Below are 55,337 nucleotides of genomic sequence, written 5' to 3'. Positions count from 1 at the left end.
CGGGACGTGGTCTTTGTCCCCGTGGGGCTGAACTACGACCGCGTGCTCGAGGATCGCATCCTCATCACCGCCGGCAAGGCGGGCGAACGGCGGTTTCGGGCGCGGATCAGCGTGGTCTTCCTGAACCTGTTGCGGTTGATCCTGCGCTGGATGACCGGGCGCTACCGCCGCTTCGGCACCGCCGCCGTCAGCTTTGGCGCGCCGCTGTCGCTGGCCGATTTCGTCGCGGGCCGGACCGAGGGCGACCCGACCCGCGACCTCGCGCGCGAGCTGGCGCGGCGCATCGGCGCGGTGATCCCGGTCGTGTCGGTGCCGCTGGTCGCGCGCATCCTGCTGGATCACGCGCCCATGGACCGCGCCGCGCTGGTCGCCCGGGCCGAAACGCGCCTGGCCGCGCTGCGCCCGCATGCCATCGACGCGGCCAGCGACCGGGTGGAATCCGCGCTCGAGATCCTGCAGCGGCGGCGGATCGTGTCGATCGACGCGGGCGGCATCATCCGGGTGACGGAAACCGAGCACGCCATCCTCGAATACTACGCCCGGTCCATCTCCCATCTCGGCGCGCCGGACTGATTGCGACATTTTTTCGACTTTTCCTGAAACTCTTCCCCCGGGCGCCCGTGGCTTCGTGAGCAACGCAACCCAAACCGGGAGGAAAAGATGGCACATCTGGCCGCATCCTACACTTCGTTCGACACCTTTCTTGGCCGCGCCGAGGGCTTCTGGTCCGTCGACCTGACGGCCCTGAACAACTCGGGCGTGTCGGGCACCGCGATCCTGGCCCTGTCGACCGAGGACGACGGGACCCAATACCTGAACGTGGCCGTATCGGCCGAGGGGCTGACCGCAAACCAGGTCCACGCGCAGCACATCCACGGCACCTTTGACGAAGACGGCAACGTGACCAATGCCACGACGCCCACGCTGGCCGATGACGCGGACCGCGACGGCATGGTCGAGGTCTTCGAGGGCCTTCCTAAATACGGTGACATCCTGCTGTCGCTGGACAGCGCGGCGGGCGCCATGCCGACGGCGAATGCGGATGGCACGGTCAGCTTCGTGCAATCCTACAACCTTTCCGACCTGACCAACTTCCTCAGCCCGGTGTCGGGCGTGCAATACACCGCCGATGACCTGATGCCGCTGATCGCACGCGAGATCGTGCTGCACGGCGTGGACGTGCCGGACGGGATCGGCGAAGGCACCGACGGCGAAGTGGACGGTGGTACAAACGGCTACACCGGTATCCTGCCGGCCGCCGCGGGCGAGATCGAAGCCTCGAGCTACGCCGAGGCCGTGGCCCTGCTGGGCGCCCATGCCGAGCTGGCCGCCGAATTCGTCCAGCTTGACGGCGGGGCGAATGTCTTTGCCGGTGGGCTTGGTGACGACACGATCTACGGCTTTGCCGGCAACGACGAGCTGATGGGCGATGCGGACGGCGACGTGATCTACAGCGGCTCGGGCGACGACATGGCCTGGGGCGGCGCCGACAATGACACCGTCTACGGCGGTTCGGGCAATGACACGCTCGATGGAGGAGACGGCGATGACCGCGCCTGGGGTGGCGCCGGGGCCGATGCGCTCTGGGGCGGCAACGGCAATGACGAGATCCGCGGCATGACCGGCAACGACTACGCCGAGGGCGACGCGGGCGACGACGTGATCCTGGCCGGCGCCGGCGAAGACACCGTCTGGGGCGGCGAGGGCGATGACGTGATCGTCGGCGGCACCGGTTCGGACGAGCTGCACGGCGGGTCCGGCAAAGACGCCATCTATGGCGGGGCCGAGGCCGACGTGATCTACGGCAACGACGGGGATGACACGATCACCGGCGGGTCCGAGGATGACTTCATCTGGGGCGGCGACGGCGCCGACCGGTTCGCGCACGACGGCACCAGCTGGATGGGTACCGAGACCCTGCTGGACTTCGATACCGGCGAAGGCGACATGCTGTGGTTCACCGGCGCGGGTGCGGCTGCGGCCGACTTCTCGGTCATGGTGTCCGACATGGGGGTCGGCGATGCCGGCACCGATGATGCCGCGGTCATGTACGACGGCAACACCCTGTTCGTGATCGCCGATGGCGCGGCCTGGTCCTCGCTGAACATCGGGATCGACGGCAACACCTTCGACCTGCTGGCCTGATCCTCCTCCCGACAGGTCAACGGTGACAGGCGGGCGCCCCCTTGGGGGCGCCCGTTTTCGCGCGCGGCGTGCAGAAACGACGGATTTTGCCGCGAATCGCACTTTGCAGTAACGTTGCGGCAGGACAGCACATTGATTTCCTGATTTCCGGGGGGAGGCCCACCCATGCCCATCACGTTCACCGGCCCGCTTTACGAGACGACCTTTCAGCGCCTGATCGCATCGCTCTTTCACGATCCCGACTTCAGCTGGACCCCCGGTTTCGACAGCGGCACCGTCGCCTGGGCCGAATTCGGCAGCCGGGCCAACACGCACCTGCTGTTCTCGGGGCCGGACCTTCTGCTGGACGGGGACGAGGTCAGCGGATCGGTCACCAGCCTGACCTATTCCTTCCGCGGCCCGACCTCGACCCAGCCCTTCCAGGCGGTCCGGGCCACCGGGCTGGACATTCCAGACATCTCGGCGCTGCAACCGCTGATCGACGACCTGCCGCCGGGAGAGCCGGATTTCTCGGATTTCCCCACGGCCACCTTCTATGCCCTGTTCGACACCGACAGCGTCAGCACGGCCAGCTTTTCCGACTACGACGACCTGATCGAATGGTACATCGGGCCAACCGACGTAGAGACCCATGGCGGCGATGACGTCATCCTGCTGGGGTTGGGCGGCGGAGCGATCGACATGGGGCCAGGCAGCGAGGATGCCGTGGACGCGGTCAAGCTGCCGGGGCCGATCGACGTGGACCTGGCCGCGGGCAGCGGGTTCTCGGGCCCCGACGATTACACCTTCATCGGGGTCGAGGCGTTCTTTGGCACCAACCAGGCGGATGTGCTCAAGGGCGACGACGCCCGCAACCTGCTGTTCGGCCGGCTTGGCGCTGACCTGATCTCCGGGCGCGCCGGCGAGGACGAGCTGCACGGCGACAACGGAGAGGACACTCTCCAGGGCGGGCGAGAGAACGATACCCTTCATGGCGAGGACCATGCCGACAGTCTCGTTGGCGGCGACGGGTCGGACGTGCTGTATGGCGGGCGCGGTTGGGACACGCTCGACGGCGGTGGCGGGGTGGATGCCCTGGACCAAAGCCACGACGATACGTTGTACGGCCAGCTGGGCGACGATCAGCTGCGCGGCGGGATCGGCGCCGACCTGCTCGACGGCGGGGACGGGGCCGACAACCTGGCGGGAGAGCTGGGCAACGATACGCTCTATGGCGGCCACGGCACCGACATCCTTTACGGCGACGCGGGCATGGATCTGCTCTACGGCGGCTTCGGAGACGACACGCTCTGGGGGCTGGCCGACAACGACACGGCATATGGCGGGGACGGTAAGGACGAGGTGAGCGGCGGCGGCGGGGCGGACGCGCTCTACGGCGGCGCGGGCGGCGATTTCCTCAACGGCCTGGACGGCAGCGACATGGTCTACGGCGAGGGCGGGTCGGATGCGATCACCGGCGGGGCGGATGACGACACCGTCAGCGGCGGCGACGGCAATGACACGGTCTACGGCGGATCCGGCGCCGACCTGCTGTTCGGCGGCGACAACGCGGACCTCGTGCGTGGGCACCTGGGCGCGGATACGATGTTCGGCGGCAACGGCTTCGACACGCTCCAGGGCGGGATCGGCGCCGACGCGCTGACCGGCGGGTTCCATGGCGACAGCCTCGACGGCGGGTCGGGCAACGACACCCTTCTGGGCCAGCACGGGCGCGACAGCCTGTATGGCTGGTGGGGCGACGACTACCTGTCGGGCGGGATCGGCGATGACGTGCTGTCGGGCGGCGACAACCGCGACACGCTGGTCGGGGACGAAGGAGACGACGTGCTCGACGGCCTGCTGGGGCTCGACTCGCTCGACGGCGGCTTCGGCAACGACACGATCCGCGGCGGCGGTCACGATGACACGTTGATGGGCGATGCCGGGAACGACTTTCTGACCGGCGGCAGCGGGGCGGATGTCTTTATTTTCGACAGCCTGGACGAAGGCACAGACATCATCCTCGACTACGAGCGCGAGGTGGACACCATCCGGCTGACCGGCCAGTCCGCGCTGGACGTGACCCTGACCGAGATCAACGAGAGCGGCCAGTTCAGCTACGAGATCACCCACCTTGGCGGCTTCATCCTCGTGCTGACGGACGGCCAGCAGGTGCCGCTGGGCGAACTGGTCGATTTCACCTGACCGGGTCTCTCTGCAGTCGCACGGAAGTTTCTGCATCCGCTCGGTTATAAAATTACAAAATCCGACCTTTGATCTATTGCAAAATTGCGAAGCCGTCGGTATCTCCTGACGAACAGCGCGATTCTGCATCGCGGCATTTCTGGCAGGAGACCCAAGATGGCTTTGGACACGCATTCCGGCATTGCCCCCTACGAGGCGCCCGAGAAAGAGCTGTATGAACTGGGCGAGATGCCCCCGCTGGGCTACGTGCCCCCCAAGATGTACGCCTGGGCGATCCGTCGCGAGCGTCACGGGGAGCCCGAGACGAGCTTCCAGCAGGAGGTCGTCGACACCTGGCAGATCGACAGCCACGAGGTGCTGGTTCTCGTCATGGCGGCGGGCGTCAACTACAACGGCGTCTGGGCCGGTCTCGGCAAGCCGATCAGCCCCTTCGACGTGCACAAGCAGGATTATCACATCGCGGGCTCCGACGCCTCGGGGATCGTCTGGGCGGTCGGGGACAAGGTCAAGACCTGGAAGGTCGGCGACGAGGTCGTGATCCACTGCAACCAGGATGACGGCGACGACGAGGAATGCAACGGCGGCGACCCGATGTTCAGCCCCACCCAGCGGATCTGGGGCTACGAGACGGGCGACGGCAGCTTTGCCCAGTTCACCAAGGTGCAGGCGCAGCAGCTGATGCCGCGGCCCAAGCACCTGACCTGGGAAGAAAGCGCCTGCTACACGCTGACCCTGGCGACCGCCTACCGGATGCTGTTCGGCCACCACCCGCACGAGCTGCGGCCGGGCCAGAACGTGCTGGTCTGGGGCGCCTCGGGCGGCCTCGGCTCCTACGCGATCCAGCTGGCCAACACCGCCGGCGCCAACGCCATCGGCGTGATCTCGGACGAAAGCAAGCGCGACTTTGTCATGGCGCAGGGCGCCAAGGGGGTCATCAACCGCAAGGACTTCAACTGCTGGGGCCAACTACCGACGGTCAATTCGCCGGAATACAACGAGTGGCTCAAGGAGGCGCGCAAGTTCGGCAAGGCGATCTGGGACATCACCGGCAAGGGCGTCAGCGTCGACATGGTCTTCGAACACCCTGGCGAGGCGACCTTCCCCGTCTCCACGCTGGTTGTGAAAAAGGGCGGCATAGTCGTGATCTGCGCCGGCACCTCGGGGTTCAACTGCACCTTCGACGTGCGCTACATGTGGATGCACCAGAAGCGACTGCAGGGCTCGCACTTTGCCAACCTCAAGCAGGCGGCCTCGGCCAACCGGCTGATGGTCGAGCGACGGCTGGACCCCTGCATGTCCGAGGTCTTTGCCTGGAACGAGATTCCGCAGGCCCACACCAAGATGCTGCGCAACGAACACAAGCCCGGCAACATGGCCGTGCTGGTCCAAGCGCCCCGCACCGGGCTGCGCACCTTCGAGGACGCGCTCGAGGCCGGCCGGTCCTGAGCCCCTTCGTCATGCGATGACAGCGGCGCGCCCCCGGCGCGCCGTTTGCCGTTTCTACTGGATCGACAGGTCGAGGTTGAAATTCACCGTCTTGCCGGTGTCCGCGTCGTTGCCCATCAGGTAGACCCGGATCGTGTAAGTGCCGTCCTCGGGCAGGTCGATCCGCGCCACCCGGCCTTCGACCGAGCCGATGAAGATCGCCACGTTGTCGCTGCCCGGCGGCAGGATGTTGAAATAGGCGCTGCCATGGCCGTTGGTCTCGCCGGTGGTCAGCTCGGCGAACATCTCCTGGCCGGCGCGGGCGCCCAGCGTGTAATCGGCGTAACCCTGGCCGGTGACGGCCCCGGTGACCATGGTGCCGAAATTCCCGGCGGCGAACCGGACGGCCTGGCTCTCCTGCGCCGCAAGCGGGGCGGCGAGGCACAGGGCAAGGGCGGTGACATGGGCAAACCTCTGCATCGGAAGGCCTTTCTGCACGGGGCGGGTCGCGGTTCCACGGGCACAGCATGGCGCGAATCACGGCATCTTGGTAGCCCAAAGGTCCGGGCCGTGACGGGGGCCTTTGCAAATCAGCAGCTTGCAAAACCACCCCCTCGCTATTTCTGGGGATACAGAATTCGCGAATTTCTTAAGAAACTTGGTCGTGCTAAGATTGAGTTAACCATTCATTAACAACTGCTAACGAGACTCGCCATGACGCATGACTGGATACTGGACGTTCTCACGGACCTGCGCACCTTCGCGGAAAAGAACGATATGACCGCGCTGGCCGAGCAGTTGGATGATACGAAGATCGTGGCAGCTGTCGAGATCGCGTCCAAGTCGCAAGGGGCCGGGTTTGGACTGTTCGAGCACGACGACATCGCTGGAGGACATCCTCTCCCGTCTGGAGACGTCCCGGTCGCATGAGGATCTGAAGAACCGCATCCTCGAGCTGCGGGATTACTACGGCGTCGCGCACATGATCTACCACTGGGTCAGCGCGGCGGGGGAACAGACCGGCGTCGGCACCTACTCACGGGATTGGCTCGACCGCTACATCAAGAAAGGATACCTGCGTGTCGATCCGGTGATTGTCGGGTGTTATCAACGCTTTCACCCGGTCGACTGGAAGCGGCTCGACTGGTCGGGCCGCGCCGCCCGTGCCTTCCAGAAAGAGGCGATCGAGCACGGCGTCGGCAATCAGGGCTACTCGGTCCCGGTGCGCGGGCCGAACGGGCAGTTCGCCCTGTTCTCGGTCAGCCAGAATTGCGACGACGACGCCTGGGCGGCCTTCACCGAGGCGAACCGGCGCGACCTGATCCTGATCGCGCATTTCTTCAACCGCGCGGCGCTCGAGCTGGATCCGGACCGCCAGCCCGAGCCGACCCAGGCGCTGTCGCCGCGCGAGATCGAGACGATGACCCTGCTCGCGGTCGGCTATTCGCGCGCGCAGGTGGCCGAGACGCTGTCGATCTCTGAGCATACGCTCAGGGTCTATATCGAGAGCGCCCGCTTCAAGCTTGGGGCGCTCAACACCACCCACGCGGTGGCCCGCGCCATGAGCCGGGGCCTGATCGTGGTCTGAAACCGCCCCCGTTGCGCGAAAAGCGTTAACGGGTCGCGGCGCGTTGCTTGGCCGTTCTTTACCAGTTTGCGGACCTCATCGCTCCATCACCCCGGATGGAGACCGATCATGCTGCGCTTTCTGACCCAGGACGACCTGGCCCGCGACCCCGCCCTTGCCACCTCGATGTTCCGCCACCGGGCAGATCAGTTCCACCGCCGCCGCGGCTGGGCCGTGGATGTGAACGCGGCAGGCGAAGAGCGCGATCAATACGACGCGCAGGGGCCGCTCTACGTGATCTGGCAGGCGCCGGATGGCCGCCACGGCGGCTCCATGCGCCTCTTGCCGACCACGGGCCGGACCATGGTCAACGATCACTTCACCCACCTCCTGGGCGGCGGCACGATCTGCAGCCCGCTGATCTGGGAATGCACCCGCTTCTGCCTGGCCCCCGGCGCCCATCCGCGCGTGGCGGCGGCGCTGATGCTGGGCGGCGGGGTCTTCATGCAGGCCAGCGGCGTGCGCCATTTCGTTGGTGTCTTCGACGCGCCGATGACCCGCATCTACCGCCTGATCGGCGCGGAACCCGACGTGATGGGCGCCGAAGGCGCCGGCGCCGGCAAGACCAGCATCGGCCTCTGGACCTTCACCGAGGCCGACCGCGCCCGCGTCGCCCGCCGTGCCGGCATCGCACCCGAGACGGCCGCAGCCTGGTTCGCCCAGGATCGCGAGGCGCCGCGGGCCTTGATCGCCGCGGAATAGGGGGCGCTGCCCCCACCCGCCCCCTGGGCGGGCTCCCCCGGAGTTTAACGGCAAGATGAAGGGGGATCTTCCGCCCCGCTATCATCTTTCAGAAGTGCGCGCCGCAGTCCTGTCCACGGGCGCGCGCCCCTGCTTTCACTTTTCCCCAAATACTGTCGCCGAAGGCAGGCGTGCCCCCGGGCACGCAGTCTCGACAGGACAACGAGCGGCACGCCAGGCAGGCGAGAGGCCAGCCCCTCGCGCCCAAGGCGCGGCAACCGACCCTGCGCTCCCCGGGATAATCCTGGCAAGATGAAGGGCGGATCGGCGCCCCAATCTGCTGGTGCGTGCCGGGGGCTGGCTGTAGGGTCGCGGCATGGATTTGCCCGCGCTGACATTCTCCGACGACCAGGCCGAAGCCTATGACCGCGTGACCGAGATGTTGCGCGAGGCGGGCGTGGATCTTGACGACGGGATGACCGGCAGCCTGCGGCCCGGGCGCAGCCGTGTCATGGCGCTGACCGGCAAGGCGGGCTCGGGCAAGACGCTGCTGCTGGCCGAGCTGTGCAAGGCGCTCGAGGGGGCGGGGCTTGATATCGTGTCGGGCGATTACGAGAGCCGCAAGAAGAAGGACAGCCGCAGCGTGGCCGTGCTGGCGCCGACCAACAAGGCGGCTTTCGTGTTGCGGACGCGCGGCGTGCCGGCGACCACGATCCACCGGATCATCTACACCCCCGTCTACGACCCCGAGTACGAGCGGATCGCGGAATGGCTCATGGGCAACGGCGAGCGTCCCGAGATCGAGGGGCTGAGCGAGGAGGCGCTGGACCGCGCCCATGCGTTCTTCCAGACCAACCGCTCGATCCCCGGCGCGCTGGCCACAGCCGGCCTGCGCGGGTCGGATTTCATCACCGGATGGAAACGGCGGGACGAGCCGCTGGATATCGGGCTTGTGGATGAATCCTCGATGCTGGACGACCGCCAGTTCGAGGACCTGAAGGAGATCTTCCCGACCCTGATCCTGTTCGGCGATCCGGCCCAGTTGGCCCCGGTGAACCAGTCCGGCGGCATGGTCTTTGACAAGCTGCCCGCAGAGGCACGGATGGAGCTGCACCGCGTCCACCGCCAGGACGAGGACAACCCGATCCTCGACCTTGCCCATGCCCTCGCCGATCCGGCCGTCGATTTCCCGGATTTCGAGCGCATGGTCGAAGAGGCCGCCGCCCGCGATTCCCGCGTGGTCTGGGGCCAGCGGGTCGAAGTCGACCTGATGGCGCGCTCCCCCGTGCTGGTCTGGCGCAACGCCACGCGCATCCGCCTGATCAACGCCTTCCGCGCGGTCCATGGCGCGCCGGAAACCGAACTGTTGCCCGGCGAGCCGCTGATCTGCGACGGGATCGAACTGCCGCTCAAGCACCGCAAGAAGCGGCTCGACCTCGAGGCGCGGGGCCTGATCAAGGGCGCGCAGGTGATCTACCTGGGCGCTGGCCGCAAGCCCGGCTTTTCGCGCCTGCACGTGATCGGCGCCGAGGATCCGCGCGTCTCGGCCGCCTCGATCGTCAAGATCGAGAAGCCGGACGAGGAAGAACCCTTCATCCCCTTCGCCGCCCGCATGGGTGCCACCTTCCTGCATGGCGCCGCCGTCACGATCCACAAGGCGCAGGGCTCGCAATGGCCCGATGTGCAGGTCTTTGCCCCCGATCTTTACGCCGCCTGGCGCGCCGGGCGGAACGAGGCGGGCACGCCGCTGTGGAAACGCCTTGCCTATGTCGCTATCACCCGCGCGCAGGAGCGGCTGATCTGGGTCACGCGCAACCGCCTGTCGCGCCCGACCTACGAGCTGCGCACCGACGACCTGGTCGCCCCCGCCGCCACGCTGGTGCTCGAGGCCGAGGTCGAGACGGAGATCTGATCTTCCGAACTGCGGAACGCTTTCCCGAAAAAGTGACGCCGCGCCCTCACGTCAGCCGCCGATCCGCTTGCTCCGCCCGGATGCCCCGCGCATAGTCGGGCCGAGGAGAAGAGGGAGGACGCCACATGCTTGGCCAGATGATGCACCGGCCGCTGTCGATCATCGAGATCCTGCGGTTTGCCGCCGAGGCCCATGGCCCGGCCGAAATCGTGTCGGTGCGGACCGAGGGGGACATCCACCGCACCACCTATGCCGAGACCTACGGCCGCGTGGCGCAGCTGGCCCACGGGTTGGCGGGGCTGGGGATCGGGCAGGGCGACCGGGTCGCGACGCTGGCCTGGAACGGCTACCGGCATCTGGAGCTTTATTACGCCATCGCGGGTTACGGGGCGGTCTGCCACACGATCAACCCGCGCCTTTCAGCCGAGCAATTCCTCTACATCGTTAACCATGCCGAGGACCGGGTGCTGTTCCTCGACACCACCTTTGTCCCGCTGGTCGAGGCGCTGGCCGACCACCTGCCAAAGGGTCTCAAGCTGGTGCTGATGACGGACCGGGCGCATATGCCGGACAGCAAGCTCGACATGCTGTGCTACGAGGACCTGCTCGAAGGCCAGCCCACCACCTACGACTGGCCCGAGCTCGACGAGAACACGGCGGCCGCGCTCTGCTACACCTCGGGGACCACGGGCAACCCCAAGGGCGCGCTCTATTCCCATCGCTCGACCGTGCTGCACGCGCTGATGACGGCGGTGACGCTGCACACCTCGCTGCGCGAGGGCAACCGCATCCTGCCGGTTGTCCCGCTGTTCCACGTCAATGCCTGGGGGCTGCCCTACTCGGCGCCGCTGACGGGCGCCGCGCTGATCTTTCCGGGGCCGAAACTGGACGGCGCAAGCCTGTGGGACCTGATGGAGGCCGAAAAGGTCACCGCCGCCTGGGGCGTGCCGACCGTCTGGCAGGGCCTCCAGGCCGAGATCGCCAAGCGCGGCCGCAACCCCGAAGGCTTTGCCGAGGTGGTCGTCGGCGGCTCGGCCGCGCCGCGCTCGATGATCGAGAGTTTCGAGAAGTCGGGCGTCAACGTCTGCCACGCCTGGGGCATGACCGAGATGTCGCCCATCGGTACCCATGGCCTCTTGTCGAAATACCACGAGGACCTGCCCTTCGATCAGAAGATGAAGCTGAAGTCGCTGCAGGGCCGCCGAGTCTTTGGCGTCGACCTCAAGATCACCGACGAGGCGGGCAATCCGCTGCCTCATGACGGAAAATCTCAGGGTGAGCTTTTCGTACGCGGCAACGCCATCATCTCGGGCTATTTCAAGAATGCCGAGGCGACCGAGGCGGCGATGGACGCGGACGGCTGGTTCGGCACCGGCGACATCGCCACGATCGCGCCCGACGGGTTCCTCGTGCTGCGCGACCGGTCCAAGGACCTGATCAAGTCGGGGGGCGAGTGGATCTCGTCCATCGACCTCGAGAACATCGTCATGGCGCATCCGAAGGTGTCGAGCTGCGCCGTCATCGCCATCCCGCACCCCAAGTGGGACGAACGCCCGCTGCTGGTCGTCGTGCCGGCCGGCGAGGACAAGCCGACCAAGGACGAGCTGGACGAGATGCTGCTGGAACATGTCGCCCGTTGGCAATTGCCCGACGCGCTGGAATTCGTGGAGGCGCTGCCGCTGACCGCGACGGGCAAGGTGTCGAAACTGACCCTGCGCCAGCAGTTCGAAGGATACAAACTGCCCGACATGGGCTGACATCAAGGGAGGAAGACCCATGGACCTGGGCATGACCGAGCGGGTGCGCCCGCTTGTCGAGAAAGTGCGTGCAATGGTTGCCGACGAGATCGCGCCGCTGGACACCGAATTCCACGCGCTGGTGGGCACGCATCCCAGCGGCGACCGCTTCAAGCACGTGCCGCGGCAGTTGGAAATCCTTGACGGGCTGAAAGCCACGGCGCGGGAACGCGGCCTGTGGAACTTCTGGCTGACCGACAGCGACCGGGGCTATGGCCTCTCGACCGTGGAATACGCCTACCTGGCCGAGGAAATGGGCAAGGTCGGCATCGCCGCCGAGGTCTTCAACTGCTCGGCCCCAGACACCGGCAACATGGAGGTGCTGGAACGCTACGGCACCGAGGCGCACAAGGACCGCTGGCTGGGCCGGCTGCTGGCGGGAGAGATCCGCTCGGCCTACGTGATGACGGAACCCGGGCTGGCTTCGTCCGACGCCGCGCAGCTGAGCTTCGAGGCGAAACGCGACGGCGACGACTGGGTGCTGAACGGCGAGAAATGGTGGATCTCAGGCGCCGGCGATCCGCGTTGCGGCGTCTACATCGTCATGGCCTGCACCGACCCGGAGGCGCCCAAGCATGCGCGCCACACCATGTTCGCCATGGACGCGGACACACCCGGCGTCGAGATCCTGCGCCCGATGGAAGTCTTCGGCCATGACGACGCGCCCCACGGCCACATGCACATGCGCTTCACCAACGTGCGCCTGAAGGCCGATGCGGTAATCCTCGGGGAAGGTCGCGGCTTCGAGGTCGCCCAGGGCCGCCTCGGGCCCGGCCGCATCCACCATTGCATGCGCGCCATCGGCCAGGCCGAAAGCGCGCTCGAGATGATGTGCCGCCGAGGCCTGTCGCGCGAAGCCTTCGGCAAGCGGTTGACGGAACTCGGCGCGAATTACGACATCATCGCAAATTGCCGGATGGAGATCGAGATGGCCCGCCTGCTCTGCCTCAAGGCAGCCTGGATGATGGATTCCGCGGGGGTGAAGGCGGCGCAACCCTGGATCTCCAAGATCAAGGTGGTGGCCCCGCTGATGGCCGGCAAGGTGATCGACCAGGCGATGCAACTGCACGGCGCAGCCGGGATCAGCCAGGACTTCAAGCTCGCGCACATGTGGACCCACGTCCGCACCCTGCGCTTTGCCGACGGCCCCGACGCCGTCCACCGCCGCCAGGTCGCGCGCGCCGAGTTGAAGAAATACACCAACGCGCAGACCTGAGCGGGGCGGCTTGTAAGAGGACAGGTGCGAGGGGACGGCCCCTCGCACCGCAAGCGTGGCAGATTTCAAACGAGGGGCTCTGCCCCTCGCGCTCCCCGAGGTATTTGGAAAACAATGAAGGGCAGGAGCGTCTGATCTTCATTGTTTCAGAAATACCTCGGGGGAGGCGCCTTTGGCGCCTGGGGGCAGCGCCCCCACACGGCGCGCCTTGGCGCGCTGACGAGGCATGCGCGGTACGCGCTTTCTGCTGGATCAGGTCCGACAACGAAAAACGCCGCCCCGGTTAGGGCGGCGTTCTTCTGTCCCCGGTCTCGTGACCGGCGGGCCGGCGCTTCGATCAGAAGCCCAGGCCTTCGTATTTCTTCTTGAACTTCGTCACGCGGCCGCCGGAATCCAGCAGGCGCGAGTTGCCACCGGTCCAGGCCGGGTGCACGGTCGGGTCGATGTCAAGCGACATGGTGTCGCCTTCCTTGCCCCAGGTGGATCGCATCTTCAGGATGTCGCCGTTGGTCAGCTTGACGTCGATGAAGTGGTAGTCGGGATGGATATCCTTTTTCATCTCGTCTCTCCTCAGGCCGGGGTCTTGTTGGTCAGCGGACGGTAGTTCGTCTTCTCGGCGATACGGGCCGATTTGCCGCGACGCGAGCGCAGGTAGTAGAGCTTGGCGCGACGCACCTTGCCGCGACGGACCACCTCGATCGAGTCGATGTTGGTCGAGTAGAGCGGGAATACGCGCTCCACGCCTTCACCGAACGAAATCTTGCGGACCGTGAACGAGCCGGCGATGCCCTTGCCGTTCTTGCGCGAGATGCAGACGCCTTCGTAGGCCTGCACGCGGGTCCGGGTGCCTTCGGTCACCTTGTAGCCGACGCGCACGGTGTCGCCCGGCTTGAAGTCGGGGATGTCTTTCCCCAGCGAGGCGATCTGTTCCGCCTCGAGTTGTGCGATCAGGTCCATGCCGATCACTCCTATCGTTGCTCACGGTTTTCCCGTGAAGATGTCGCGCGGTCCCAGAGCTCCTGGTCTTCTTCCGGGTCCGGCCATGTGCCGCCCGCCGGAGTTCGGCCCGTCGTTGTCTTTGATTGCGGCCTCGGCCGCGCCACCTGTCCCTGCCCGCCGCGGTCGAAGAAAACCAGGGTGCCAAAGACAAATGGGTCCGGACGACTCAGGCGAGCCCCGGACGCGCGGTGTTTAGGGGAAAGGCGTGCGTGGATCAAGCCCTTCCGGCCCGGGACGGGGCCCCGGGCCCGGGCCGGGTCAGCCGATCACCTCGCCCAGCTGGATCTGCGCCGGGGAATTGGTGAAGTTCGGGATGTCCCCCACGACCGGCGCCGAGTTGGCCAGCGCGGCCGAACGGGCGGCGTCATCGGCGAAGATCAGCGTCGCGATGGCGTGGAAGGGCGCGTCCTCGGCGCCGCGCGTGACCATCGTGCCTTCCATATGGGGCCCGAAATGTTCGCCGACCAGCGCGAAATGCTGTCCCAGGTAATAGTCGAAGTCGAATGTCGTGCCTTCCGCGCGCGGATAGGCGACCTGTACGGTAACGCTCATGTAGTCCTCCCTCTCTCCTGCAGGCAGCCTAGCACGGGCGCGGCGGCCTGTCCTGCCTCAGGAGTCCCCGGGCGGGATTCGGGCGGCCCAGAGGTCGGGGCGGCGTTCGCGGGTCAGCCGTTCGCTTTCGGCCTGGCGCCAATCGGCGACGCGGCCGTGGTGGCCCGACATCAGCACTTCGGGGATCGCATGGCCGCGCCATTCGGCCGGGCGGGTGTACTGCGGATGCTCGAGCAGGCCGTCGGAAAAGCTTTCTTCTTCCGTCGAGTCGGCATTGCCCAGAACGCCGGGCAGCAGGCGGACGGTGGCGTCGATCATCGCCTGGGCCGCGATCTCGCCGCCGGTCAGGACGAAATCGCCAAGCGAGACTTCGGCGATGCGGTAATGGTCGATGACGCGCTGGTCGAGCCCCTCGAACCGGCCGCAGATCATGGTAAGGCCCGGCATCTGCGCCCAGTCGCGGGCCATGGCCTGGTCAAAGCGGCGGCCGCGGGGCGAGAGGTAGACCAGCGGTCCCGGCCCGGTGCCAAGCGCGTGGTCGATGGCGCGGCCCATCACGTCGGGGCGCAGCACCATGCCGGCCCCGCCGCCCGCCGGCGTGTCGTCGACATTGCGATGCTTGCCCTCGCCGAACTGGCGCAGGTCGATGGTCGAGAGCTGCCAGAGCCCCTCGCTCAGCGCCTTGCCGGTCAGGCTTTCGCCCAGCACGCCCGGAAAGGCCTGGGGGAAAAGCGTGATGATCTGCGCCCGCCATACCCCACGCAGCGACGGCGTGGGGGTCATCAGCTCGCGCGGGCTCGCGGACAGGCGGATGGCCTTGCGGCCGTGGGATTTCGGGGCGTCGGTCATGGGGCGGGATTAGACCGGCGTGGGGGCGGATGGCAAGGGTCCAGAAGGGGGCGCTGCCCCCGTCCGCCTTGGGCGGACTCCCCCGGAGTACTTGCGGAATGGTGAAAGCAGGGGGTCAGATCGCGGGGGGCTGGGCCGGGGGCAGCGTGATCGGGGTTGTGCCGGACTTGTATTCGATCCAGTCGCGCAGGCGGTAGAGCGCCTCGAGGTACTGCTTGCGCCAGCCGGGGCCGGGGGCGCCGTGGACGTTCTGCCAGAAGAAGCGGAAGGTATGGCCGTGATCGTCGAGCGTCTGCCAGGCCCAGGCGTCGGGCATGTCCCGGCCTTCGGCCACGAAAAGCCGCCAGACCTCGCCCGGGACGCCGATGCGGAAGGCGCCGATGTCGCGCGGGCGCTGGGGCAGCGCGATGCCGCTTTCCTCGTAGAGCTCGCGGATGGCGGCCTCGTGCGCGGCCTCGCCCGGCTTCGGCCCGCCCTTGACCAGCTGGATCCCGGCCGAGGGGTGGCGGAAGGCCAGCACCTGCCAGGCGCCGCCGCGCCGCCGCACCACCATCGGGCACACCTTGTCCGCCTTGGTCAGTGCCACGCCACGTCCCCGAGGAAGATGTAGCCGGCGCCGTAGATCGTCTTGATCAGCGCCGGGTTCTTGGGGTCTTCGCGCAGCTTGGTGCGCAGGCGCGAGATGCGCACATCCATCGCCCGGTCAAAGCTTTCGCCCGCAGCACCGCCAAGGCTTTCCTGCATGTGGGTGCGCGAGATCAGCCGTTTGGGGCTTTCGAGGAAAAGCCGCAGCACCTGGCCCTCGGCATGGGAGAACGGCACCTCTTCGCCGGTGTCGTCCTCGAGCGTGTAGCGGTCGAAATGCGCGGTCCAGCCGGCAAAGCGGGCGGTCTCGGACGCCGACTTTCGGTCCGCCCCCTTGCGCAGGCGGGCGCGGACGCGGGCCACCACCTCGGACGGATCGAAGGGCTTGATGATGTAGTCATCGGCCCCGAGTTCCAGCCCCGTGACCCGGTCCTGCACCTGCGCGCGGCCCGAGATGATGATGACCGCCGCGCCCTGCTCCAGCGCCAGCCGGTGCACGAGGCTGAGCCCGTCGCGGTCGGGCAGGCCCAGGTCGACGAGGCAGACATCGGGTGTCGCGGCCTTGAGCGCGGCCTCGAATTCCGTGGCGCGGCCGAAGGACATGGTGCGAAAGCCTGCCTCTTCCAGCGCCTGGGCCAGGATCTCGCGGATCGCCGGTTCGTCGTCGAGGATGGTCACAAGGGGGGCTGTCATTGCGCGGCCTCCGGCTGGCCGGGATGCAGGAAGGCATCGAGCGCCGCGGCGGTGAAAGGCTTGGCGATCACCGGCGCCAGCGCGGCAGCCGAGCGGCGCAGATCATGGCTGGCGGGCAGGGAGGTCATGAAATAAAGCGGCTTGCCCGCGCAGGCCGGGCTTTCGGCCAGCACCAGCCCGGTCTCGGGGCCAAGTTGCAGGTCGCTCAGGATCAGCGCGATATCGGGCAACCCCTCGGCCACCGCCTGCGCCTCGGGGACTGAGCCCGCCTCGATCACCGTGTGGCCGATGGCGGTCAGCATGTCGCGCACGGTCGAGCGCAGGTCCGCGTTGTCCTCGACCAGCAGCACAAGGCCGGCGGCGGCCTGCGGCGCGACCGGACGGTAGGGCAGGCGCAGGGTCACGCGGGCGCCGATATAGCCGTTGGTCAGCCGGACCTCTCCGCCCGCCAGCTTGGTCATGTCGTAGACCATGGCAAGGCCAAGGCCCGAGCCTTCCTCTCCCTTCGTGGTGAAGAACGGGTCAAGCCCGCGCGCCAGCGCCTGCGGGGTAAAGCCGGGGCCGGTGTCGGTCACGAGGAAGTCGAGCCAGGTGTCCTGCACCGGGCTGACGGTCAGCTTGATCCGTCCCTCAGTGCCGCAGGCGTCGCGGGCGTTCAGCACGAGGTTCAGCAGGCTGTCCTGCAACATCCCCGGATCGGCCAGCACCGGGCCGGGCGGGGCATCGTTTCGGATCGTCAGCGTGATCCCTTCGGGCAGCGACGCGCCGGCGAGCAGTTCGAGATCGGCAAGGAAATCGCCCAGTTCCAAGGGCACCTGCGCCATGTCGCGCGTGCCGGTCATGTCGGCGATGCGGTTCAGCAGCACGCCGCCGCGCCGGGCGGCGTTCAGCGTGGCGGCGATCAAATCGCTCGCCTCGCCCGGCAGGTCCATGCGTTGCAGCCGGCCCTGCATGCCAAGGATGATGGTCAGAAGGTTCGAGAAATCATGCGCCAGCCCGGAGGTCAGCTGCGCCGCCAACTCGCGCTTGCGGGTCTGTTGCAGCGCGGCGCGGGCCTGGGTTTCCTCGGTCACGTCCATCGACAGGATATAGAGCCCGCCGTCGCCGCCTTCGCGCCGGTCGGGGGTAAAGGCCGCGCGGATGCGGCGCTGGCTCAGCTCGTCGGTGAATTCGAAAACGCTGGCCTGCCCGCCGAAGGCACGGTCGAGATGCGGCTGGATCACGGCATAGGCATGGGTGCCAAGTGCTTCGGAGATGTGGCGGCCCAGGATGTCCGCCGGCCGGCCCGGCATCACCGTATTGAGCCGCCGGTTGGAATAGGTGTAGCGCCGGTCCGCGCCGATATGGGCGATATGGGCCGGCATCATCTCGGTCGTCAGGCGAATGCGCGCCTCGGTCTCGGTCAGCTCGCGCTTGGCCTCTTGCAGCGCGGCATTGGTCGCGGCGAGCTGGCGGTTGGCGGCGGCCAGTTCCTCGGCGTGGGACAGCAGCTCGGCCGACAGTTCTTCGGAGCGGCCGCGCAGCATCGCCTCCTGCCGTTTGACCTGGGTGATGTCGGTATAGACCGCGACCCAGCCGCCCTGCGGCAGCGGCGCGCCCTCGACGCTGATCGTGCGGCCGTTGGCGCGGGTGCGCTCCATGTAATGGGGGGCGAAGTCCAGCGCCTGGTCGACCCGGTCCTGCACGAATTGCGCGACATCCGCGACCTCGCCGTATTCGCCGCGGGTGACGAGGTGGTGGATGGTGTCGCGGAACTCGGCGCCGGGCGTGACGAGGTGGGCGGGCAGGTCGAACATGTCCTGAAAGCGGCGGTTGGAATGCACCAGCCGCAGGGACTTGTCGTAGATGGTCAGGGCCTGCTGGATCAGGTTCAGCCCGGCCGTCATCAGATCTGCCCTGTTTGCCGCCGTCTCGGGCATGCGTGTCCCCCTCGCAGGTGCGCCCTGTCGCACCGGTCTTGCGATATTTCCCCCGCCAGCCCGCCGGGGTCCAGCCCCATGGCGCAGTCCCATGCGCAAAAATCCGCGCCTGTAACAATTCGTTGGGTTTTGGAAAATGTCTGGAAAAAGTCGCAATCGAAAGTGGGCCCCAACGCTTGGTGCCCCAGGGAGGCGCCCGCCCGGGTTTGAGGAGACCCGGGATGGGTGATGGGGCAGCGGGCCGCCGCGCGCGGGTTGCGCACGGCCAGATGGGAGGGACCAGCCTTGGCGACGTCGAACGGCGGCGCGGACGAGTATCGCTCGATCCCCGCGCTCTTGCACCGCAATGCGACCCGGTTCGCGGACAAACCCGCGTATCGGGAAAAGGAATTCGGGATCTGGCAGACCTGGACCTGGTCCCAGGTTGAGACAGAGATCGAGGCGCTGGCCCTCGGGCTGCTGAACCTGGGCGTCAACAAGGGCGATTTCGTCGCCATCATCGGGCGCAACCGGCCGTATCTGTATTGGTCCATGGTCGCGGCGCAGAGCGTGGGCGCGATCCCCGTGCCGCTGTACCAGGACGCGGTGGCCGAAGAGATGGCCTATGTGCTGGGCCATTGCGGCGCGCGTTTCGTCATAGTCAGCGACCAGGAGCAGGTCGACAAGGTGATCGAGGTGCAGGACCAACTGCACCAGTTCGAGCACATGATCTACCTCGATGCGCGGGGGCTGCGGAAATACGACCACAGCCGGCTGCACCAGTACAGCCATGTGCAGGACCAGGGCCGGGCCGCCCGCGAGGAATATATCGAGGAACTCAAGCGTCGCCGCGAGTCGCTGGATTACGACGACACCTGCGTGGTGCTTTATACCTCGGGTACGACCGGCAAGCCCAAGGGCGTGGTGCTGTCGAACCGCAACATCGTCGAGGCGGCGCGCTCGTCCTCCGAGTTCGATCACCTGACGGCGGGCGAAGAGGTGCTGGCCTACCTGCCGATGGCCTGGGTCGGCGATTTCATCTTCTCGATCGGGCAGGGCTACTGGACCGGGTTCTGCGTGAACTGTCCCGAGAGCGCCGAGACCATGATGACTGACCTGCGCGAGATCGGGCCAAGCTATTTCTTTGCCCCGCCGCGGGTCTTCGAAGGGCTGCTGACTACCGTCATGATCCGGATGGAGGACGCGACGCCGCTGAAAAAGCGGATGTTCGACACCTTCATGGCCCATGCGAAACGGGTGGGGCCCGACATCCTGGACGGCAAGCCGGTGAGCTTTGGCGACCGGCTGAAGTATCGGCTGGGCGAGCTTTTGGTCTACGGTCCGCTGAAGAACACGCTCGGGTTTTCCAAGGTCCGCGTCGGCTACACGGCGGGCGAGGCGATCGGGCCCGAGATCTTCGATTTCTACCGCTCGCTCGGGATCAACCTGAAACAGCTCTACGGCCAGACCGAGGCCTCGGTCTTCATCACCGTGCAGCCCGATGGCGAGGTGCGCGCGGACACCGTGGGCGTGCCCGCGCCGGGGGTCGAGATCCGCATCGGCGACAACGGAGAGGTGTTCTACCGCAGCCCCTCGGCCTTCGTGGAATATTACAAGAACCCCGAAAGCACGGCCGACACCAAGGATGCCGAGGGCTGGGTGGCGACCGGGGATGCCGGGTTCTTCGAGGAAGACACCGGCCATCTGCGGATCATCGACCGCGCCAAGGACGTGAGCAAGCTGTCCACGGGGGCGATGTTCGCGCCCAAATACGTGGAGAACAAGCTAAAGTTCTTTCCGGCGATCCTCGAGGCGGTGCTGTTCGGCGCGGGGCGCGATCATTGCGTGGCCTTCATCAACATCGACCTGAACGCCGTCGGCTCCTGGGCCGAGCGCAACAACGTCAGCTATGCCTCCTACCAGGAGCTGGCGGGGCATCCGAAGGTGCTGGACCAGATCCAGAGCCATGTGGAGGAGGTCAATCGCTCCGTGGCCGAGGACCCGATGCTGTCGGGCTGCCAGATCCACCGCTTCCTCGTGCTGCACAAGGAGTTGGACGCGGATGACGGAGAGCTGACACGGACCCGCAAGGTGCGCCGCAAGATCATCGGCGAGAAGTTCGACGACCTGGTGGAGGCGCTCTATGGCGGCCAGAGCTCGATCTACACCGAGACGGCGGTGACCTACGAGGACGGCCGCCAGGGTAAGATCAAGGCGACGCTGGAGATTCGCGACGCGAGGGTCGTGCCGGTGCAAACCCAGCCGTTGGCCGCGGAATGACGGGCGACGTGCGCCTGCGGCGACACCCCGCCCGCCATCCCTTTGACGCAAGACTTAACGAGGTGCGCCATGCTTGACGCGACCGAAGGATACACCACCGCGGATGGCCGCAAGATCGGCGGCGTGGTGATGGACATGCGCAACATCACCCTGCGTTTCGGCGGGGTGGAGGCGATCAAGGACATCAGTTTCGACATCCGCGAGGGCGAGATCCGCGCCATCATCGGGCCGAACGGCGCCGGGAAATCGTCGATGCTGAACGTCATCTCGGGCTTCTACGTCCCGCAGGAGGGCGAGGTCTGGTTCCGTGGCGAAAAGCGGCCCCAGATGAAGCCCTACCAGGTGGCGCAGCAGGGCATCGCGCGGACGTTCCAGAACATCGCGCTGTTCGAGGGGATGAGCGTTCTCGACAACGTCATGACGGGCCGGCTGACCCAGATGAAGGCGCCGCTTTGGGCGCAGGCGATCTGGAAGGGCAAGGCCGAACGCGAGGAGGTCGAGAACCGGGAGATCTGCGAGAAGGTCATCGATTTCCTCGAGATCCAGTCGATCCGCAAGACGCCCGTGGCGCGGCTGCCCTACGGCCTGAAGAAACGGGTCGAGCTGGCGCGGGCGCTGGCGTCGGAGCCGAAGCTTTTGCTGCTGGACGAGCCGATGGCTGGCATGAACGTGGAGGAGAAGGAGGACATGAGCCGCTTCATCCTCGACGTGAACGACGAATTCGGCACCACCATCGCGCTGATCGAGCACGACATGGGCGTGGTCATGGACCTGAGCGACCGGGTGGTGGTGATGGATTACGGCAAGAAGATCGGCGACGGCACCCCGGACGAGGTGCGCGCCAACCAGGATGTGATCGACGCCTATCTTGGCGTGTCGCACGATTGAGGGGGACGGGACATGCCTGACACATTGATTTTCGGTATGGAGGTCTTTCTGAACGGCCTCATGGCGGGGGTGCTTTACGCGCTGGTCGCGCTGGGCTTCGTGCTGATCTACAAGGCCTCCGGCATCTTCAACTACGCGCAGGGGGTCATGGCGCTGTTTGCGGCGCTGACGCTGGTCGGGATCATGGAGGGGCAGGTGCCCTTTTCGCACCTGATCAACGCGATCTTCGGCACCGAGGTGCACCATTTCGGCTGGCACGTGCCGGCGCTGCTGGCGATCCTGTTCACCATGGTCGTCATGGTCGTGCTGGCCTGGGCGGTGCAGCGGCTGATCTTCCGCCACCTGGTGAACCAGGAGCCGATCATCCTGTTCATGGCGACCATTGGCCTGGCGTATTTCATGGAAGGCTTCGGCGACATCATGTGGGGCGCCGATATCAAGAAGCTGGATGTGGGCCTGCCGCAGGGGATCAACCTGGCCATCGACGAGGCGACATTCGGCCTCTTCGGCTACGGCTTCTTCATCGACAACCTCGACCTCTGGGCGACGGGAATCGCGGTGCTGCTGGTGATCGTGCTGGTGGCCTTCAGCCAGTACACCAAGCAAGGCCGGGCGATGCGCGCCGTGGCGGACGATCACCAGGCCGCGCTGTCGGTGGGGATCTCGCTCAACTTCATCTGGATCATGGTCTGGTCGGTGGCGGGGTTCGTCGCGCTGGTCGCGGGGATCATGTGGGGCACGAAATCGGGCGTGCAGTTCTCGCTGTCGCTGATCGCGCTCAAGGCGCTGCCGGTGCTGATGCTGGGCGGCTTCACCTCGATCCCCGGGGCGATCGTCGGCGGGCTGATCATCGGCGTGGGCGAGAAGCTGTTCGAGTTCTGTTTCGGCAGCGGCCAGTGCTTTGGCGGGATCATCAACCTCGGCGGCGCGACCGAGAACTGGTTCGCCTACGTGCTGGCGCTGGTCTTCCTGGTGTTCCGCCCGCAGGGGCTGTTCGGCGAGAAGATCATCGAAAGGGTGTGATCCGGCCCAGGGGGGCTGCGCGCCCCCGGAGCCTGCGGTTGGGAGGTGAGACGAGATGACGAAACTGATTGCCGTGCTGAACGTGATCGCCTGGTCGGGCTTCTGGGCCTTCGGCTACCTGGCGCTGACCACCCCGGCCGAGGAATCGGGCCGCATGGTCACCGCGCTGCTGCTGGCCGTGCTGGGCGGGGCGCTGGGCCTCTGGGCCTGGTTCCGGCTGGTCCGCCATAGCGAACAGACGGGCTATGCCCGGGCGCCGCAGCACATGGCCCCGACACCGGGGGGCGAGGCATGACGCAGGGGCGTGCGAAACGCGGCGCTCAGTCGCGCGTGCTGGCGGCGGCCAGAGCCATGAGGACCGAGCCGCCGATCAGCAGCCCGAAGGTCACCTTGAGCGACAGGGCAAAGAGCACGGAGACCGAGAAGACGAGAAACGCAAGCATGGCCATCCAGGTCATCAGCGCGGCCGCCGAAGAGGCCATCGGCCGCCACCAGCGCCGCGGCTTCGCCTCGTCCACGCCGCCCTCGTCAGACAGCAGGTGCTGTGCGGCAAGCGGTTCGAAACGGGTGTCGGTCTGGGTCATTGGGAAGCTGTCGTCTTTCTTTGTTCGACGCAAATTGATCGAAAAATGCGGCGCCGAAGCGGCGCAAGGCGCACAAAACGAGGGAGTTTTCGGGAGATGATCTACCGTGAGGCGGGGGACTTCAAAACCTCCTACGTGGATGACAACCAGACCTTCCCGATCCGGTTCGACCGGTACGGGTATTACGTGGCGCTGCTGATCGCCTTCGTTGTCGTGCCCTTCGTGGTGAACGACTACTGGGTCAACGCGATCTTCCTGCCGTTCCTGATCTATGCCATCGCGGCGATCGGGCTGAACATCCTTGTCGGTTATTGCGGACAGGTGAGCCTGGGGACGGGCGGTTTCATGGCCGTGGGGGCCTATTCGGTCTACAAGCTGATGACCGCCTTCCCCGAGGTTTCGATCATCATCCACGTGCTGCTGGCCGGTGGGATCACCGCCGGGGTGGGCGTCCTGTTCGGGCTTCCGTCATTGCGGATCAAGGGCTTTTACCTCGCCGTGGCGACGCTGGCCGCACAGTTCTTCCTCGTATGGCTCTTCAACCGGGTGCCGTGGTTCTACAACTACTCGGCCTCGGGCCAGATCTCGGCCCCGGAACGCGAGGTCTTCGGCGTGGCCGTCACCGGCGCGAACACGGCGCCCTGGGCGGTGTACCTGTTCAGCCTGCTGTTCCTGGTTCTCTGCGCGATGCTGGCCCGCAACCTCACGCGCGGCTCTATGGGGCGCAGGTGGATGGCGATCCGCGACATGGACATCGCGGCGGAAATCATCGGGGTGAACCCGCTGACCGCCAAGCTGTCGGCCTTTGCCGTGTCGTCCTTTTTCGTCGGGATCGCGGGGGCGCTGTTCTTTGCCGTCTACCTTGGCGCGGTCGAGGTGGGCGAGGCCTTCGGCATACAGAAATCGTTCCTGGTGCTGTTCATGATCATCATCGGCGGGCTTGGCTCGATCTTCGGCAGCTTTGCCGGGGCGGCCTTCCTGGTGCTCCTGCCGGTGCTGCTGAAGAACGTGCTGGTGGGCGGCCTTGGCTGGCCCACGGACCTGGCCGCGCATCTCGAGTTCATGATCGTGGGTGGGCTGATCATCACCTTCCTCGTGCTCGAACCGCACGGGCTGGCGCAGCTGTGGCGCGTCACCAAGGAGAAACTGAGATTGTGGCCCTTCCCGCACTAGGCGGGGCCACGCAACCCAAGAAGGCGGGAAGAGGAGCCCGCCCGACCATTCAAATCGGACATTCAAGGGAGGAACCTGACCGATGAAAAAGACACTGATCACAGCCGCCGTGGCCGGCATCATGGCCGCCGCACCCGCAATGGCGGACCTCACGTTCACCTCGCTCAGCTACCGCACGGGGCCCTATGCCGCCAACGGCATCCCCTTTGCCGACGGCTATGCCGACTACTTCACCCTGCTGAACGAACGCGATGGCGGCATCGGCGGCGAAAAGGTGAACCTCGTGGAATGCGAGACCGGCTACAACACCGAGAAGGGCGTGGAATGCTACGAGTCGACCAAGGGCTCGGGCGCGCTGGTCTACCAGCCGCTGTCCACCGGCATCACCTACCAGCTGATCCCCAAGGCCACCGCCGACGGCATCCCGGTGCATTCGATGGGCTACGGCCGCACCTCGGCCAAGAACGGCGAGGTCTTCAACTGGATCTTCAACTACCCCGCCAACTACTGGGACGGCGCCTCCGTCGCGATCAAGCACCTGCTGGACATCAACGGCGGTGACCTGAGCGGCAAGAAGGTGGCGCTGGTCTACCACAACTCGGCCTATGGCAAGGAACCGATCCGCACGCTGGAAGTGCTGGCCGAAAAGCACGGCTACGAGCTGACCCTTCTGGCCGTCGATCACCCGGGCCAGGAGCAGAAGTCGCAATGGCTGCAGATCCGCCGCGAGCGCCCGGATTACGTGATCATGTGGGGCTGGGGCGTGATGAACCAGGTCGCCATCCAGGAAGCGGTCAACATCCGCTTCCCGATGGAAAACTTCATCGGCATCTGGTGGTCCGGCTCGGAAAACGACGTGCTGCCTGCCGGTGACGGGGCGAATGGCTACAAAGCGCTGACCTTCCACAATGTGGGTTCGGACTACCCGGTCTTCGACGACATCCAGCAATATGTCGTCGATACCGGCAAGGCTGCCGGCGCGGGCGACCAGATCGGCACCGCGCTCTACAACCGGGGTCTCTATGCCGCCATGCTGGCCGCCGAGGCCGCCAAGACCGCGCAGGAGATGACCGGATCGAGCACCATCGATGCCGCGCAGATGCGCATGGGCATGGAGAACCTCGAGATCACTGAGGCAAAGATGGCGGACCTCGGCCTGCCGAACTTCGGCCCCGAGTTCAAGGTCAGCTGCGAGAACCACGGCGGCAACGGCTTTGCGGCCGTGGCGCAATGGGATGCGGCCTCGGGCGAATGGAGCCTGATCACCGACTACATGCAGTCCGACCAGGAGGTCCTGGCCCCGCTGGTCGAAGAGGATTCGACTGCCTTCGCCAACGAGGCGGGGATCGAACCGGGCTGCATGTAAGCCCTTCGCATGACACGGCCCCGGGCGGCGATCCGCCCGGGGCCCCACACCGAACCGAGGATCCAAGATGCTGGACGCAAGCGCCGAGGTCACGCAGGACACCCTGCTCGAAGTCAACAATATCGAGGTGATCTACAACCACGTGATCCTCGTGCTGAAGGGCGTGAGCCTCAAGGTCCCGAAGGGCGGCATCACCGCGCTGCTGGGCGGCAACGGGGCGGGCAAGACCACCACGCTCAAGGCCGTGTCGAACCTGCTGCGCTCGGAACGAGGCGAGGTCACGAAGGGCTCGATCAGCTACCGCGGCGAGCGGGTGCAGGAGCTGGACCCGGCCGAGATGGTCAAGCGCGGCGTGGTGCAGGTCATGGAGGGCCGGCACTGCTTCGAACACCTCACGGTCGAGGAAAACCTGCTGACCGGCGCCTATACGCGCAGCGCGTCGGCGGGCGATGTCGCGGCCGAGCTGGACAAGGTCTACGCCTATTTCCCGCGCCTCAAGGAACGCCGCCGCAGCCAGGCGGGCTATACCTCGGGCGGGGAACAGCAGATGGTCGCCATCGGACGCGCGCTGATGGCCCGGCCGGAAACGATCCTGCTGGACGAGCCGTCGATGGGCTTGGCCCCGCAGCTGGTCGAACAGATCTTCGGCATCGTGAAGGACCTGAACGAAAAGGAAGGCTACACCTTCCTGCTGGCCGAACAGAACACCAACGTCGCCCTGCGCTATGCCCATTACGGCTATATCCTGGAATCGGGGCGCGTGGTGATGGACGGGGCGGCGCAGGCGCTGCGCGAGAACCCGGACGTCAAGGAATTCTACCTCGGCATGTCGGACGAGGGGCGCAAGTCGTTCCGCGACGTGCGCAGCTATCGCCGCCGCAAACGCTGGCTGGCCTGAGCGCCCGTCGAGCAGCGGCACCGGACAGGCACAAGGAACGCGACAGATGACATATTACGACGACCTGGAAACCCGCAGCGCCGACCAGCGCGCCGCCGACATCGCACATGCGCTGCCGGCGCAGATCGCGCGCGCCCGTGCGCTGCCGGGCTATGGCGGCCCGCTGGCCGAGGTGGAGCCTGCGGCGGTGACCGACATGGCCGCGCTGGCGCGCCTGCCGGTGCTGCGCAAATCCTCGCTGGTCGAGGCGCAGGGCAAATCCGCGCCCTTCGGCGGCTTCACCACGCTGTCCGCCGCCGGGTTCGCCCATGTCTTCCAGTCGCCGGGGCCGATCTATGAACCGGGCGGGGCAGGGACCGACTGGTGGCGCCTGGGCCGCTTTGCCCATGCCTGCGGGATCGGGCCGGGCGACATCGTGCAGAACTGCTTTGGCTACCACCTGACTCCCGCCGGCATGATGTTCGAAAACGCCGCCCGCGCCGTCGGCGCCACCGTGCTGCCTGCCGGCACCGGCCAGACCGAACTCCAGGCCCGCGCGGCTCATGACATCGGCGTCACCGCCTATGCCGGCACGCCCGATTACCTCAAGATCATCCTCGACAAGGCCGAAGAGATGGGCCTGCCACTGCGTTTCACCAAGGCGGCGGTGTCGGGCGGCGCGCTCTTCCCGTCGCTGCGCCAGGAATATGCCGACCGCGGGATCACCTGCCGGCAATGCTATGCCACCGCCGACCTGGGCAACGTCGCCTACGAGAGCGACGCGATGGAGGGCATGATCGTCGACGAGGGCGTGATCGTCGAGATCGTGACCCCCGGCACCAGCGACCCGGTGGCCGAGGGGGAGGTGGGCGAAGTCGTCGTCACCTCGCTGAACCCCGATTACCCGCTGATCCGCTTTGCCACCGGCGACATGTCGGCGGCCCTGGCCGGGCAGTCGCCCTGCGGGCGGACCAACATGCGCATCAAGGGCTGGATGGGCCGTGCCGACCAGACCACCAAGATCAAGGGCATGTTCGTGCGCCCCGAACAGGTCGCCGCGCTGGTCGCCCGGCACCCCGAGATCGACCGCGCCCGCGTCGTCGCCGGCCGCGACGACCAGATGGATACCATGCTGGTGCGCATCGAGACCTCGGCCACGAATGCCGCGCCCTTCGAGGCCTCGGTCGCAGAGGTGCTCAAGCTGCGCGGCGCGGTGGAACTGGTGCCGCCCGGCGGGTTGCCCCGCGACGGGCTGGTGATCGAGGACACGCGCAGCTACGATTGACGGAACCGCAGCCTGCGCCCCGGCGTTGTCTTCGGTCACACCCGGAGGAGCCTCATGCGTACCCTGTTCGCCACCACCGCCCTTGCCCTGCTGGCCTCGCCCCTGATCGCGGGCGATGCCGCGCTGATCCTCGGCAACGACCGCTACGACGATCTGCCACGCGCCAGCGGCGGCGAGGCGAACGAAGGCGCCGCCAATGCGCTGGCCGAGGCGGGCTTTGGCGTGACCGTCGCGACCTCGGCCGATGCGGCCACGCTGACCGAGGCGTTCTCGGCCTTTCTGTCCGAGCTTGACGAGAGCACGGAGCGGGTGGTCGTCATGCTCTCGGGGCAATTCGCGACCTCCGGACACGAGAGCTGGTTGCTGGGCACCGACGCGGCCGAGGAACCGACGCTCGCCACCGTAACCGGCCTGCCGGTGTCGAGCCTGCTGGCCGTGCTCGAGGAGTACCCGGGCAAGGCGTTGCTGGTCCTCTCGCCCGGACGCGACGGCGACGCGCTCGGGCCCCATCTCGACTACGGGGTGTCGATGCCGGACCTGCCGCAGGGTGTCACGCTGCTGACCGGCGATGCGGGCGATGCGGCGACGATCCTGTCCCGTGCCTTCGCGCGCCCGGATGAGGGGCTGCTGGACGCCGCTACACGCGCCGACCTTGCCGTCTCTGGCTACGCGCCTGCCGGGTGGACGCTGGCCATGGCCGCGCCTGCGCCGACCCCGGTCACCCAGCCGCAACTGCCGCGCCCCAGCGCCGCCGAGCCGGTGCTCTGGTCCCAGGCGCAGGAGCGCGACACCATCGCCGCCTACGAGGCCTACCTGGCTGAGTATCCCGACGGCGCAAACGCGGCCACCGCCCGCGCGATGATCCGCGAGATCAACACCGAGCCAAACCGCGATGCCCGCAAGGCCGAAGAGGCGCTGGCCCTGTCGCGTGACGCCCGCCGCGAGATCCAGCGCGACCTGTCCCTGCTCGACTACAACACGCGCGGGATCGACGGCATCTTTGGCCCCGGCACGCGCGGGGCGATCCAGTCCTGGCAGGCGGCCAATGCCTTTGCCGCCACGTCCTACCTGACCCAGAACCAGATCCTGCGGCTTGACGCGCAGGCCGAACGCCGCGCCATCGAACTCGAGGAAGAGGCGCAGCGCCGCCGCGCCCAGCAGGAGCAGCAGGACCGCGCCTACTGGGACGAAACCGGCGCGGCCGGGGACGAGCCGGGCCTGCGCGCCTACCTGGGCCGCTATCCGGACGGGCTGTTTGCCGACGTGGCGCAGGAACGCCTTGCCGTCATCGAGGAGCGGCAGCGCGCCCGGGCCGAACGGCAGGACCGCGTGGCCTGGGACCAGGCGCGCGACGTGAACTCTGTCGCTGGCTACCGCGCCTATCTCGACCGCTTCCCGCAGGGCGCCTTTGCCGGCGAGGCGCAGGCGCGTATCGACGCGGCCACCCGCAGCGAAGAGGACCGCGCCGCCAACGAACAGGCGCAGCGCGAAGAAAATGCGCTGGGGCTCAACGCCGTGACCCGGCGGCTGGTCGAACAGCGCCTCGCACAGCTCGACCTCGACCCCGGCGCGGTGGATGGCACCTTTGACGACAACACCCGCCGGGCGCTGCGCCGCTACCAGCAGGCGCGGAACCTGCCCGACACCGGCTACCTGAACGAGGCAACCGTGGTGCGCCTGCTGGCCGACGCGATCCTGCGCTGACCGCTTAAGTCCCGGGCACAGGCCCGAACGCAAAAGGCCGCCCCGAGGGGCGGCCTTTTTCATGCTCGGCTTCTGGCCGGTCTCAGCCCTGGCGGGCCTTGAACCGACGCTGCGTCTTGTTGATGACGTAGACGCGGCCTTTACGGCGCACGACACGGCAGTCGCGGTGACGCTGCTTGAGCGAGCGGAGCGAGTTCTTGACCTTCATGGGTCGTCTCCTTGTCCTTCGCGGCGCGTCATGCGCCAGTTAGCAGGTCGCCCCCGTTTCCGGGGACAGGTGATCCGTGGTGGGCGGTACTGGGATTGAACCAGTGACCCCTACGATGTCAACGTAGTGCTCTACCGCTGAGCTAACCGCCCGTATACCCTTGCGTCTTCCCGTGCCTCTCGGCACCGCCCCGAACAAATGGGGCGCGGGATATCCGCGCCGGTGGAGCGCTCTATAAAAGGAGTCGGAGAGGGTATCAAGGGCTTTTGACAACTCTTTTTCCGGGCTACTCTGAAACCAATCAAGGAGGGTACATGACGCGACCGGCATACCACCTGACCATGCCAGACGACCACCGGTCGGCCGTGGTCTTTTCGTCGCCGCACAGCGCGCGCCACTACCCCGCGGACTTCCTCGACAGCACGGTTCTCGACGCCCATGCGATCCGCAGCTCGGAAGATGCCTTTGTCGACCAGCTTTTCGACTGTGCGCCGGCGTTTGGCGCGCCCCTGCTCTGCGCCGGGGCGCCGCGCGCCTATGTCGACCTGAACCGCGCCGCCGAAGAACTGGACCCGGCGCTGTTTGCCGGCGTGCCGCGCAACGCGCACAACCCGCGCGTCGCCTCCGGCCTCGGCGTGATTCCCCGCGTGGTGGCCAACGGTCGCGCGATCTACCGTGGCAAGCTGCCGCTGGGCGAGGCGCATCGCCGAATCGACGCCTACTGGCGGCCCTATCACGATGAATTGCAGCGCCTGTTGCGCCTGTCCCGCGACCGGTTCGGAGAGGTCATCCTGATCGATTGCCATTCGATGCCGCACGAGGCGCTGGAAAGCCTGCACCGCATGGGCGCGCGGCGGCCCGAGGTGGTGCTGGGCGACCGCTTTGGCGCCTCGGCCGATGGCGAGGTGGTGGATCGGGTCGAGGCCGCCTTCCGCAAGGCGGGGCTGCAGGTGGTGCGCAACACGCCCTTTGCCGGGGCCTATGTGACCCAGCATTACGGCCGGCCGTCGCGCCATCAGCACGTGATCCAGGTCGAGATCGACCGCGCCATCTACCTTGACGAACGCCGCATCCGGCCGAACGCCAATTTCGAGGCCTTTCGCACCCTGCTGCGGTCGGTCGTCGCCGAGTTGAGCGAGATCGGTCAGTCGGACCTGCCCCTCGCCGCGGAGTAGGTGTCGCGCGGCACTGGGCCGTCGCCCCAGGCCTCGACCACCGGGCCGAGGTGGTCGATGTAACGCCGCCATTCCTCGGACGAGCCGGTGTAGATCGGCTGGCGCACCTGCATGGCGGATGCGGTGTGGACCGAGCGGTGGTTCTTGTGGAACTCCATGCAGGCCGGGTCCCAGCCAAGGCCGACATGGTGCAGCATCTCGCGCACATGGGCCTCGGGGTCGGCGGTCAGCGCCTCGTAGGGGACGTTGTGGATGCGGCCGGGGAACATCGCCTCCCAGTAGGCGATCATGCGGTCATGCTCGAGGTGGTAGTCGACGATATCCTGCAGGTTCCAGGCAAAGCTCAGCGCGCGCCCGTTCTCGGTGAAATGGGTGCGGAAGATCGACCAGCAGGTGGCGCGCGGGTCGCGCTTGAGGTGCAGGATCTTCGCCTCTGGCAGGGCCAGCAGGATGTGCCCGATGATGCGGTAGTTGAAGGGCATCTTGTCGGTGATCGCCCGCTCGCCCTTGCCCAGGGCGCCGATCCCGGCGAGGTAGCCGGTGCGGATCGTCTCGAGGTGATCGGTGGTCAGCGGACCCTCGTCGATGCGGGCGCGATTGACGGCGGGGGCCAGCAGATTGAGTTCATCGCCCGGGTGCACCTCCGGGTGGCTGCCGATGATCTGCTCGGTCAGCGTGGTGCCGGAGCGCGGCATGCCGAGCACGAAGATCGGACGCGGCACGTCGGGCGACCGGGTGGCGGGCAGCGGCGCCGGCAGCGGCTTGTCAAAGACGCGGCGGATCTTGGCCATCTGCTCCGCGTTCTCGGTCCCGCCCAGGCGGCCGGCGGTGCGGCGGTAGGCGTTCCCCTTGGTCCAGGCGGCAAAGGCCGCGTCCCTCTGGCCGGTGTCGTGGCAGGCCTTGCCCTTGGCGAACCACAGCCGCGCCCGGTCGAAATCGTTCAGGTCGTCGCGGGTCAGCTGCGCGTCCAGCACGGCCAGCTCGGGCTGGCCTTCGGTGAAGGTATGGGCGTGGGAATAATTGCTCCAGAGCGTGGCCGAGCCGGGGATCAGCCGCAGCGCGCGCTCGTAGTACCCGACCGCCTCGGCCCGGTTGCCCTGAGCGACGCAGAGCACCGCCATCTTGTTCAGCGCCGCGCCGTTCTGCGGGTCCTTGGCCAGCAGGTTCTCGAGCATCTGCCGGGCCTCTTCGGTCTCGTCCGTCTCGATCAGCTTGTCGATCAGGCAGAGCTTGATCTTGACCGCATCGGGATGCAGGCCAAGCGCCTCGCGCAGCACGTTGATCGCGGTCTCGAAATGCATCAGCGCGAACAGCGAATTGGCCATGGCGACCGAGGTGTCGATGTCGCCGGGCTGAACCCGCAGGCTGTCGACGTAGCAGGTGATGGCGTCGCGATGCATGTTTCGGGCTGCCAGCGACAGGCCCAGGGCCAGCGCGCCGGGGCCGAAATCGGAATCGATGGCCAGCGCCTTGGCCGCCGCCTCGGCCGCCGGGACGGGGCGCCCCAGCCCCACCAGCGCGCGCGCCCGCAGCGCCAGCGGGATCGGCGAGGCCGGCCAGCGCGCGATCATCCGGTCGGCCACCTCGAGCGCGGGCTTCCACTGTTCCCAGTCGATCATCTGCCGCACCTGGGCCACCGCCTCGACCGGCGGGGCATAGACCGAGCTGCGCAGCTCCTGCAGGGCCTTCATCGCCTCTTTCGCGCGGCGATTGCCCGGGTACTTGTCCAGGATCTCGCGCAACACGGCGGCCGACTTGTCGGTGTCTCCTTCCTTGGCCAGGCGTTCGGCGCGGGACAGGTAGGATTGCAGGAAACTGGCCATGTGATCCCCATCTCGATGCATCGGGCCGGCGCCCACAGGTGGCGCGACCCTAGGCAGAGGGGGTTAACATCTGTTGAACGCGCGTCCGGTCAGCGCAGCGAGCGGCCCTTGACGATGGCATCGGGCCCGAACCGGGCGCGGATCGCGTCGGTCGCCCGCTCGGCCCGGCCGCGTTTCGCGGCGTCCGGGTCCAGCAGGTCGCCCAGCCGTTCGGCCTCGGCCTCGGAGCAGAGGTCCGACAACCCGACGCCGATCAGCCGGTAGGGCCCCTGGTTCCCGACCTGGTCGAAAAGCTGCCGCCCGGTGCGATAGATCACGTCCGCCAGCTGCGTGGCGTCGCGCAGCGACTGGCGCCGGGTGATCAGCCGGAAATCGGCGCGCTTGAGCTTGAGCGTCACGACCCGGCCGGCCAGTTGCTTGGCCTTGGCGCGGTCCGACACCTTTTCCGCCATGCGCCAGAGGTGCCCGTCCAGCAGGTCCGGATCGCCGGTGTCCTCGTGGAACGTCGTCTCGTTGCTGACCGATTTCATCGGCTCGTGGGCGGTGACGCGGCGGGTGTCCTCGCCGCGGCTGAGGTGCCACAGCCGGTCGCCCATCGACCCGAAGCGCAGGTGCAGATCCTGCCGGTCCCAGCGCCAGAGGTCGGAAAACGTGTGGATCCCCGCCCGGTCCAGAGCCTCCTGCGTGGCCGCGCCCACGCCCCAGATCATCCGCACCGGCTGGTCGCGCAGGAACTCCAGCGTCTCGGCCCGGCCGATCACCGCAAATCCATGCGGCTTGTCGAGATCCGAGGCGATCTTGGCCAGGAACTTGTTGTGGCTGAGCCCGATGGAGCCGGTCAGCCCCAGCTCGTCCCGCATCCGGCGCACGAGGCGCGCCAGCATGACGGCCGGGGGATGGCCGTGCAGTTTCTCGGTCCCGGTGAGGTCGAGGAACGCCTCGTCCAGCGACAGCGGCTGGATGGCGGGCGTCAGCTCCTCCATCATCGCGCGGATGGCGCGGCTGGCCTCGACATAGGCCTCCATCCGCGGTTTCACGACCACGGCATTGGGGCAGAGGTCCAGCGCCTTGAACATCGGCATGGCCGAGCGCACGCCCTGGATGCGGGCGATGTAGCAGGCAGTCGACACGACCCCGCGCCGCCCGCCGCCGATGATGACCGGCTTGTCGGCCAGCTCCGGGTTGTCGCGCTTTTCCACGCTGGCGTAGAAGGCGTCGCAATCCATATGCGCGATCGAGAGCTGCCGCAGCTCGTCATGGGCCACGACGCGGGCCGAGCGGCAGGCGGGGCAGCGCCGGCCGGTCTCGAATTCGGTCAGGCAATCGCGGCAGAGGGCGGGCATTGCGGTCGGGCCGGTGTCATGGGAGTCTCGGACCTGCAATCTATCGCGGCGCGAGGCGGATGCACATGGAAAACGACTTTTCGGGCGCCAAGGCGGCAGTCTTCATCGGCCGCCAGCTGGTGGTACTGCGACGCGACGACAAGCCGGATATCCCCTGGCCCGGGCGGCTGGATTTCCCGGGCGGCGCGCGGGACCCGGGCGAGACGCCGGAAGAGACGGTGCTGCGCGAAATCCGGGAAGAGATCGGGCTGCGCTTGTCGGCTGCGGATCTCGGGGCCGGGATCGCGTACCAGACCGAGGGGCAAAGGGTGTTCTTCTACGTCGTCCGCCTGCCCGAGGGCGCAGACCGGGACATCGTCTTTGGCGACGAGGGGCAGGGCTGGGCGCTGATGGCGCCAGGCGACTACATGTCGGCACCCGACAATATCCCGCATCTTGCGGCGCGACTGGCGCGCGCCGTGCAGGCACCCTGAGGCCGCGCGCGTGACGTGGACGGATCGAGTATTTGGAGAAAAGTGAAAGAGGGACAGTGTGCCCCGGGACCCGGCGGGCGCAGGACGGATGGGCCCTGCGCCGGAGCGGGTCAGGCGGCGTGCGGCAACTCGGCCGGCTGCGCCTGCGGGCGCAGGGGGCGGAAGGTCGCGCGCATCCCCATCCCGCGTTCGGCCTGGCGGATGGCATGGGCGATCAGGCCGCGCGACGCCTCGGCAAAGGGCGTGTCGATCGGCGCGCGCAGGCGCGTGGCGTAACGTGCGCGGGTCGTGCCCAGGTGCAGGGTCACAAGCGCCTCGAAACACCGGTTGGCCGGGTTGTAGATCACCTTGGAAATCTGTGCGGTTTCACGGGACATTGGCATTCCCTTTCTTGCTGCTCGTTACAGAACCTCAACGCGCGAGCCTGCGCGTTGTTCCACAACCCAAGTGGGGAGCCTGTGGATAACTTTGAAGGGGGAGAATTTCACGAGTTCGCGCAGATCGGCGGAAAGGCGCCTGTCGGGCCCGGTCAATCCTTGATCAGCGGGGCGCGGTAGCTGGCGGCCTCGGCCACATGGGCCTTGCGCAGTACGGGCGAGCCGTCGAGGTCGGCGATGGTGCGCGCGACACGCAGCACGCGGTGGTAGGCCCGCGCCGAGAGGCCCAAGCGGTCGGCCAGCGCCATCAGCAGGGCGCGGCTGTCGTCATCGGGGCGCGCGACCTCTTCAAGCAGCGCGCCCTCGATATCGGCGTTGAGGCGGACATCCTCGTGACCGGCGTAGCGCTCGGCCTGCACCGCGCGGGCCTGCGCGACCCGGGCGCGGATCGTGGCCGAGCTGTCGCCGGTGGCGGGCAGGTCCAGCTCGTCCAGCCGCACGGCGGGCACGTCCACGCGGATGTCGAACCGGTCAAGCAGAGGGCCCGAGATGCGGCCCATGTACTCCTCTCCGCAGATCGGCGCGCGGGAACAGGTCAGGCCCTCTTCGCCCAGGTGGCCGCATTTGCAGGGGTTGGCGGCGGCGACCAGCAGGAAGCGGCAGGGATAGCGGACATGGGCATTGGCGCGCGAGACGACGATTTCGCCGGTCTCGATGGGCTGGCGCAGGGTCTCGAGCACCGAGCGGGGGAATTCCGGGAATTCGTCCATGAAGAGCACGCCGTTATGCGCGAGGCTCACCTCGCCCGGCTTGGCGCCGCGCCCGCCGCCGACGATGGCCGCCGTGGACGCGGTGTGATGCGGTTCGCGAAACGGGCGGCGGCGCGAGATGCCGCCCCCCGTCAGCAACCCGGCCAGCGAGTGGACCATCGAGGTCTCCAGCGCCTCGGCCGCGGAGAGGTCGGGCAAAAGGCCCGGCAGACGCGCGGCCAGCATGGATTTGCCAGACCCCGGCGGGCCGGTCATCAGGACGTGGTGACGCCCGGCGGCGGCGATCTCCAGCGCGCGCTTGGTCTTTTCCTGTCCCTTGACGTCGCGCATGTCGCGCAGCGCATCGCCGGGGGTGACCTCGCCCGGCTCGGCCGGGGTCAGCGCCATGCGGCCCGACAGGTGCTGAACCGCGTCCTTCAGCGTGGCGGCGGCGATGACGGGCGTGCCGCCGACCCAGGCGGCCTCGGGTCCCGAGGCGCGGGGGCAGATCAGGGCGCGGTCTTCCTCGGCCGCGGCCAGAGCGGCGGGCAGGGCGCCCGCGACGGCCACCAGCGCGCCGTCAAGTTTCAACTCTCCGAAGCCGAGGCAGCTTTCGACGGCGTCGCGAGGCAGCACCTCCATCGCGGCGAGGATGGCGAAGGCGATAGGCAGGTCGTAATGGCTGCCCTCCTTGGGCAGGTCGGCGGGCGACAGGTTGATGACCACCTTGCGCGCGGGCAGCGACACGCCAAGGTTGGTGAGCGCGGCGCGCACCCGCTCGCGCGCCTCGTTCACCGACCGTTCGGCCATGCCGACGATCTGGAAACCGGGCATGCCGGCGACGATGGCGCATTGCACCTCGATCTGCCGGGCGTCGAGCCCTTCAAACGCGACCGTATGGGCGCAGGCCTGCATGGATGTTCCCCGTTCACCAATTCCGCCGCCAGTAACGTTCAGAATGGTTAGCAAGGGGTTAACGCCGGCTCGGACGCGGAGCTGTCCCGGCAGATGACTTGCCGCCACCTGCGCGCATGCATAAGGATGGGGTTAACGCGCCGGCCCGGCGCGACCCAAGACCCAGGGAGACGCGGCGTGAAGCTTGTCCTGCATATCGGTCCGCACAAGACCGGCAGTACCTCGATCCAGAATTCGCTGCAGCGCGGGCAGGAGGCGCTGGCGCGGCAGGGGGTGCTGTATCACACGCCAGACACGATGCCGATCATGGGGCTTGTACTGCGCTTTGCCCATGACAGGCTGCTGGAAAGCCCCGGTGTGCGCGCGCAGTTCCCGCGCCCCCGGGCAGCCCGGGAATGGAGCCGCGCGTTCTGGAAAGACCTGGCCGACACGGTGACGGCGAGCGATGCCCACACCTGCGTCGTGTCCAGCGAGCATTTCGCCTTTTTCCCGGCCGAGGCGGCGGAAAAGACCGTCGCGGCCTTCCGCGAGATCTTTGACGACATCACGCTGGTGGCCTATGCGCGGGCGCCCGACAGCCTGTATACCTCGGGCCTGCAGCAGCGGGTCGCCAGCGGCATCCGGCTGGCGGCGCTGGGCACGCCCGGCTCAAAACCCTACCCGTTGCGCGGCCAGATCGACGCCTTTGCCAGCCAGATGGCGCCGGGCAAGGTGCGCATCCGGTCCTTTGACCGCGCGAACCTCGTGGGCGGTGACGTGGTGCGCGATTTCCTGTCGCTGATCGACAGCGACACGCCGATCGACATCCCTTCGGTCAGCAGCAACGAATCGCTCTCGGGCGCGGCGGTGGCCTGGCTGCTCGGCGTCAACGAGACCTGGGACCGGGGCAAGCTGACCCCCGAACGAGAGCGTATCATGGGCATCCTGCGCGGCTCGGACCGGATCAACGCGCTGCCCAAGCTCAAGCTGACCGATGCAGAGGTGAACGCGGCCATCCTCGCCCGCGCCTCGGACGACATCACCTATATCAACGACCGCTACCTCGCGGGCCAGACACCGCTGCCGACCGCGCCCGAAGGCACTGACATGTCGGTGTTGAAAAGCTGGACAAAGATGAGGGTGCGGGACTGGATCATGTCCTACCTCACGACCGAGGCGATGCAGATCATCGCCGAAGAGATCATGGACCCCTTCCCGAACCGCGACAAGGCGGCGGGCAAGGGCAAGACCAAACACAAGCGAAAGGCCGACGCATGACCGGAAAAGTCGAAACCCGTATCACCGAACTGGGCGAAACCCTGCCCGAGGCCGCCGCCCCGGCCGCCAACTACGTGCCCTATGTCATCGACGGCGACACGCTTTATGTCTCGGGCCAGGTGAGCATGAACGCGGACGGCCTCGTGCTGGGCCGGCTGGGCGACACGATGACGACGGAACAGGGCGCGGCGGCGGCGAAATGCTGCGCGCTCAGCCTGCTGGCCCAGGTCAAGGCGGCCTGCGGTGGGGACCTCGACCGGCTCGTCCGCGTGGTCAAGCTGACCGCCTTCGTCAACTGCACGCCCGAGTTCACCGAGCAGCCGAAAGTCGTGAACGGCTGCTCCGACTTCCTGGTCGAGGCGCTGGGCGACAAGGGCCGCCATGCCCGCAGCGCGGTGGGCGCCGTCCTGCCGCTGGGTTGCGCGGTGGAAATCGAGGGGATCTTCAAGATCGCATGACGGCGCTGCCCGACATATTCCTGCACCTGCCGCTGGCCCACCGGGGCCTGCACGGGGACGGCGTGCCCGAGAACAGCCGCGCCGCCTTCGAGGCGGCGATCGCGGCGGGCTACGGGATCGAGCTGGACCTGCAACTCAGCCGCGACGAGGAAGCGATGGTCTTTCACGACTACGACCTCGGGCGGCTGACCGGCGAGAGCGGCCCGGTGCGAAAGCGCGATGCCGCCGCGCTGGGCGCGATCCCGCTGTCGGGCGGGAACGGCGAGGGCATCCCGACCCTGCGCGAGGTGCTGGCGCTGGTCGCCGGGCGCGCGCCGCTGCTGATCGAGCTCAAGGACCAGGACGGCCAGATGGGCCCGGACGTGGGCAAGCTCGAGGTGGCGACGGCCGCTGCCTTGCAGGATTACGAGGGCCCCGCGGCGCTGATGTCGTTCAACCCGCATTCCGTGGCCGTGCTGAGCCGGATCGCGTCGCAATGGCCGCGCGGGCTGACCACGTCGGAATTCGACCCGGGCGACTGGGCGCCGCTGCCGCCCCGCGTCTGCATGCACCTGCGCAACATGCCCGATTTCGAGACCTGCGGCGCGTCCTTCATCAGCCACGAACTGCATGACCTGAACCGCGTCCGCGTGGCCGAGCTGCGGTCAACCGGCGTGCCGGTGCTGTGCTGGACGGTGAAGTCGCCGGAAGACGAGGCACGGGCCCGGATCTACGCCGACAATATCACCTTCGAAGGCTATCGGCCCGAACTCCCGGCTTGAACCGGGCCGTTTGCGCCTCAGATGATAGGCGGCAGGCAAGGCTGGACCCCAAAGACCCCATGACCGACGACACGATTGACGTTTCCGTGCTGACCTCGCTGGCGCAGGTCAGCCAGACAGAGTGGGATGCCTGCGCCTGCCCCGAGGCAACGGACGGCGGCCGGCCCAGCGATCCCTTCACCACCTGGCGGTTTTTGAAGGCGCTCGAGGACAGCGGCTCGGTCGGCCCCGGCACGGGGTGGGAGCCGCGCTACCTCGTGGCCCGGGCCGAGGGCACGCCCTTTGCCGTCGCGCCGCTCTATGCCAAGGGGCACAGCCAGGGCGAATACATCTTCGACCACAGCTGGGCCCATGCCTATGAACGGGCCGGGGGGCGTTACTACCCCAAGCTCCAGATCGCCGTGCCCTTCACCCCCGCCACCGGCCGGCGGTTCCTGTGCAAGCCGGGGTACGAGGAGACCGGCCGCGCGGCCCTCGTTCAGGGCGCGGTGCAATTCGCCGCCAATCACAACGTGTCGTCCCTGCACGTGACCTTCTGCACCGAAGACGAGGCCGAGGCGGGCGCCGAGATGGGCCTGATGCCCCGCGCCTCGCAGCAATTCCACTGGGAGAACGACGGCTACGCCGATTTCCACGGTTTCCTCGCCTCGCTCAGCTCGCGCAAGCGCAAGACGCTGCGCAAGGAACGGCGGACCGCGCAGGATTTCGGCGGCGAGATCGTGATGCTGACCGGGGATCAGATCGAGCCGGAACACTGGGATGCCTTCTGGACCTTCTACCAGGACACCGGGGCGCGGAAATGGGGCTCGCCCTACCTGACGCGGCGGTTCTTCGACATCGTGCAAGAAACGATGCGTGACGACGTGGTGCTGGGTCTCGCGATCCGCAACGGGCGGCCCGTTGCCGGTGCGCTGAACTTCGCCGGGCGCGAGACGCTTTACGGCAGGTATTGGGGATGCATCGAACACCACCCCTGCCTGCATTTCGAACTGTGCTACTATCAGGCCATCGACTGGGCCATCTCTCACGGGCTGAAACGAGTCGAGGCCGGGGCGCAGGGCGAACACAAGCTGGCGCGCGGCTACATGCCGACGCTGACCCATTCGCTGCACTGGATCGCCGATCCCGGCTTTCGCCGTGCGGTGGAGGATTTCCTCGAGGCGGAGCGCCGCGCGGTGGAGGAGGATGTCGAGATCCTCACTGCCTACGGCCCCTTCCGCCGCGACCAACCGGAGGAACAGGAATGACCGAGAAACTGAGCGACACCGGCCGCAAGACCATGCTGGCCCCGCTGATCGAGACCGGCTGGACGCTGGATGAAGACCGTGACGCGATCTGCAAGGACTTCGTCTTTGACGACTTCGTGGCCGCCTTCGGCTTCATGACGCGCTGCGCGATCTGGGCCGAGAAATGGAACCACCACCCCGAGTGGCGCAATGTCTACAAGACGGTGTCGGTCACGCTGACCACCCATGACGTGGACGGGCTGTCGTCGCTCGACGTGAAACTGGCAAGAAAAATGGACCAACTGGCAACATGACCCTCGACCAACTGATGAATACCGAGATCTGGAACGGCCGCACGCTTTCGGACCTGCTGACGCTCGAGGCGCTGGCCTCGATCTTCGGCAACCTGCTTTCGGCGATGGTGATCATTGTCCTCGCCTTCATGATCTCGGGCTGGATCAGCCGCCGCATCCGCAGGCTGGCGGCGCGGCACAAGAGCCTCGACGACACGCTGTTCGAGTTCCTCGCCTCGATCGCGCGCTACACGATCCTGGCCTTTGCCGCGCTGTTCGTCCTGAACACCTTCGGGATCCAGACGACCTCGATGGTGGCGGCGATCGGTGCCGCCGGCCTGGCCATCGGCCTCGCGCTGCAGGGCACGCTGTCGAACGTGGCGGCGGGGGTGATGATCATCCTCTTCCGACCGATCAAGAACGGTGATTTCGTCGAGGTGGCCGGGGTCAACGGGACGGTCAAGAATATCTCGCTGAATTACACCGAGCTGGCGAACCTGTCGAACGTGCAGGTGATCGTGCCGAACTCAGAGGTCTGGGGCAACGTGATCACCAACTACTCGATCTACGACACGCGGCGGGCGGAATGGACCTTCGGCGTGGCCTATGGCGCCAACCTGAAACAGGCCGAAGAGATCATCCGCGACACGATCCTGTCGGATCCGCGGTCGATGACCGAGCCGGCGCCCTTCTTCCAGGTCAACAACCTCGGCGATTTCTCGGTCGATTTCCTGGTGCGGGTCTGGGTGAAATCGTCCGATTACTTCGCCTACCAGGCGGACATGAAACGCAAGGTGAAGGAGGCGCTGGATGCCGGCGGGGTCGAGATCCCCTTCCCGACCCGGACCTTGCTCATGGAAAAGGACGCGGCCGAGTAACCTCGCGCCAAGGGGTTGCGCCGCCTGACGGCGTCGCCCGGGGGCGGGGGCGCGCTGCGCGCGCCCCCGCAGTGCCTCCCGAGAGTACTGGCCTGGCATGCAGCCTGCGTGTCTTGTCCGGGAAGATCCCCCTTCATCTTGCCAATAAACTCCGGGGTGCGTAAGGGGCTGGCCCCTCACATCTGCGCCTGCCACTTCGGGCGGCGCTCGAGTATTTTTGGAATAGTGAAAGCAGGGGGCGTAGTCCAAGACCGCCGATGCCCGGGCAGTCCCCGATGCAAGGCAGGCCTCCGGCGGGCATATTTGAGGAAAGATGAAAGGCCGGGCGCGCTGCCCATCCCGTCACCTTTCCGGAAATATCCCGGGGGGGGTCGCCAAGGGCGACGGGGGGCTGGCCCCCCATCCCCGGCCAGTCAAATGGCTCAGCCGATGTCGGCCAGCAGGCCTTCGCCCGCACTGACCTCGCAAACACCGGGGCTTTCCTCGGCGTTCAGCACTTTCACGACACCATCCTCGACCAGCATGGCATAGCGCTTGGAGCGGCCGATCAGCCCGGCCGGCGGCGCGGTGAAATCCATCCCGATCGCCTTGGTAAAGGCGCCCTCGGCATCGGCGAGGAAGGTCAGCCCGGCCGCATCCGCGCCCGTGTCCTTGGCCCAGGCGCCCATGACGAAGGGATCGTTGACCGAGACGCAGATGATCTCGTCCACGCCCTTGGCGGCGAACTGGTCCCTGGTGCGGATGAAGCTGGGCACATGGGCCGTGCTGCAGACCCCGGTATAGGCCCCGGGCAGGCCGAAGATCACGACCTTGCGGCCGCTCAGCTTGTCGCCCAGCGCGACGGGGGCGGGGCCTTTGTCGCCCATGGTCAGCAGGCTGGCCGTGGGCAGGGTATCTCCGGTGGTGATGGTCATGGCGGTCCTTCCGCAATTGCGTTTCCTGTGCTGCAAGTTATAGGGTCGCGCCGAAATGGGGCCAACGGAAAGTTGGAAAGGGACAAACATGAGCCAAATCGTCGTCATCGGGGCCGGGCAGGCCGGCAGCTCCCTCGTCAGCAAGCTGCGGACCTCGGGCTTTGACGGAGAGATCACCCTGGTGGGCCAGGAGCCGCATCCGCCCTACCAGCGACCGCCGCTTTCCAAGGCCTACCTGCTTGGCGACATGCCGGTCGAGCGGCTCTACCTGCGGCCCGAAAGCTACTATGCCGACCAGGGTATCACGCTGCGCCTCGGCGCGCAGGTCTCGGCGATCGACCCGGCGGCCAGGACCGTGACGCTGGACGGAGAGACGCTGCGCTACGACCAGTTGGCCCTGACCACGGGGTCCTGGCCGCGGCGCCTGCCGGCGGCCATCGGCGGCGACCTCGATGGCGTGCTGACCGTGCGGGACCTTCGGGACGTCGACGCCATGGCGCCGCGTTTCGTCGAAGGGGCGAAGGTGCTGATCGTCGGGGGCGGCTACATCGGGCTCGAGGCGGCGGCGGTCGCGGCCAAGCGCGGCCTCGACGTGACCCTGGTCGAGATGTCCGACCGCATCCTGCAGCGCGTCGCCTCGCCCGAGACCTCGGCCTATTTCCGCAAGCTGCATGGCGATCACGGGGTGAAGATCCTTGAAGGCACCGGCCTCACGCGCCTGACGGGCGAAGGCAAGGTCACGGGCGCGGTGCTGTCGGACGGCACCGAGTTGCCGGTCGATTTCGTCATCGTCGGCGTCGGTATCATGCCCGCCTCGGAATTGGCCGAGGCGGCGGGGCTGAAGATCGAGAACGGCATCTGGACGGATGAGCATGGCCGGACCTCGGACCCGTCGATCTGGGCGGCGGGCGATTGCGCCAGCTTCCCGCAGGGCGGCGCGCGGATGCGGCTGGAAAGCGTCGGCAATGCCATCGACCAGGCCGAGATCGTGGCCCAGAACATGCTGGGGGCCGGGAAACCCTACCTCGCCAAGCCCTGGTTCTGGTCGGATCAATACGACACCAAGCTGCAGATCGCCGGGTTGTCGACCGGCTATGACAAGGTGGTGACCCGTCACGGCGAGGGCGGGGCGGTCTCCTTCTGGTACTACAAGGGCGATCAGCTGCTGGCGCTCGACGCGATGAACGACGCGCGCAGCTACATGGTCGGCAAGCGCCTGATCGAGAGTGGCAAGTCTCCCGACCCGGCGGCCATCGCGGACCCCGCGACCGAACTCAAGGCGCTCTTGAAAGCCTGATGCGGATCATCGCCGGAGAGTGGCGCGGCCGGCGCCTCGCGTCGGTCGGCAAGGGCGACGCCGGGGCGCATCTGCGGCCCACCACGGACCGGGTGCGCGAGAGCCTGTTCTCGATCCTCGCGGGCGGGCGCTTCGGCGATCCGCTGGGGGGGGGCGAGGTGCTCGACCTCTTCGCCGGCACCGGCGCGCTGGGGCTTGAGGCGCTGTCGCGCGGGGCCGTCCACGCCACTTTCGTCGACGATGGCCGCGCGGCGGGCAAGCTCCTGCGCGAGAACATCCGCACGCTGGACGCGCCCGCCACGATCCTCACCCGCGATGCCCGCAAGCTGCCCGCCAACACGGGGGCTCCGGCCGCGCTGGTCTTCCTCGATCCGCCCTATGGAAAGGCGATGGGCCAGGCCGCATTGGCTGCGGCCACGGCGGGCGGCTGGCTGGCCCCCGAGGCGCTGGTGGTCTGGGAGGAAAGCACCCCGCAGCAAGCGCCCGAGGGCTTTACGCCCCTCGACACCCGCCGTTTCGGCGACACCCACGTGACCTTCCTGTCTGCCCCCGCGTAACTGACCCGATCCCTCTTCATCTTGCCGAGTAAACTCCGGGGAGCGTGAGGGGCTGGCCCCTCACTCCGGCGGCGGCCATCAAGCGCCTTCGGCGAGAGTATTTTTGGAAAAGTGAAAGCAGGGGCGTGGTCGAACACCGCTGACGCCCGGGCATTCCCCGAGGTCCGGGAAGCCTCCGGCGGGCATATTTGCCGAAAGATGAAAGGCCAGGCGCGCCGCCCAGCCCCTTCATCTTTCCGGAAATGTCCCGGGGGGAGGCGCCGCAGGCGACGGGGGGCTGGCCCCCCATCCCCGGCCAGCCTCAGGCAGTGCCGATCTTGTCTTGCGTCTTCGTCTCGAAATCGCTGGCGTCGTGCCGCTCGTGCAACTGCTCATGCGGCTCGCCGAAGGCCTTGTTGACCATGCGTCCGCGCTGCACGGCCGGGCGGGCGCCGATCTCTTCGGCCCAGCGGATCACGTTCTTGTAGATCCCGACGTCAAGGAATTCGCCCGCGTTGTAGGACTGCCCCTGCACCGTGCGCCCGTACCAAGGCCAGATCGCGATATCGGCGATGGTGTAGTCGCTGCCGGTCATGAACTGGTGATCAGCCAGGTGCTTGTCGAGCACGTCGAGCTGGCGCTTCACCTCCATCGCGAAGCGGTTGATCGGGTATTCCATCGGGTAGGGCGCATAGGCGTAGAAATGCCCGAAGCCGCCGCCGAGATAGGGCGCGCTGCCCATCTGCCAGAAGAGCCAGGACAGCATCTCGGGCCGTTTGGCCGGATCGCCAAGGAACATGCCGAATTTCTCGGCCAGGTGCATCAGGATCGCGCCGCTTTCGAAGACGCGCACCGGCTCGCGGCCGGACCGGTCCACCAGCGCGGGGATCTTGGAGTTCGGGTTGATCTCGACGAAGCCCGAGCCGAACTGGTCGCCATCGCCGATCTTGATCAGCCAGGCGTCGTATTCCGCGTCCGCCCCGGCGGCCAGCAACTCTTCGAGCAGGATGGTCACCTTCTGCCCGTTCGGTGTCGCCAGCGAATAAAGCTGGTACGGATGCTTGCCGACCGGCAGCTCCTTGTCATGGGTTGCCCCGGCGATGGGCCGGTTGAGCGAGGCCCACTGGCCGCCGTTCTCCTTGTCCCAGGTCCAGACTTTCGGGGGGGTGTAGTTCTCGGTCATGTCGCGTCTCCGGTTCCGGTGTCGCGGAAAAGCCTAGCTTCTCGCGCGGGATTCGCCAGAGGGCACGGTGCATTCAGGCTGTGCGGCGGCGCAGGTCTGCCGTCAGAAGACGCCGATATCCGCCAGCGCGCCGGCCAGTTCGGGCGGCAGCTCGTCGTCCGTCTCGCGCCGCGCGCCCATGTCGGCGGGCGCGTCGCCCGGCGCAAGGTAGCGCCAGCCCTGGAACGGCCGCCGCGGGGCGGGCGTGGTGCGGTGCAGCTCGGGGTTGAGCACGATGGCGCAGCGGGCAATGCCGTCCTCGCCCGTCACCTCGTCAAGGCCGAGGATGCGCTGGCGGCACTGGATGAAGCCCTTGATGACCCAGTAGATCGACCCGCCGTTCAGGATCTCGTCCCGCCGTTTGGGGAACATCCGCGTCACGTGGCGCGGGCAGCCATCCGCCATTTGCGCCGCGCGCATGGCCTGCCAGGCGGCCAGGTCCTCGACCCCTTCGGTGCCGACGCTCAGCTTCAGGATATTCACGTATTTATCCACAGATTCACCCTCAATCCACGCATATATGGTAGTGTCCCGGCGCGCAGCTGCAAGCGCTTGTGTGATCCCCTGCATTTGAGGTAGTCTGGCCCTTCCTCCGAACAAGGGAATCGCGCCATGACCCGTTTCGCAGCCCCGATCGCCGAGCAGATCTGGGACATGAAGTACCGTTTCAAAGCTGCCGACGGCACGCCGCATGACAAGAGCGTCGAGGACACCTGGCGCCGCATCGCGCGCGATCTCGCACGGGTCGAGGCCGAGCCCGAGGCCTGGGAAGACAAGTTCTTTGCCGCGCTGGAGGATTTCAAGTTCCTGCCCGCCGGCCGCATCACCGCCGGCGCGGGCACGGCGCGCAAGGTGACGCTGTTCAACTGCTTTGTCATGGGCACGATCCCCGACAGCATGGGCGGGATCTTCGACATGCTGAAAGAGGCCGCGCTGACCATGCAGCAAGGCGGGGGCATCGGTTATGATTTCAGCACCATTCGGCCCAAGGGCGCGGATGTGAAGGGCGTGGCGGCGGATGCCTCGGGCCCGCTGTCGTTCATGGATGTCTGGGACGCCATGTGCCGAACGATCATGTCGGCCGGCAGCCGCCGGGGCGCGATGATGGCGACCATGCGCTGCGATCACCCGGACATCGAACAGTTCATCACCGCCAAGTCCGACAGCGCGCGGCTGCGGATGTTCAACCTCTCGGTGCTGGTCACCGACGCCTTCATGGAGGCGGTCAAGTCGGGCGGGTCCTGGGACCTGCAGTTCGACGGCAAGGTCTACCACACGGTCGAGGCGCGCGACCTGTGGAACAAGATCATGCAATCGACTTACGATTACGCCGAACCGGGCGTGATCTTCATCGACCGCATCAACGCCGCGAACAACCTCAACTACATCGAGACCATCGCCGCCACGAACCCCTGCGGCGAACAGCCCCTGCCGCCCTATGGCGCCTGCCTGCTGGGCTCGATCAACCTTGCCCGGCTGGTGACCGATCCGTTCGAAAAGGCCGCCAAGCTCGACATCGAGGCGCTGAACGAGCTGGTCCGCACCGCCGTGCGCATGATGGACAATGTGGTCGACGCCAGCCAGTTCCCGCTCGAGGCGCAGCGCGTCGAGGCGCAGAACAAGCGCCGCATCGGCCTTGGCGTCACGGGCCTCGCCGATGCGCTGCTGATGCTCGGCCAGCGCTACGGCTCGGACGCGGCCGCCGCCCAGACCGAGGAATGGCTCCATGCCATCGCCCGCGCCTCCTACCTCGCCTCGGTCGAGCTGGCCAAGGAAAAGGGCGCCTTCCCGCTGTTCGACGCCGAGGGCTACCTGGCCTCGGGCAACATGATGAACATGGGCGATGACGTGCGCGCCCAGATCGCCGAACATGGCATCCGCAACGCCCTGCTGACCTCCATCGCGCCGACCGGGACGATCTCGCTCTACGCCGGCAACGTGAGCTCCGGCATCGAGCCGGTCTTTGCCTATGCCTACACCCGCAAGGTGCTGCAGCGCGACGGCTCGCGCACCGAGGAAGAGGTGGTCGACTACGCCGTCCAGCTCTGGCGCGAGAAGTTCGGCGATGCTGCTTTGCCCGACTTCTTCGTCAACGCCCAGACGCTGGACCCGCAGGACCACGTCAAGATGCAGGCGGCAGCGCAGAAATGGATCGACAGCTCGATCTCGAAAACGATCAACTGCCCCGAGGACATCAGCTTTGACGCCTTCAAGGACGTCTACATGCAGGCGTATGAGACCGGCTGCAAGGGCTGCACGACCTACCGTCCGAACGATGTGACCGGGTCGGTGCTGACGGTGAGCGAGGACAAGAAGGCCGCCCCCGAGGTCATCGCCAACGACGATGCCGAGCCGCAGCGCCCCCATGGCGACGTGGTCTACATGACCGAGCCGCTGGACCGCCCGACGGAACTGGACGGCGCGACCTACAAGCTGAAATGGCCCGACAGCGAGCACGCGATCTACCTGACGATCAACGACATCGTCGTGGGTGGTCACCGGCGGCCCTTCGAGGTCTTCATCAACTCGAAGAACATGGAGCATTTCGCCTGGACGGTGGCGCTGACGCGGATGATCTCGGCCGTGTTCCGACGCGGCGGCGACGTGTCGTTCGTGGTCGAAGAGCTGAAGGCCGTGTTCGACCCGCGCGGCGGCGCCTGGGTGCAGGGCAAGTACATCCCCTCGATCCTCGCGGCGATCGGCGGCGTGATCGAGAAGCACCTGGTCGTGACCGGCTTCCTCGAGGGCGAGGGCATGGGGCTGAAGTCGGACCCGCAGGCGCAGGTGGTGAACCTCAAGACCGGCAATCGCGGCAAGGCCTGCCCGTCCTGCGGCCAGTACGACCTGCGCATGGTCGAAGGCTGCATGACCTGCGCCTCCTGCGGGCATTCGAAGTGCGGCTGACGCGGCGCGGCGGTGCATGTTGTATCGCCACTACCAATTAGTGGCCACCGGCGGGCTTGAAACGTCCATTCCGCAAGCGAAAAAGGTCAATCGGGCAAAGGAGCCCGATTTTCCGCTATTTCTGCCATTTTCGCGCAGGAAGGCGCTTTCGGCTCTGTCCTGAGGGATATGGGCACCGGAATCGGGCGACAGAAACAGTTTTCGAATTTTTTTTTTGAGCTTATCGGTGGCCGATAGAGCTCTTGGGCTCGGGGCGCGGCTATGCTTCTGTTCCCAGTAGACCAGTCCGCCAGGAAAGAATACACCGGCGTCCGTTTCGATGACTTGCCGGGAATTCGATGCGCAATGTCGGTAGGTATCGGCCCAAGAAAAGATAAGAACGCAAAAAGGGCGGCTTGCGCCGCCCTTTTTTAAGGTTCCGATGAATTTCCTACTGTGATCGCCAGCGCCGCACCGCATTCTCGATACGCGCGTAGGCCCGAATGGCTTCGTGCTTCGAATGGTGACCGTCGCAGAACTGGTGGCCGTAGTTGTCTGCGCGTGTGTCTTCGATCGTGTAGCCGAGGGCGAGAAACGCCTTGTGCGCCTCCTCGGTCAGTCGAGCGGGGTGGATCGGAGAGGTCATGACGGTCACGCCAGCGATCTCCCGTCCGATCTGCGTGTAGTGCCGGTCCACCCACACGTGCACACGACACAGGCCGTGCTTCTCGATGAGCCACAGCGTCACGTCACAGATGTCCTGTTCCATCCCGAATTCGTCGGGATGAACGCTCAGGCGGCGCTGGCGCGCCGCCTGAAGGGCACAGCGTGCCCCAGTCTCAGTCGGCATTACGGAACCGCGCCAGAAGATCGCTAACTCGCGCGCCATGCCAGAGGGTCATGTCGGAGGCTGGCAAGCCCCTTTCATGCCCGATCCGGTCGAGCGACGACGGTGCCTGGTCAGCCAGGATGCGACGGATGTTGCGGAGGGCGACCTCGATGGCATCTGTATCCGGGATCGGATGCCCGAAAGCGCCGTGCAGGTCACAGAGCGCCGCGAAGCCGCTCGGCTCATCGAGTGCATCGAGCAGGTCGCAGAGACTCGCGCCGTGGCGGCGGAGGTGCTGCTCCACCGCATAGGCGGCGCCGAGACGCGCCTCGGCAGTGTCGAGTGTGGTGGTGTTGAGCATGATGTTCTCCCTTTCATGCGGTGGCGGAAACGGTGCTGTTGTGCCTGGTTCATCGGCGTCCGTCGTCGGGAGATGCTTGGGCGTTGGCAGTGTCCTTTCGATTGGTTTCAACGGCTGGTCTTGGGTGCTGGTGATGAGAAAATTGGTCGTTCGTTGGGATGACGAAGAAAAAATCTGCCGGGGCATGATTTTTTCTGTTGTTGGGCCGTACCGCCGCAGATGCTGCGCTGTCGGGAGGCTGCGCTTTGCGCTCATCCCAGATCATGACGCCGACCGTGCAAAATGCGCATGGTCGGCGCCGCAGTTCAGGCCGCGTCCTGCGCCGGGAGGGCAAGCGCCAGCGCATCCCGGTCCTCGTCCAGTTCTCCGATCTCGACGAGAAGATCGTAGAGCCGGTCGGAGAGCAGGCAGAGCTCTTCCACCTCCGGGCTCGCGGGATCGAGGAGGGGCCAGTACGACAACTCCGGGTCGAGACTATTGCCAAGCAGATCGAGAGACAGGAGCCGGTGCAGATCGACCAGCCTGCGCCGCGCCGCCCGGCCCAGCCGCGCGGCTTCGCGCAGCCCGGACATGAGGCGCAGGACGCGGGCCGCTCCGGCGTCGCCGTCGATCAGCCCCGCGGCGTTGCACAGCGCGGATCCGTGCTTGTCGAAATGCGCGCGAACGGCAGCGAGTTGCAGATCTGCGGACAGGGTCTTCGTGGGAAACTTACGCAGCATGGTGGTCCTCCTTGATTGCTCGTCTGCCGGTCGTGGCAGCATCAAGCCTGTCCGCAGTCGTTTTGGGCGTGCCCCTCCTTCTCTTCTCTTGGGCTCGCGGGTCTTTGTTTCGGTCCTCGAAATGGAGATTGGCCAATATTCTGCGGGGCGAAGGAAAAACTTCACCATTGCCCGTGGCAATCGGGTGTCCCGGCCCAGCAAGTCGCCGGTCAGACGTATTCTCGGAAATAAATGAACAGGGCAGGCGCCCATTCGCGTCTGAAATCCGTCCGAAAAGGTTCCCGGCTGTCCGAAATCTGCTACACCTCAGAAAAGACTGGTAGTTTGGTGCAAATGAACCTCGCCTCAAAATCCTTTCTGAGGTTCCTGGTTGACCCTCTCGGACGCCATCCAAGGTCCTTGACGCTGCAAGACAGGGGCATTGCCGCTCGCGGAGCGGGTTCGCCTTGGATAGGGTTCCCGCTTATCCACCAAAGAAAGCAACTGCATCAGAACCCAGCCTTTTTGACCTCGAAGTCGGCTATGCGGGACGATGTCGATTTCCACTCTCAACGAACTTGACCTGTCTACAACTTCACACTTTAGGACGGTTTTGAATGTCGAGAATCGGTGTGAGCGGAAAAAGCAGCGTATGTATCATATTTCGGAACTGGCGGAGAGCGTGGGCCTGTCGCGCGCGACACTGCTCTACTACGAGAAGATCGGCCTGCTGAAGGGCAAGCGCCAGGCGAACGGCTATCGCGTCTATTCTGACGCCGACCGGCAGCGGCTGCGGCTCATGCAGCAACTTCAGGCGGGTGGGCTGAGCCTGCAAGAATGCCAAGCCTGCCTCGATGGCAAGCTTGACTGCGAGATGCTGGAGCGGCGCCTCGCCGTGCTGGACACGGAGATCGCCGAAAAGACGCGGTCGCGCGACCTTCTGGCGGCTCTGCTCGGACAGTCGAGCCTCAAGGACTGGCACGAAGAGGTCGAGCGCGTCGCGCCCGATCTGCACCGCGCCTGGCTCATGTCGCAGGGCTTTTCCAGCGCGGAGGCGGGGCTGATCGCGCTGGTGTCCAAGGACATGAATGCCCATGACGCCTACATGGCCGGGTTCATGGAGGTGTTCGCCGACCTCGACTGGTGGGGCCCGGGAACAGAAGAGGCGACACGCCGGGCGCTCGACATGCTGCCTTTCGCGACCGAGACGATCCTCGAGATTGGCTGCGGCCCGGGCATGGCGACGATGACGCTGGCCGAGGCGACCGCCGCGCGGATCACGGCCACCGACACAGCCGAGGTTGCGCTCGACAAACTCAGGGCGCGGATCGCGGCGGGCGGCCTCAATGACCGGATCGAGGTGCAGAACGTCGATATGGCCGCAATTCCGGCCCCCGAGTGCCCTTGGGATGTGATCTGGTCCGAGGGCAGCGCCTACATCCTCGGCGTGGAAAAGGCGCTTGCGGACTGGCGGGCGCTCATCCGCCCCGACGGCGTCCTCGTGTTCTCCGACATGGTCTGGCGGACCGACAAACCCGACGGCGAGATCGGCGCCTTCTGGGCCGCTGAATACCCCGCGATGGCGACGCCCGCGACCCGCGTCGCGCAGGCCAGGCGCGCGGGCTACCGTGTCCTCGGTCATTTCGACATCGGGCCAGAGGGGATGGAGACCTACTACCGCCCGCTCGCCGCGCGGCTCGACGCGCTCGAGCCGCGTCTTGCGGGAAGCCGGGTGTTGGAAGACCTGCGCCGCGAGATCGCCGTGTTGGAGGCCGGGCGCGGGCAGTTCGGCTACGAGATGTTTGTGCTGGAGCGGGTCTGACCCCGCCTGGCACCAGAGAGGATCGAGACATGAACTATTCAACGGATTACACCACCCACTCCGAGGCGATTGCGGACCTGTTTGCGTCGACCTTCACGGCCTCGGAAGGCGCAGAGGAAGGCGCGCTGATCGGCGCCCTTGTGCGCCGCCTGATCGCAGAGACTGCCCGTGAGGATCTGCGCGTGTTCATCGCCTCGGAGGACGGCGCGCTTGTCGGCGGGATCTTCTTCACGCGCCTCACCTACGCGGGCGATCCGCGCACGGTCTTCCTGATGGCGCCCGTGGCGGTGAAGACGGCGCATCAAGGCAAAGGCATCGGGCAGCGACTCATCATGCACGGCCTCGACGCACTCCGGCAGGAGGGCGTGGACATCGCCGTGACCTACGGCGATCCGGCCTTCTACGGCCGGGTCGGCTTCCAGTCCGTCACTGAGGCCGACCTTCCCGCGCCTCAGCCGCTGAACCAGCCGCAGGGCTGGATAGCACAGTCCCTGACCGACGCGCCGCTTACGCTCATCAGAGGACCGGCGCGTTGCGTTGCCGCCTTCGACGACCCGGCTCTCTGGTAGACCGATGGTCCGCGACTACTCCGTCTTCCTGCCGGGTGGCACCCCGGCGCGCCGCGAGCCCACGGCGCTGGAACGCCTCGGTTGGGGTTCGGCCTTCGCCAGCCAGATCGATGCCGACGCTCTGACCGCAAGGCCCCCGGTCCGCGTGGTAGCAGTTCATCGCAGCGGGCTGCAGGTGGCGGGCGATGGCATCGAAGAGTGCATCCCACCCGGACCGGAGGCGACCGTCGGCGACTGGCTGCTGCTCGACCGCGCGCGGCCCCGGTCGAGCCACGTGTTGGAGCGAAAGAGCCTCATCAAGCGCCGCGCGCCGGGCACGGGGCGCGAAGTGCAGTTGATCGCGGCGAACATCGACACCGTCTTCGTCGTCACCTCCTGCAACGCGGATTTTAACGTGGCGCGGCTTGAGCGCTACGTTGCGCACGCCTTCGAGGCGGGCATCGAGCCAGTGATCGTCCTGACCAAGGCGGACCTGACAGAAGACACTGCGCCCTATGTGGATGCGGCACAAGCCGTGTCGGACCGGGTGCCGGTGTTGGCGCTTGACGCCCGTGGCGCAGAACCCGCGAAGGCGCTGGCCGACTGGTGCAAACCGGGACGGACAGTCGCCTTCCTCGGCTCCTCCGGCGTCGGCAAGTCGACCCTCACCAACGCGCTGCTGGGAACGCAGGAGATCGCGACCCAAGGCATCCGCGAAGACGACGCAAGGGGCCGGCACACCACAACCCGGCGCGAGTTGCACGCCACCCCCGTGGCTGCCTCGTCCTCGACACGCCGGGCATGCGCGAATTGCAGCTGACCGATGCGGCCGCCGGCATCGCTGACGTGTTCGAGGATGTCGAGGCGCTGAGCGCCCAGTGCCGGTTCAAGGATTGTCAGCACGAGACCGAGCCCGGCTGCGCTATCCTCGCCGCAATAGACGACGGCAGCCTCGACCCTGCGCGGCTCGCGCGCTGGCGCAAACTCCAGGCCGAGGACGCCTTTAACTCTGCCAGCCTCGCCGAGCGCCGCGGAAAAGACCGCGCCTTCGGCAAGCTCGTTCGCAGTGCGATGAAAGCGAAATCGGATCGAATACGATAGTTTCAAGCGCGGCCAATCCGGTCCGCTCCAAGCTGGGAGCCGACATTGCGCCTCACGCCTCTTGGGCGCCCATCTGCACCACAAACGCAGGGAGCTGGTATCAAGGCCAGCATAGCCCGTATTCCTTCGAACGCCGTAGCTGCTTGCCGACAGCCCCCTGAAGCAACAAACGCATCTGGTCGACCACCGGGATCGGCTTCCAGATCATTGTTGATTTTTCCCTTTCGACACCGGCCTTCGTCGTCCATTTCTTGACCACCTCCCGGACGGGGTTGCGATGGTTCCACCGCCAGACGATCTCGTCGAGGTATCGCTGGAGATGCTGTCGCCCCAAATTGTGGTAGACCCCGACCAAAGCGCGCTGCACCTGGGAGATGACTGCCTCGGCCGTGTTCACATGGGCGCCGGTCTCAGGGTTGGCATATTCTTTCTTGCTGTGGATCACATACTGGTGGTCGGCCATCGTCTGTCCCAGCCCCCGGTAGCTCTTGCTTCCATCTGTCATCAGGTTCGTAGTCTCAGGGTCGATCCACTCCAGGAGGACCGGCTCGAGCGTCGCCCTTTTGTCATCGGAAACGACCCTGGCGCGTGCCTGTCCATCGCGAGAGGCCGCCACGAAGATCATCGGCTTCCCAGTGCCCTTACCGCGTGGATTATAGGCTCCTGACAGGGATTTGGGGGCTCCCCCGACATACGCCTCGTCCACCGCGACGATGCCCTGCAGCGGCAGCAGCTCGGCGTTCCGGTCGTCCATCATTTCCCTGATGGCGTGCCCCATCTTCCACGCGGTCTTCTGGTTCACGCCGAGCAGCCGTGCCATCACGACCGAGGAGATGCCCTTACTTGATGTGAGCACCAAGAACATCGCGCAGATCCAGATACGCAGGTCGAGCTTGGTGCCATGCATCGGTGTGAGCGTGGTGACGGTGAACTGGAGACGGCAGTCTCGGCACTGGTAGAGTCCCGGTCGGCAGGTCCTTCCGCGCAGCGCCGACGAGGCCACCGACCCGCAATGCGGACAGTGCCTGCCGGTTGACCATATGATACCCTCCAAGAAGCGTCGCGCGTGCATCTCGCTCGGCATCCGCTTCCAGATGTCAGGGATCGACTTCAGTTCAGTGATCATCAGGGCTCTCCGCTCGTTCCGCCAGTCAAGCAATGTTGGCTCGGCGGGTGTTCGGCGAAGAAGAAACCTGAAAAACTGCGCAAAATGCGGCGAGATGGCGGAAAAGCCAAGCCAAGTTAGCGCCTTGCTTTATTAGCTGCTTTTTTTGGTGGATAAGCGGGATAGGGTTTGAAGCTATCGCGGCGCGCCCCTCAGTGAGGAAAGGCCTTCTTTCGTCGTCGCTGTCGCTCGATCTTGGCGGGGGCTGAATAGCCCCGCGTTTCTTAGACGCCTTCGGCTCTCAGTTTCCGCTGCCGTTCGAACTCGACGGGCGACAGCATCC

54 protein-coding genes, 1 tRNA gene and 1 pseudogene (1 of these 56 running past the window's edge) are annotated in these 55,337 nt (G+C 66.6%); 33 read left to right on the top strand and 23 right to left on the bottom strand.

Annotated features, from left to right (window positions below; genetic code table 11):
* From MF270_RS05620 to ccrA, 4 genes are all read left to right on the top strand, one after another.
* Positions 1 to 573: the 3' end of a 1-acyl-sn-glycerol-3-phosphate acyltransferase gene (locus MF270_RS05620; protein WP_238364889.1), read on the top strand. The gene continues 780 nt to the left of window position 1, outside the view; 573 of the gene's 1,353 nt are visible here — the last part of the coding sequence; the start codon falls outside the window, past its left edge; its stop codon occupies positions 571 to 573.
* An 87-nt stretch (positions 574 to 660) separates the two neighbouring features.
* Positions 661 to 2,145: a calcium-binding protein gene (locus tag MF270_RS05615; RefSeq protein ID WP_238364888.1), complete on the top strand. Its 1,485-nt coding sequence runs from the start codon at positions 661 to 663 to the stop codon at positions 2,143 to 2,145.
* A 165-nt stretch (positions 2,146 to 2,310) separates the two neighbouring features.
* On the top strand, positions 2,311 to 4,329 hold the full coding sequence (locus MF270_RS05610; RefSeq protein ID WP_238364887.1) for a calcium-binding protein: 2,019 nt from the start codon (positions 2,311 to 2,313) through the stop codon (positions 4,327 to 4,329).
* Between the two features lie 156 nt (positions 4,330 to 4,485).
* Complete coding sequence (gene ccrA, locus MF270_RS05605) at positions 4,486 to 5,775, top strand: crotonyl-CoA carboxylase/reductase (RefSeq protein ID WP_238364886.1); 1,290 nt, start codon at positions 4,486 to 4,488, stop codon at positions 5,773 to 5,775.
* Positions 5,776 to 5,829: 54 nt separating this feature from the next.
* Here the strand turns inward: ccrA and MF270_RS05600 are convergent, their stop codons facing one another.
* Positions 5,830 to 6,234 (bottom strand): hypothetical protein, encoded by a 405-nt coding sequence (locus MF270_RS05600; RefSeq protein ID WP_238364885.1) that lies wholly within the window; start codon positions 6,232 to 6,234, stop codon positions 5,830 to 5,832.
* Between the two features lie 234 nt (positions 6,235 to 6,468).
* On the opposite strand from MF270_RS05600, the gene MF270_RS05595 reads away from it, so the two are divergent.
* The 6 genes from MF270_RS05595 (at position 6,469) to MF270_RS05570 (ending at position 12,986) form a co-directional block, all read left to right on the top strand.
* Complete coding sequence (locus tag MF270_RS05595; RefSeq protein ID WP_238364884.1) at positions 6,469 to 6,684, top strand: hypothetical protein; 216 nt, start codon at positions 6,469 to 6,471, stop codon at positions 6,682 to 6,684.
* Positions 6,614 to 7,342 carry a helix-turn-helix transcriptional regulator gene (locus MF270_RS05590; RefSeq protein ID WP_238364883.1) on the top strand — a complete coding sequence of 243 codons (729 nt, stop codon included), beginning with the start codon at positions 6,614 to 6,616 and terminating at the stop codon, positions 7,340 to 7,342. Before MF270_RS05595 ends, MF270_RS05590 begins: the two co-directional genes overlap by 71 nt.
* A gap of 108 nt (positions 7,343 to 7,450) precedes the next feature.
* Positions 7,451 to 8,083: an acyl-homoserine-lactone synthase gene (locus MF270_RS05585; RefSeq protein WP_238364882.1), complete on the top strand. Its 633-nt coding sequence runs from the start codon at positions 7,451 to 7,453 to the stop codon at positions 8,081 to 8,083.
* 355 nt (positions 8,084 to 8,438) lie between these two features.
* Positions 8,439 to 9,974 carry an ATP-dependent DNA helicase gene (locus MF270_RS05580; protein ID WP_238364881.1) on the top strand — a complete coding sequence of 512 codons (1,536 nt, stop codon included), beginning with the start codon at positions 8,439 to 8,441 and terminating at the stop codon, positions 9,972 to 9,974.
* A gap of 125 nt (positions 9,975 to 10,099) precedes the next feature.
* Positions 10,100 to 11,731, top strand: coding sequence for a long-chain-fatty-acid--CoA ligase (locus tag MF270_RS05575; protein WP_238364880.1), 1,632 nt, complete (start codon positions 10,100 to 10,102; stop codon positions 11,729 to 11,731).
* Between the two features lie 19 nt (positions 11,732 to 11,750).
* A complete protein-coding gene (locus MF270_RS05570; protein ID WP_238364879.1) occupies positions 11,751 to 12,986 on the top strand; it encodes an acyl-CoA dehydrogenase family protein in 1,236 nt (411 codons plus the stop codon).
* Between the two features lie 337 nt (positions 12,987 to 13,323).
* On the opposite strand, the gene rpmE is transcribed toward MF270_RS05570, so the two are convergent.
* From rpmE to MF270_RS05535, 7 genes are all read right to left on the bottom strand, one after another.
* On the bottom strand, positions 13,324 to 13,545 hold the full coding sequence (rpmE, locus tag MF270_RS05565; protein WP_238364878.1) for a 50S ribosomal protein L31: 222 nt from the start codon (positions 13,543 to 13,545) through the stop codon (positions 13,324 to 13,326).
* Positions 13,546 to 13,556: 11 nt separating this feature from the next.
* The gene (gene rplS / locus MF270_RS05560; protein ID WP_238364877.1) at positions 13,557 to 13,943 is read right to left on the bottom strand and encodes a 50S ribosomal protein L19; all 387 of its coding nucleotides are present in this window, start codon (positions 13,941 to 13,943) and stop codon (positions 13,557 to 13,559) included.
* Between the two features lie 300 nt (positions 13,944 to 14,243).
* Positions 14,244 to 14,537, bottom strand: a complete 294-nt coding sequence (locus tag MF270_RS05555; protein ID WP_238364876.1) for an EthD family reductase — start codon at positions 14,535 to 14,537, stop codon at positions 14,244 to 14,246.
* Between the two features lie 57 nt (positions 14,538 to 14,594).
* Positions 14,595 to 15,386, bottom strand: a complete 792-nt coding sequence (gene trmD, locus MF270_RS05550) for a tRNA (guanosine(37)-N1)-methyltransferase TrmD (protein ID WP_238364875.1) — start codon at positions 15,384 to 15,386, stop codon at positions 14,595 to 14,597.
* Positions 15,387 to 15,501: 115 nt separating this feature from the next.
* Positions 15,502 to 15,972, bottom strand: coding sequence for an NUDIX domain-containing protein (locus tag MF270_RS05545; RefSeq protein WP_238364874.1), 471 nt, complete (start codon positions 15,970 to 15,972; stop codon positions 15,502 to 15,504).
* Positions 15,963 to 16,664, bottom strand: coding sequence for a response regulator transcription factor (locus tag MF270_RS05540; RefSeq protein ID WP_238364873.1), 702 nt, complete (start codon positions 16,662 to 16,664; stop codon positions 15,963 to 15,965). Before MF270_RS05540 ends, MF270_RS05545 begins: the two co-directional genes overlap by 10 nt.
* Positions 16,661 to 18,583, bottom strand: coding sequence for a hybrid sensor histidine kinase/response regulator (locus tag MF270_RS05535; protein WP_238364872.1), 1,923 nt, complete (start codon positions 18,581 to 18,583; stop codon positions 16,661 to 16,663). Before MF270_RS05535 ends, MF270_RS05540 begins: the two co-directional genes overlap by 4 nt.
* A 285-nt stretch (positions 18,584 to 18,868) precedes the next feature.
* On the opposite strand from MF270_RS05535, the gene MF270_RS05530 reads away from it, so the two are divergent.
* The 4 genes from MF270_RS05530 (at position 18,869) to MF270_RS05515 (ending at position 23,048) form a co-directional block, all read left to right on the top strand.
* Entirely contained in the window at positions 18,869 to 20,842 is a 1,974-nt protein-coding gene (locus tag MF270_RS05530) for an AMP-binding protein (RefSeq protein ID WP_238364871.1), read from the top strand.
* A 69-nt stretch (positions 20,843 to 20,911) separates the two neighbouring features.
* Entirely contained in the window at positions 20,912 to 21,730 is an 819-nt protein-coding gene (locus MF270_RS05525; RefSeq protein WP_238364870.1) for an ABC transporter ATP-binding protein, read from the top strand.
* A gap of 12 nt (positions 21,731 to 21,742) precedes the next feature.
* Positions 21,743 to 22,753, top strand: coding sequence for a branched-chain amino acid ABC transporter permease (locus MF270_RS05520; protein WP_238364869.1), 1,011 nt, complete (start codon positions 21,743 to 21,745; stop codon positions 22,751 to 22,753).
* Between the two features lie 55 nt (positions 22,754 to 22,808).
* Positions 22,809 to 23,048 (top strand): hypothetical protein, encoded by a 240-nt coding sequence (locus MF270_RS05515; RefSeq protein ID WP_238364868.1) that lies wholly within the window; start codon positions 22,809 to 22,811, stop codon positions 23,046 to 23,048.
* 25 nt (positions 23,049 to 23,073) lie between these two features.
* On the opposite strand, the gene MF270_RS05510 is transcribed toward MF270_RS05515, so the two are convergent.
* Positions 23,074 to 23,337: a hypothetical protein gene (locus MF270_RS05510; RefSeq protein WP_238364867.1), complete on the bottom strand. Its 264-nt coding sequence runs from the start codon at positions 23,335 to 23,337 to the stop codon at positions 23,074 to 23,076.
* Between the two features lie 96 nt (positions 23,338 to 23,433).
* On the opposite strand from MF270_RS05510, the gene MF270_RS05505 reads away from it, so the two are divergent.
* From MF270_RS05505 to MF270_RS05485, 5 genes are all read left to right on the top strand, one after another.
* Positions 23,434 to 24,510, top strand: coding sequence for a branched-chain amino acid ABC transporter permease (locus MF270_RS05505; protein ID WP_238364866.1), 1,077 nt, complete (start codon positions 23,434 to 23,436; stop codon positions 24,508 to 24,510).
* A gap of 82 nt (positions 24,511 to 24,592) precedes the next feature.
* Positions 24,593 to 25,876, top strand: coding sequence for an ABC transporter substrate-binding protein (locus tag MF270_RS05500; protein WP_238364865.1), 1,284 nt, complete (start codon positions 24,593 to 24,595; stop codon positions 25,874 to 25,876).
* 67 nt (positions 25,877 to 25,943) lie between these two features.
* Positions 25,944 to 26,774, top strand: coding sequence for an ABC transporter ATP-binding protein (locus tag MF270_RS05495; protein WP_238364864.1), 831 nt, complete (start codon positions 25,944 to 25,946; stop codon positions 26,772 to 26,774).
* 46 nt (positions 26,775 to 26,820) lie between these two features.
* A complete protein-coding gene (locus MF270_RS05490) occupies positions 26,821 to 28,038 on the top strand; it encodes a phenylacetate--CoA ligase family protein (RefSeq protein ID WP_238364863.1) in 1,218 nt (405 codons plus the stop codon).
* Positions 28,039 to 28,092: 54 nt separating this feature from the next.
* Positions 28,093 to 29,742: a peptidoglycan-binding domain-containing protein gene (locus MF270_RS05485; protein ID WP_238364862.1), complete on the top strand. Its 1,650-nt coding sequence runs from the start codon at positions 28,093 to 28,095 to the stop codon at positions 29,740 to 29,742.
* 82 nt (positions 29,743 to 29,824) lie between these two features.
* On the opposite strand, the gene ykgO is transcribed toward MF270_RS05485, so the two are convergent.
* Positions 29,825 to 29,950: a type B 50S ribosomal protein L36 gene (gene ykgO / locus MF270_RS05480; RefSeq protein ID WP_012177066.1), complete on the bottom strand. Its 126-nt coding sequence runs from the start codon at positions 29,948 to 29,950 to the stop codon at positions 29,825 to 29,827.
* Between the two features lie 77 nt (positions 29,951 to 30,027).
* Positions 30,028 to 30,102: transfer RNA gene (locus tag MF270_RS05475), tRNA-Val, on the bottom strand.
* Positions 30,103 to 30,264: 162 nt separating this feature from the next.
* On the opposite strand from MF270_RS05475, the gene MF270_RS05470 reads away from it, so the two are divergent.
* On the top strand, positions 30,265 to 31,125 hold the full coding sequence (locus MF270_RS05470) for an N-formylglutamate amidohydrolase (protein ID WP_238364861.1): 861 nt from the start codon (positions 30,265 to 30,267) through the stop codon (positions 31,123 to 31,125).
* Here MF270_RS05470 and MF270_RS05465 read toward each other — a convergent pair.
* Together MF270_RS05465 and MF270_RS05460 are read right to left on the bottom strand one after the other, a co-directional pair.
* Positions 31,095 to 32,948: a sulfotransferase gene (locus MF270_RS05465; protein WP_238364860.1), complete on the bottom strand. Its 1,854-nt coding sequence runs from the start codon at positions 32,946 to 32,948 to the stop codon at positions 31,095 to 31,097. The two genes, MF270_RS05470 and MF270_RS05465, sit on opposite strands and share 31 nt — an antisense overlap.
* A gap of 89 nt (positions 32,949 to 33,037) precedes the next feature.
* The gene (locus tag MF270_RS05460; RefSeq protein WP_238364859.1) at positions 33,038 to 34,291 is read right to left on the bottom strand and encodes a DNA polymerase IV; all 1,254 of its coding nucleotides are present in this window, start codon (positions 34,289 to 34,291) and stop codon (positions 33,038 to 33,040) included.
* Positions 34,292 to 34,356: 65 nt separating this feature from the next.
* Between MF270_RS05460 and MF270_RS05455 the strand changes: the two genes are divergently transcribed.
* Positions 34,357 to 34,764, top strand: a complete 408-nt coding sequence (locus MF270_RS05455; protein ID WP_238364858.1) for an NUDIX domain-containing protein — start codon at positions 34,357 to 34,359, stop codon at positions 34,762 to 34,764.
* A 110-nt stretch (positions 34,765 to 34,874) separates the two neighbouring features.
* Here MF270_RS05455 and MF270_RS05450 read toward each other — a convergent pair whose 3' ends face one another.
* Positions 34,875 to 35,141, bottom strand: coding sequence for a hypothetical protein (locus MF270_RS05450; RefSeq protein WP_238364857.1), 267 nt, complete (start codon positions 35,139 to 35,141; stop codon positions 34,875 to 34,877).
* Between the two features lie 152 nt (positions 35,142 to 35,293).
* Entirely contained in the window at positions 35,294 to 36,805 is a 1,512-nt protein-coding gene (locus tag MF270_RS05445) for a YifB family Mg chelatase-like AAA ATPase (RefSeq protein WP_238364856.1), read from the bottom strand.
* A gap of 177 nt (positions 36,806 to 36,982) precedes the next feature.
* Here MF270_RS05445 and MF270_RS05440 point away from each other — a divergent pair, with 177 nt between their 5' ends.
* The 6 genes from MF270_RS05440 to MF270_RS05415 are packed head-to-tail and all read left to right on the top strand — an operon-like array spanning position 36,983 to position 41,678.
* A complete protein-coding gene (locus MF270_RS05440) occupies positions 36,983 to 38,062 on the top strand; it encodes a hypothetical protein (protein ID WP_238364855.1) in 1,080 nt (359 codons plus the stop codon).
* Complete coding sequence (locus MF270_RS05435; protein ID WP_238364854.1) at positions 38,059 to 38,520, top strand: RidA family protein; 462 nt, start codon at positions 38,059 to 38,061, stop codon at positions 38,518 to 38,520. Before MF270_RS05440 ends, MF270_RS05435 begins: the two co-directional genes overlap by 4 nt.
* The gene (locus MF270_RS05430; protein ID WP_238364853.1) at positions 38,517 to 39,281 is read left to right on the top strand and encodes a glycerophosphodiester phosphodiesterase family protein; all 765 of its coding nucleotides are present in this window, start codon (positions 38,517 to 38,519) and stop codon (positions 39,279 to 39,281) included. Before MF270_RS05435 ends, MF270_RS05430 begins: the two co-directional genes overlap by 4 nt.
* A 59-nt stretch (positions 39,282 to 39,340) precedes the next feature.
* Positions 39,341 to 40,528 (top strand): GNAT family N-acetyltransferase, encoded by a 1,188-nt coding sequence (locus tag MF270_RS05425; protein ID WP_238364852.1) that lies wholly within the window; start codon positions 39,341 to 39,343, stop codon positions 40,526 to 40,528.
* Complete coding sequence (locus MF270_RS05420) at positions 40,525 to 40,821, top strand: 4a-hydroxytetrahydrobiopterin dehydratase (RefSeq protein WP_238364851.1); 297 nt, start codon at positions 40,525 to 40,527, stop codon at positions 40,819 to 40,821. The genes MF270_RS05425 and MF270_RS05420 overlap by 4 nt, the downstream gene beginning before the upstream one ends.
* Complete coding sequence (locus tag MF270_RS05415) at positions 40,818 to 41,678, top strand: mechanosensitive ion channel family protein (RefSeq protein WP_238364850.1); 861 nt, start codon at positions 40,818 to 40,820, stop codon at positions 41,676 to 41,678. The genes MF270_RS05420 and MF270_RS05415 overlap by 4 nt, the downstream gene beginning before the upstream one ends.
* Positions 41,679 to 42,100: 422 nt before the next feature.
* On the opposite strand, the gene MF270_RS05410 is transcribed toward MF270_RS05415, so the two are convergent.
* Positions 42,101 to 42,592: a peroxiredoxin gene (locus MF270_RS05410; RefSeq protein ID WP_238364849.1), complete on the bottom strand. Its 492-nt coding sequence runs from the start codon at positions 42,590 to 42,592 to the stop codon at positions 42,101 to 42,103.
* Between the two features lie 88 nt (positions 42,593 to 42,680).
* Here MF270_RS05410 and MF270_RS05405 point away from each other — a divergent pair, with 88 nt between their 5' ends.
* Together MF270_RS05405 and rsmD are read left to right on the top strand one after the other, a co-directional pair.
* Positions 42,681 to 43,889 (top strand): NAD(P)/FAD-dependent oxidoreductase, encoded by a 1,209-nt coding sequence (locus tag MF270_RS05405; RefSeq protein WP_238364848.1) that lies wholly within the window; start codon positions 42,681 to 42,683, stop codon positions 43,887 to 43,889.
* Positions 43,889 to 44,446, top strand: a complete 558-nt coding sequence (gene rsmD / locus MF270_RS05400) for a 16S rRNA (guanine(966)-N(2))-methyltransferase RsmD (protein ID WP_238364847.1) — start codon at positions 43,889 to 43,891, stop codon at positions 44,444 to 44,446. Before MF270_RS05405 ends, rsmD begins: the two co-directional genes overlap by 1 nt.
* Positions 44,447 to 44,747: 301 nt before the next feature.
* Here the strand turns inward: rsmD and yghU are convergent, their stop codons facing one another.
* A complete protein-coding gene (gene yghU / locus MF270_RS05395; RefSeq protein WP_238364846.1) occupies positions 44,748 to 45,608 on the bottom strand; it encodes a glutathione-dependent disulfide-bond oxidoreductase in 861 nt (286 codons plus the stop codon).
* Positions 45,609 to 45,710: 102 nt separating this feature from the next.
* A complete protein-coding gene (locus MF270_RS05390; protein ID WP_238364845.1) occupies positions 45,711 to 46,142 on the bottom strand; it encodes a DUF1489 family protein in 432 nt (143 codons plus the stop codon).
* Positions 46,143 to 46,259: 117 nt separating this feature from the next.
* On the opposite strand from MF270_RS05390, the gene MF270_RS05385 reads away from it, so the two are divergent.
* Positions 46,260 to 48,551 carry an adenosylcobalamin-dependent ribonucleoside-diphosphate reductase gene (locus MF270_RS05385; RefSeq protein WP_238364844.1) on the top strand — a complete coding sequence of 764 codons (2,292 nt, stop codon included), beginning with the start codon at positions 46,260 to 46,262 and terminating at the stop codon, positions 48,549 to 48,551.
* A 430-nt stretch (positions 48,552 to 48,981) separates the two neighbouring features.
* Here the strand turns inward: MF270_RS05385 and MF270_RS05380 are convergent, their stop codons facing one another.
* Genes MF270_RS05380 through MF270_RS05365 form a run of 4 tightly spaced genes read right to left on the bottom strand, consistent with a single transcriptional unit; the run spans position 48,982 to position 50,439 of the window.
* On the bottom strand, positions 48,982 to 49,419 hold the full coding sequence (locus MF270_RS05380) for a hypothetical protein (RefSeq protein WP_238364843.1): 438 nt from the start codon (positions 49,417 to 49,419) through the stop codon (positions 48,982 to 48,984).
* The gene (locus tag MF270_RS05375; RefSeq protein WP_238364842.1) at positions 49,370 to 49,720 is read right to left on the bottom strand and encodes a hypothetical protein; all 351 of its coding nucleotides are present in this window, start codon (positions 49,718 to 49,720) and stop codon (positions 49,370 to 49,372) included. Before MF270_RS05375 ends, MF270_RS05380 begins: the two co-directional genes overlap by 50 nt.
* Positions 49,721 to 49,769: 49 nt before the next feature.
* Positions 49,770 to 49,985: a hypothetical protein gene (locus tag MF270_RS05370; RefSeq protein ID WP_238364841.1), complete on the bottom strand. Its 216-nt coding sequence runs from the start codon at positions 49,983 to 49,985 to the stop codon at positions 49,770 to 49,772.
* A 40-nt stretch (positions 49,986 to 50,025) separates the two neighbouring features.
* Positions 50,026 to 50,439 carry a hypothetical protein gene (locus MF270_RS05365; RefSeq protein WP_238364840.1) on the bottom strand — a complete coding sequence of 138 codons (414 nt, stop codon included), beginning with the start codon at positions 50,437 to 50,439 and terminating at the stop codon, positions 50,026 to 50,028.
* Between the two features lie 631 nt (positions 50,440 to 51,070).
* Between MF270_RS05365 and MF270_RS05360 the strand changes: the two genes are divergently transcribed.
* From MF270_RS05360 to rsgA, 3 genes and pseudogenes are all read left to right on the top strand, one after another.
* Positions 51,071 to 52,240, top strand: a complete 1,170-nt coding sequence (locus MF270_RS05360; RefSeq protein WP_238364839.1) for a MerR family transcriptional regulator — start codon at positions 51,071 to 51,073, stop codon at positions 52,238 to 52,240.
* Positions 52,241 to 52,269: 29 nt separating this feature from the next.
* Positions 52,270 to 52,809 (top strand): GNAT family N-acetyltransferase, encoded by a 540-nt coding sequence (locus tag MF270_RS05355; protein ID WP_238364838.1) that lies wholly within the window; start codon positions 52,270 to 52,272, stop codon positions 52,807 to 52,809.
* 4 nt (positions 52,810 to 52,813) lie between these two features.
* Positions 52,814 to 53,889: pseudogene (gene rsgA, locus MF270_RS05350) on the top strand (ribosome small subunit-dependent GTPase A).
* Positions 53,890 to 53,989: 100 nt separating this feature from the next.
* On the opposite strand, the gene MF270_RS05345 reads toward rsgA, so the two are convergent.
* Positions 53,990 to 55,015, bottom strand: coding sequence for an IS1595 family transposase (locus tag MF270_RS05345; RefSeq protein WP_238364837.1), 1,026 nt, complete (start codon positions 55,013 to 55,015; stop codon positions 53,990 to 53,992).
* Between the last annotated feature and the right edge of the window lie 322 nt (positions 55,016 to 55,337).

This window comes from Mesobacterium pallidum (assembly GCF_019966535.1).
In the GTDB taxonomy this organism is placed as follows: Bacteria; Pseudomonadota; Alphaproteobacteria; order Rhodobacterales; family Rhodobacteraceae; genus Mesobacterium; species Mesobacterium pallidum.
This window is presented reverse-complemented; position numbering and strand designations above follow the sequence as displayed.

Bases quoted from the DNA above. Each gene is read 5' to 3' on its own strand.
- MF270_RS05615 (WP_238364888.1), top strand. From the start codon at position 661: ATGGCACATCTGGCCGCATCCTACACTTCGTTCGACACCTTTCTTGGC.
- MF270_RS05610 (WP_238364887.1), top strand. From the start codon at position 2,311: ATGCCCATCACGTTCACCGGCCCGCTTTACGAGACGACCTTTCAGCGC.
- ccrA (WP_238364886.1), top strand. From the start codon at position 4,486: ATGGCTTTGGACACGCATTCCGGCATTGCCCCCTACGAGGCGCCCGAG.
- MF270_RS05600 (WP_238364885.1), bottom strand. From the start codon at position 6,234: ATGCAGAGGTTTGCCCATGTCACCGCCCTTGCCCTGTGCCTCGCCGCC.
- MF270_RS05595 (WP_238364884.1), top strand. From the start codon at position 6,469: ATGACGCATGACTGGATACTGGACGTTCTCACGGACCTGCGCACCTTC.
- MF270_RS05585 (WP_238364882.1), top strand. From the start codon at position 7,451: ATGCTGCGCTTTCTGACCCAGGACGACCTGGCCCGCGACCCCGCCCTT.
- MF270_RS05580 (WP_238364881.1), top strand. From the start codon at position 8,439: ATGGATTTGCCCGCGCTGACATTCTCCGACGACCAGGCCGAAGCCTAT.
- MF270_RS05575 (WP_238364880.1), top strand. From the start codon at position 10,100: ATGCTTGGCCAGATGATGCACCGGCCGCTGTCGATCATCGAGATCCTG.
- MF270_RS05570 (WP_238364879.1), top strand. From the start codon at position 11,751: ATGGACCTGGGCATGACCGAGCGGGTGCGCCCGCTTGTCGAGAAAGTG.
- rpmE (WP_238364878.1), bottom strand. From the start codon at position 13,545: ATGAAAAAGGATATCCATCCCGACTACCACTTCATCGACGTCAAGCTG.
- rplS (WP_238364877.1), bottom strand. From the start codon at position 13,943: ATGGACCTGATCGCACAACTCGAGGCGGAACAGATCGCCTCGCTGGGG.
- MF270_RS05555 (WP_238364876.1), bottom strand. From the start codon at position 14,537: ATGAGCGTTACCGTACAGGTCGCCTATCCGCGCGCGGAAGGCACGACA.
- trmD (WP_238364875.1), bottom strand. From the start codon at position 15,386: ATGACCGACGCCCCGAAATCCCACGGCCGCAAGGCCATCCGCCTGTCC.
- MF270_RS05540 (WP_238364873.1), bottom strand. From the start codon at position 16,664: ATGACAGCCCCCCTTGTGACCATCCTCGACGACGAACCGGCGATCCGC.
- MF270_RS05535 (WP_238364872.1), bottom strand. From the start codon at position 18,583: ATGCCCGAGACGGCGGCAAACAGGGCAGATCTGATGACGGCCGGGCTG.
- MF270_RS05525 (WP_238364870.1), top strand. From the start codon at position 20,912: ATGCTTGACGCGACCGAAGGATACACCACCGCGGATGGCCGCAAGATC.
- MF270_RS05520 (WP_238364869.1), top strand. From the start codon at position 21,743: ATGCCTGACACATTGATTTTCGGTATGGAGGTCTTTCTGAACGGCCTC.
- MF270_RS05515 (WP_238364868.1), top strand. From the start codon at position 22,809: ATGACGAAACTGATTGCCGTGCTGAACGTGATCGCCTGGTCGGGCTTC.
- MF270_RS05510 (WP_238364867.1), bottom strand. From the start codon at position 23,337: ATGACCCAGACCGACACCCGTTTCGAACCGCTTGCCGCACAGCACCTG.
- MF270_RS05505 (WP_238364866.1), top strand. From the start codon at position 23,434: ATGATCTACCGTGAGGCGGGGGACTTCAAAACCTCCTACGTGGATGAC.
- MF270_RS05500 (WP_238364865.1), top strand. From the start codon at position 24,593: ATGAAAAAGACACTGATCACAGCCGCCGTGGCCGGCATCATGGCCGCC.
- MF270_RS05495 (WP_238364864.1), top strand. From the start codon at position 25,944: ATGCTGGACGCAAGCGCCGAGGTCACGCAGGACACCCTGCTCGAAGTC.
- MF270_RS05490 (WP_238364863.1), top strand. From the start codon at position 26,821: ATGACATATTACGACGACCTGGAAACCCGCAGCGCCGACCAGCGCGCC.
- MF270_RS05485 (WP_238364862.1), top strand. From the start codon at position 28,093: ATGCGTACCCTGTTCGCCACCACCGCCCTTGCCCTGCTGGCCTCGCCC.
- ykgO (WP_012177066.1), bottom strand. From the start codon at position 29,950: ATGAAGGTCAAGAACTCGCTCCGCTCGCTCAAGCAGCGTCACCGCGAC.
- MF270_RS05470 (WP_238364861.1), top strand. From the start codon at position 30,265: ATGACGCGACCGGCATACCACCTGACCATGCCAGACGACCACCGGTCG.
- MF270_RS05465 (WP_238364860.1), bottom strand. From the start codon at position 32,948: ATGGCCAGTTTCCTGCAATCCTACCTGTCCCGCGCCGAACGCCTGGCC.
- MF270_RS05460 (WP_238364859.1), bottom strand. From the start codon at position 34,291: ATGCCCGCCCTCTGCCGCGATTGCCTGACCGAATTCGAGACCGGCCGG.
- MF270_RS05455 (WP_238364858.1), top strand. From the start codon at position 34,357: ATGGAAAACGACTTTTCGGGCGCCAAGGCGGCAGTCTTCATCGGCCGC.
- MF270_RS05450 (WP_238364857.1), bottom strand. From the start codon at position 35,141: ATGTCCCGTGAAACCGCACAGATTTCCAAGGTGATCTACAACCCGGCC.
- MF270_RS05445 (WP_238364856.1), bottom strand. From the start codon at position 36,805: ATGCAGGCCTGCGCCCATACGGTCGCGTTTGAAGGGCTCGACGCCCGG.
- MF270_RS05435 (WP_238364854.1), top strand. From the start codon at position 38,059: ATGACCGGAAAAGTCGAAACCCGTATCACCGAACTGGGCGAAACCCTG.
- MF270_RS05430 (WP_238364853.1), top strand. From the start codon at position 38,517: ATGACGGCGCTGCCCGACATATTCCTGCACCTGCCGCTGGCCCACCGG.
- MF270_RS05425 (WP_238364852.1), top strand. From the start codon at position 39,341: ATGACCGACGACACGATTGACGTTTCCGTGCTGACCTCGCTGGCGCAG.
- MF270_RS05420 (WP_238364851.1), top strand. From the start codon at position 40,525: ATGACCGAGAAACTGAGCGACACCGGCCGCAAGACCATGCTGGCCCCG.
- MF270_RS05415 (WP_238364850.1), top strand. From the start codon at position 40,818: ATGACCCTCGACCAACTGATGAATACCGAGATCTGGAACGGCCGCACG.
- MF270_RS05410 (WP_238364849.1), bottom strand. From the start codon at position 42,592: ATGACCATCACCACCGGAGATACCCTGCCCACGGCCAGCCTGCTGACC.
- MF270_RS05405 (WP_238364848.1), top strand. From the start codon at position 42,681: ATGAGCCAAATCGTCGTCATCGGGGCCGGGCAGGCCGGCAGCTCCCTC.
- rsmD (WP_238364847.1), top strand. From the start codon at position 43,889: ATGCGGATCATCGCCGGAGAGTGGCGCGGCCGGCGCCTCGCGTCGGTC.
- yghU (WP_238364846.1), bottom strand. From the start codon at position 45,608: ATGACCGAGAACTACACCCCCCCGAAAGTCTGGACCTGGGACAAGGAG.
- MF270_RS05385 (WP_238364844.1), top strand. From the start codon at position 46,260: ATGACCCGTTTCGCAGCCCCGATCGCCGAGCAGATCTGGGACATGAAG.
- MF270_RS05380 (WP_238364843.1), bottom strand. From the start codon at position 49,419: ATGGCGCGCGAGTTAGCGATCTTCTGGCGCGGTTCCGTAATGCCGACT.
- MF270_RS05375 (WP_238364842.1), bottom strand. From the start codon at position 49,720: ATGCTCAACACCACCACACTCGACACTGCCGAGGCGCGTCTCGGCGCC.
- MF270_RS05370 (WP_238364841.1), bottom strand. From the start codon at position 49,985: ATGATCTGGGATGAGCGCAAAGCGCAGCCTCCCGACAGCGCAGCATCT.
- MF270_RS05365 (WP_238364840.1), bottom strand. From the start codon at position 50,439: ATGCTGCGTAAGTTTCCCACGAAGACCCTGTCCGCAGATCTGCAACTC.
- MF270_RS05360 (WP_238364839.1), top strand. From the start codon at position 51,071: ATGTATCATATTTCGGAACTGGCGGAGAGCGTGGGCCTGTCGCGCGCG.
- MF270_RS05355 (WP_238364838.1), top strand. From the start codon at position 52,270: ATGAACTATTCAACGGATTACACCACCCACTCCGAGGCGATTGCGGAC.
- MF270_RS05345 (WP_238364837.1), bottom strand. From the start codon at position 55,015: ATGATCACTGAACTGAAGTCGATCCCTGACATCTGGAAGCGGATGCCG.